A 57671-nucleotide genomic window follows, 5' to 3' on the forward strand; every position below is an offset into this window, starting at 1 on the left:
CGTCGACGCGTCCGAGGCCACAAGGCCCGGGAACACCAGCACAGGATGCCCATCGCCGCGGGGCGCGAGGCTCAGCAGCGGTAGCGCGCCGAGGAATGCGCCGAACTCGTGGATCGCACGGCCTTCCAGGAACATCAGGGTACGGGACGGCGGACGCAGCGTCTGGGCAGTAGCGGTCATCAATGGTCCCCTGGGCAGAATTGCTGAAAAAGCTACCGGTTGCGATGCCGGCAAATGGGTACGAATTCCAACAGTCCGGCTTCTTGAACGTTCCGCAACGCAGCATGAATCAGCTAGGCGGCCGGTTCCGGACATTCAAGCGGGTGAAGCCCAGGGCGACAATAGGCTCGCACGTGAATGCCAGCGTCCGTGACGCAAAAGTCACAACCATCGAAGCAGGAATTCTACGGAGTAGAGCGCAAGGCCTGCGAGCCCGCCGATCAGCGAACCGTTGAAGCGGATGTATTGCAGGTCGCGGCCGATGTTGATTTCAATCAGCGAAATCAGCTGCGCCATATCCCACGCCTTGACCTGGTCGGAAATGAAGGTCGAGACGCCGCTCTTCTGATCCGCAACGAAGCTGCGCAGCACCGCCACCAGACCCTTGTTGATCTCGCCGCGGAGCTCGGCATCGCCGGCGAGCGCCTCGCCCGCGGCGACGAACATGCCGGCAAGATGATGCTGCAGCACCTGCGTCTCGCCACTCGCGCTGCGCTCGATGAAGGAGCGCGTGTTGGCCCAGACGGTGCGGGCGAGATCGGCAAGCTCGGGCCGGGCGAGCAGATCGCGCTTCAATCCGTCGATACGATCGATATAGGCCCGATCGCTGCCGAGCCGATCGACGAAGCTCAGCACCATGCGATCGAATTCGCCGCGAAACGGATGTTTGGGATCGCTGCGCACCTCGTTGAAGAAGGCAGTGGCGGACGCCACGATCTTGTTCACCAGAAACTTGTCGGCGCGATAGAGCCTGAGCAGGGTCGGCAACTCCGCGCGCACCTTCTCGCGGATCATCGCCATCGTCTCGGTCTGGTTCAGTGTCTCGTGCATCACGCGCAGGAGATCATCGAACAGGATCTGATGCCGCCCCTCCGCGACGAAGCCGCGCAGCGTGCCGGCCGCGAGCGGCGCAAGGTCGATCGCCTGGAGCTGCGAGGACATGCGGCGAATGATGAAGGTCATCAGACCCGAGCTTTCCGTCGCGGAGACGGCCTCCGGCAGCAGGCGCAGCGCGAAACGCGCGAGATCATCGCTGCGCTTGCGATCGCGCAGCCAGTCGGCGACGAAAGAGCCGAAATCGATCTCCCTCAGCTTGGCCTCGACCGGGCCGGCCTCGAGGAAATGCACCTGGATGAACTCGCCGAGCTTGTCGGCGATGCGGGCCTGATTGCTCTGGATGATCGCGGTGTGCGGGATCGGCAGGCCGAGCGGCCGCTTGAACAGCGCGACCACCGCGTACCAGTCGGCGAGCCCGCCGATTGTCGCAGCTTCCGCGAAGGCCGCGATGAAGCCGAACACGGGATGCACTGGCAGAAGCCATTTTGCGACGACGAACAGCGCAAGCGTCGAGGCCAGCACCAGCGTCGCCAGTGCTTTGACGCGGCGAAGCTCCGCCGCGCGTTCGGCGTCGCCGGGGCTGTCGAAGGAGAAGGTGGCGGGCGGGGTCATCACTGCATCACCCTACTCGTCATTGCGAGCGAAGCGAAGCAATCCAGAGTCTTTCCACGGAGACGGACTGGATGCTTCGCTTCGTTCGCAATGACGGCAGCACAAAAACAAAGGCCCGCCGAAGCGGGCCTCAAATTCAGTTGTACTCAGGATGCCGTATCAAGCGGTCTTGGTGTAGACCTTGGCAAAATTGTCCTGAGCGGACTTCGCACCGTTGGCAGCGAGCTTGCCGACATAGTCGGCGGTCGCCTTGGCGCGCGAGACGAAGACTTCGCCGCGGGCGCGGAGCAGGCTCGACTGGATCTCGACGGCTTCGCTGATCGACTTCGCGGACGCGAGCTTGTCGATGCCCGAGAAGAACGCCTCGGCGTCCTCGTAGATCGCCTGCTGGATGTTGCGGCTGATCTTGCCGGCCTCGGTGACGGACTCGGTCACCGCGTTCTCGACGGCGGCGGTCACGCGCTCGGAGCCAGCGAACACCTCGGCAGCACGGTCCTTGGCGGTGTTGGCGGTCTTCTTGACGAACTCGCGGGCGGCCTCGGGAACTTCCAGGTTCTGGATGTTCTTGAAAGCGTCCTTGAAGCCCTCGAAGGCAGTATTGGTTTCGGTGGTCATGGGGTCCTCTCCATCCTCATTGGGTTGAGCTATGGGCTCACCCCGTCCTCATTGGCCCGGGGCACGGCTTATATGACATAATTAATGGTGCGATGCAATATTCTTATTGCACTGCAGTATCACGAAATCGTGAACAGCCTCAACGGGAGGCAATCTGGCGCCTCCCTGACCGGACGGGTCCAGGAGAACGAGCCGGCCGCCCCTAACGCTGGACGGCGCTTTTAGTGCTGGACGGCGCTTTTTAGTGCTGGACGGCGCCTGGCAACCCATAGGCTTCCATCTGGGCCTGCACCTGCGCAATATTGTGCCCGAGCACGACGATGTCGTGGGTCTTGCCGTCGACGTCCCGGACATGATCCCGCAGCAGCGCCTCGGCCTTGAAGCCGAGGCTCTCGAACAGGGCGATCGCCGCCTGCTGGTCGACCGTCATCTGGACCGAAAGCTTTTCCAGGCCGGCGCCGAGCGCGAGCGCAAAGGTCTCCTGCGACAGCGCGCGCCCGACCCCCTTCCCGCGCACGTCGAGGGAAACAACCATCCGGATCTCGCCGACATGGGGCGACCAGGAATGCGGATCGCGCACCAGCGTGCCGCAACCGACGACCTTGCCGTCCCTCACCGCGAGCAGGCTGCTAATCGCGCCGCGCTCGATCTCCTTGACCCAGGCCGAGAGCACTTTCGGCTCGCTGATGTTGCGCGGCAGGAACAACAGATCATGGGTCGGCAGGCCCTTGCCGAAGGCCAGCATCGCGGCCTCGTCCGCAGGCGACATCAGGCGAATCTCGATATCGCCGGCGTCGGTCTTGACGTGACGCGGATAGGAACGCTGCTCACTCATGTCGATCTCTTCCCCAGCCAGGAGTCCAGTTTCGGCCACAGCCGCTTCACCGCGTTGGCGCCGGCGACCAGCGAGACGTGACCGCCCTTCAGCATCACCTCTTCCTTGTCCCCGGACCCGATCTTGGCGATCAGGTGCTTTGCGGCGTCATAGGGCACGATGTGATCGTGCTCGGCGACCGCGTGCAGGAACGGCACCCTGATGTCTTCGAGCTTCGCCGCACGGCCGCCGACCGACATGGTGTCGTTGAACAGCTTGTTGTCCCACATCAGATCCTTGGTGATGGCGCGGAAATACTCGCCCGCAAGCGGCAGCGTGTCGGTCGCCCAGCGGTCGAACATCCGGTACGACTTCACGAACTCGTCGTTCCAGATGTTTTCCCAAAGCTGGATCTGGCTCACCGTGCGCGAGGCCGGGCGCAGCATCTCGAACGAGGACAGGATCATCTCCGGCGGCACGTTGCCGACGCTGTCGACGAGACGGTCGACGTCGAAATAGCGGCGGTCGGAGAAATTCGAGAACAGCTTCATCTCGCGAAAGTCGATCGGCGTGGTGAAGCAGATCAGGTTCTTCATCGGCCCGTCCTTGTGGATCGAGCCGTAGAGCAGCGACAGCACGCCGCCGAAGCAATAGCCGATCACCGAGACGTCCTGCTCGCCGGAATCCGCCTGCACGCGGCGGACGCAGTCCGGGATGAAGTCGAGGACATAGTCCTCCATCCGCAGGCTCTTCTCCTCCGGCCGCGGCGCGCTCCAGTCCAGCATGTAGACGTCGTAGCCGCGCTTGAGCAGGAATTCGATAAAACTCTGGCCGGGCACGAGATCGAGGATATAGCCGCGATTGGTGGTCGCCATCACGATCAAGACCGGCACACGGTAGATCTCGTCGGACATCGGACGGTAGTGATAGAGGCTCATGGTGCCGCGCGAATGCAGCACGTCCTTCGGAGTCGAGCCGAGAGAAGGGCCCGAAGTCGAGAAATATTCGACGCCCTTGATGCTGCGCTGGATGGCGCGCTGCACCTCCGACTGGATGCGATCCGGGATCGATGCAAAATCTAGTCCGGTGGCTGCATTCATGTTTGTCCTCCGTTCTCGGAGGGCGGACGCTTCGTCCGCGGCGGTTTCGGCGCCCCGTCGAAGCCTTGCGATATCCCTGAACTCGCCGCTATCTGGCTCAGCATCGACTTCATCTCGCCGATCTGGGCTTCGATCGACTGAAGCCGCTCCGCAAGGCCAGTGACCTGATCGCGGCTGGGCAGGTTCATGGAGACCAGATATTTTTCCATGAGCTCGCCGAGTTGCTTCTGAGCACCTGCAGCAACTCCTCCCGCGCGGTTCATCGCCTGTGAAAACTCAGGCGACGACATGGCCTGGTTGGCGAAGGAGTTGAACCCCTTCTCCATCTCACCCATCATCTTCTGCCATATGGCGACCGGGTCATTGGTCTTGTCGGTCATCGGCGTCCTCCTGATATCGAGAGCTGCGATGCCCTTCTTTTTTCGCCATACCACACCGTTGCGAGGGAGCGGTCAACCGCCAACCAGCGGGTGCGTTAATGCGCGCGCCGCTTCTTTGCGGCGGGAAACCGTGCGATACAGCATCGATCAGCAGGAGGGAACGCGCCCGTGACCACCCATCAGCCGCCCCAGACCATCCGCGCCAACGGCATCGACATCTGCTACGAGATCTTCGGCAACGACAATGCCGAGCCGCTGCTGCTGATCATGGGGCTCGGGGCGCAGATGATCCACTGGGACGATGCGTTCTGCGAGCAGCTCGCCGTGCACGGCTTTCGCGTGATCCGCTTCGACAACCGTGACATCGGCAAGTCGAGCCATCTGACGGGCGGCAAACGCCTGACGCCGCTCGAGCTGTTGAAGCTGCGCTTGCTCAGGATTCCCGTCGCCGCGACCTACAAGCTGATCGACATGGCGAAGGACACGGTCGGCCTGATGGATGCGCTCGGCATCAAGTCGGCGCATCTGGTCGGCGCCTCGATGGGCGGCATGATCGCCCAGGAGGTGACGCTGTCGTTTCCCGAGCGTGTGCGCTCGCTGACCTCGATCATGTCGACGACAGGCAATCCGCGTGTGCCGCCGCCGACACGCGAGGCCGCCGCGATGCTGATGGCACCGCCGCCGCGCAGCAAGGAGGAGTTCATCGTCCGCTTCGGCGAGACCTGGAAGGTGCTGCGCGCCGGGTCCTTTCCGGAAGAGGAAGCGCTCGACCCTGATCGTGCCGAGCGCGTGTTCGCACGCGGGCTCAATCCAGCCGGCGTCGGCCGGCAGCTCCGCGCCGTACTCGCCTCCGGCAGCCGCAAGGAGCGGCTGCATGGCGTGAAGACACCAACGCTGGTCATTCACGGCACCGTCGATCCGCTGGTCCGTCCCGAAGGCGGCAAGGACACCGCAGAGTCGATTCCCGGCGCAAAGCTGTTGATGATCGATGGCATGGGCCATGCGCTGCCAATGCGCTTCTGGCCCGACATCATCCGCGCCATCGACAAGCACGCGCATGGCGCGGCGGCGCAGGCGGCGTAAACGCGACCGGTCTCCTCGCGGTGACCATGTGAGCTTCCGGTTACTCTCTTAACGCAAGCCGGCGCGAAAGCTATACAGGCCTCCCTCAATCGAGAGACAGAGGCTGCGGCCTCTCGGAGCTCACATGCCTCTCATCGTCCGGTCCGTCGCAATGATTGCGGCTTCCATTCTCATGCTGTCCCTTGGCAACGGCGCTGCGCTGGCCGCCGGCGCGCGGGAAGAAGCCAACCGCGCCGCCGTGCTGGCCTTCTACGAGAAGGGCCTCAACCAGAAGGACGCCGACGCCGCCCTCGCCTATGTCGGCAACCGTTATGTCCAGCACAATCCGAACGCGCCCGATGGTCCGGACGGCCTTCGCAGGTTCATCGGCTTCCTGCGCGAAAAGTTTCCGAACTCGCACAGCGAGATCAAGCGCTCGTTCGTCGACGGCGACTTTGTCATCCTGCACGTTCGCGCCGTCCGCGAGCCCGGCAGCAGGGGCCGCGCGATCGTGGATATCTTCAAGCTGGAAAACGGCAAGATCGTCGAACACTGGGACGTCGTTTAGGACATCCCGGAAAATCCGGCGAACAACAATACGATGTTTTAGAGCCGTAGCCCGGATGGAGCGCAGCGTAATCCGGGACCACTCTTTGCGGATCGACCGCCCCAGACTTCGCTTCGCTCCATCCGGGCTACAAATCGCCGCCTAGCTCTTCCGCGCAATCCAGATCACATGGCGCGCGCCGCCGCCTCTGCCGGTGGCGCGAATATTGACTTCGTTCACATCGAAGCCGGCGCTGCCGAGGCGCTTGGTGAAGGCCGGATTTGGTCCCGACGACCAGACGGCCAGCACGCCGCCCGGCCGCAGCGCCACCTTCGCCGCCTTCAACCCGCTCGCATTGTAGAGTGCGTCATTGCCCTTCCGGGTCAGCCCCTCCGGCCCGTTGTCGACGTCGAGGAGAATGGCGTCGAAGGCCGACCGCTGCGCGCGGATGATCGCGCCGACGTCGGTCTCCCGGATCTTCACCCTGGCATCGTCGAGGCTGTCGCCGAAGACCTCCGCCATCGGGCCGCGCGCCCAGGCGACCACCGCCGGCACGAGCTCGGAGACCACGATCTTCGCCTTGCTCCCGAGCACAGCGAGCGCCGCACGCAGCGTAAAGCCCATGCCGAGGCCACCGATGAGGACAACGGGTTTGGCGACCGTCTCGATCTGCTTCGCCGCCAGCGTCGCAAGCGCGGCCTCAGAGCCCGACAGGCGGTTGTTCATCAGCTCGTTGGTGCCGAGCTTGATGGAGAACTCCTTGCCGCGCCGCATCAGGCGGAGCTCCTCGTCGGAGCCGGGGATTTTTGCGGTGTCGATCTTTTCCCAGGGAATCATGCGAGAGCTTTAGCACGATCGGACGAACAATCACCCTCCTGCCCAGACGTCCAGCACATACCGGTTCTTCGCGCCCATCTCCTCGATCCAGCGCGCAGCCGCGGCGGCGTCGCTGCCGCTCTTCTCGCGATGGATCGCAACGAGAGCGGCCTTCACGTCGGGCTCCATCTTGCCGCCATCGCCGCAGACATAGATGATGGCGCCCTGCTCGATCAGCGGCCAGACCCTGTCCTTCTGTGCGGCAAGCATGTGCTGCACATAGGTCTTCGGTCCATCTGCACGCGAGAATGCCGTGAAGAGCTCGGTGATGCCGCTTGCCGCCAGCCCCTTCAACTCCTCCGCGTAGAGAAAATCCTGGTCGGGATGGCGGCAGCCGAAGAACAGCATGGCCGGACCGAGGGCGGCGCCTTTCGCCTTGCGCGCGGCGCGCTCCTGGAGAAAGCCGCGGAACGGCGCAAGCCCCGTGCCCGGGCCGATCATGATGATCGGCACCGATGACTCATCCGGGAGCCGGAAGCCGGCCTTGGTCTCGCGCACAGTGGCATAGATCGCATCGCCCGCACGTCGGTTGGAGAGATAGTTCGAGCAGATGCCCTTGTAGGTGCCGCGGCCGGAAGCAGCCGGCCCTTCGACCACGCCGACCGTGACGCTGCACCGCGCCGGGTCGACCGACGGCGAAGAGGAGATCGAGTAATAGCGCGGTGCCAGCAGCGAGAGCATTTCCAGATAAACGTGGAACGGCAACTCGCAGGCCGGATATTCGAGCAACATGTCGAATACCGATTTGCGCCTTGCCAGAATCTCGGTGCGATAACGCTCGAGCGGCTCGGCTTCCTCGCCAACGAAGGCCAGCAGCTTCGGCTTGGTGACCGGGCAGCGGGTGTGCTCGGCCATGATCTGGATCTGCTTCCGTGTCGCCACCTGCTGCAACTCGACGAACTCGCTGAGCAGACGTCCGACCGAAACGGCATCGCCGACCGGCAGCTGCGCGCGCCGGCCTTCAGCGACCTGAAGCCTGATCTGGTCGGCCGGCAGGAAGCCGAAGCGGCGGGCAACCGAATCCACCAGCGTCGGATCGTTGCGCGGAACGACGCTTAAGTGATCGCCCACGCGATAGGTGATGTTGGACGGCAGCTGCACCTCGATATGGCGCGTTGAACGCTCCGACGGATTGGCGCCGAACTTGTTCTGGAGCTCGTCATTGACCAGCACCTTCATCGCGACAGCACCGCCCTGCGCGACGATGGTGTTGACGGCGGTTACTGCCACAGGCTCGATCGCATAGAGCGGATCGTCCTCCGCGGTACGGGTGAAATTCCAGTCGATGCCGAATTCCTTGGTCGCGACTTGCGCAGCCGCCGGGAACCATTTCTGGAACTGGCCGTCGAGATCGCTGCGCGCATCGCCTTCGCCGCGCGGATAGACCGCGCGTGCACCGTGCTTCGACAATTGCTCGTCGATGAAGCGCGGCACCGATTGATAGGTCGCCGCCCAATCGCTGTTGCCGCAGCCGAACACGGCGTAGCGCACATTGGCAAAGGCATCCTCAGGCAGATCGTCGCCGAGCCATTTGACGAATTGCGTCGCGTTGTCAGGCGGCGCGCCGTTATAGGAGGCGCAGATGATCAGCACGCCGCCCTCGTGCGGCAGCTTGCCGACGTAATCGTCGAGCGGCCCGAGATGCACGGCAAAGCCGTTGATCTCGGCAAGGTCGGCCATGCGCGTCGCGAGTTCCTCGGCCGTGCCGAGGTTGGAGCCGTAAAGCACCAGCATCGGCGTATTGTGGCCCGGCCGCGTCGTCGGCTTACGAGGCGCCCGCGGCCCCGAGGACGCGACAGCGACAGGGCCGCCATAGGCGCCGCGCTCGCGATCGGCGCGCGGACGTACCTTGATCTTGAAGCCTTCGGGCTTCATGGTCAGCGTTTCTTTCAGATGCATCTGATAGCGCTGGTGGTCGATCAGCTTGAAGCGCTGGAGGACCATGCCGAGCGCGAGCGCGGCCTCGTGCATCGCGAAGCCGCGTCCGATGCAGGCGCGCTGGCCGTTGCCGAACGGCTTCCAGGCATTGATCGGCCGCTTGGCCTCCGCCTCGCGGCTGAAATTCTCGGGATTGAACGCGTCGGGATTTGGACCCCAGACCGAGGGATCGCGATGCAGCGCCGTCACCAGGATGGTGATGAAGGTGCCCTTCCTGAGCCTGTAGTTGCCGCCGCCGATGGTCTCGTCGTTCAGCGGCGAGATGCCATAGGCCGGCGCCGGCGGCCACAGCCGCAGGGCTTCCTTGAGGATCTGCGTGATGTAGGTGAGCTGCGTCACCTGCTGGTAGGTCGGCTTCGCGTTGACGTCGGGGCCGAAGACGCGGTCGACCTCGTCATAGGCCTTCTTGAGAATGTCCGGGTGCTTGAGCAGAGCGTAGAGCGTGTAGGACAGCAGGCCGCTGGTGGTCTCATGCCCCGCGATCAGGAACGTGTTGATCTGGTAGCGGATGTTGATGTCGTCAAGCTGCTCCCCGGTCGAGCGGTCGACGCCGGTCATCATCGCGGCGAGCATGTCCTTCTTGTCGTCGACCCCTTCGGCGCTCTTGCGGCGCTCGGCGATGATCTCGTCGACCATCTTGTTCATGAAGGCGACGTCTTCAGCGAGCGTCTTGCGCCGCTTCTGCATCCAGAGCTGTTCGAACGGCAGGCCGCGCGTCATCATGATGGTTTCGAGCGAGCGCACCAGCGACTCGACGAAGGGATGGTAGTCGCGCCGATAGAAGGAATTGAAGCGGTACTCGAAGCCGCACAGGCCGATCGTGTCCAGCGTCAGCGCGGTCATGTCATGGACGACGTCGATCTCGTCGTCGGCGTTGAGCCGTTCCCATTTGTTGACGAGCTGCTCGGCGATATCGACCATGCTCGGGTGATAGGACTGCATGGCGCGGTTGCCGAACGGCTGAAGCAGGATGTTGTGCGCCTTGCTCCAGTTCGGCTCCCTGGTGTCGGCCGTGAACAGGCCGTCGCCGCCGACCGCGCGCACGCGGCGCAGCGCACCGCGCACCGTCTTGTCGAAGCGCTTCTCATCGGAGAGCTCGTCGACGAGATCGTGGCCGGAGACGACGACGATCGGCGAGCCCATCATGTCGAGCCAGAAGATCGGCCCGAGCTCCTTGGCAAGCCGGGTCAGGTGCTGCACCGGCGCGGCCGAATCCAGCGACAGCATGTTGCCGACCACCGGCTTGGTCGGCGGCTGCGGAATTGGGTCCAGACGGTTCTTGGATGACATTGAAATGTAGTCCCCCCTGCCTCAATGTCGTCGTTGCGAGCGAAGCGAAGCAATCCAGAATATATCCGCGGAGGCAGTCTGGATTGCTTCGTCGCTTCGCTCCTCGCAATGACGAGTTCGCAACGACGAGCGCTAGCCAAACCGCTTTCTACGCCATTCGATCAGCTTGGCGCTGACCTCTTCCGGCTTCTCCTGCTGCGTCCAATGGCCGCTGTCGCGAACCAGATATTTTTCGAGATCGGGAATCAGCTTGTCCATGCCATCGGCGGAAGACGGCGGCAACACCGCGTCGTTTTCGGCCATGATCATCAGCGACGGCACGCGCACCGTATGATCGAGCCCTTCGGCGCGCGTCCAGTTGCGCGACATGTTGCGGTACCAGTTGATGCCGCCGGTGAAGCCCGTTCTGGTGAAATTGTCGACGAACACTTTTTTCTCTTCCGGCGACAGGATCGGCGTGCGCGGATCGTGCTTCGCGTCGTAAGCCGCAATCATCTGCGGAAACGCCAGATTGACCCGCGGCGAAGCGCCCACGCCGGCAATCACTTCCTCTGCCGGCGCATCGGGCGGGCGCGGCGCCGGCTTGCGCATGAACGCATCGAATGTCTGCTCGACGCGACTGCCGAAGATCCTGTCGGGTTCGTGCGCCGGATCCTGGAACTGCACGATGTACATCTTGTCGCCGAAGCGAGCGCGCAGCAGCTCGATCGGATCGGCCCAGGCACGGTTGGTATGAGGCGTGTTGATGCCGACCACCCCCGCAACCCGGTCGATGTGCCGCAGCGGCATCTGCCAGACGATGAAGCCGCCCCAGTCGTGACCGACGAAGATGGCCTTATCGATCTGGAGATGATCGAGGAGCCCGACGAGGTCGCCGGTCAGATGTTCGATGTCGTAGGCCTCGACCGGCTCGGGCCGGTCGGTCGCGCCATAGCCGCGCTGGTCCGGCGCGATCACCCGGATGCCGGCCTCGCTCAGCGCCTTGATCTGGTGACGCCAGGAGAAGGCGAGTTCAGGCCAGCCGTGGCACAGCACGATCGGCGGCTTGTCGCTGACCGGGCCCGCCTCGTAGTAGCCCATGCGGATTCCGTTCGTCTGCACGAACTTGAGCGGTGGCATTTCAATCATGGCAATATTCCTACTCTGCGGCGCCCTTGACGTCGGCCGCCGGCGGCGCGTAGGCCGCCTCCAGCGCGGCGAACTCCTCCGGCAACATGTCGCACATCACCTGCACGTGCGGAATGATGTTGGCGCCGACGATGAAGCCGAAGTCGAGCTGGTCGCGATAGCTCTGCACGGTGATGTTGAGCGCCTGTCCATGCGTCGAGATCGACACCGGGAAGATGTGCAACAGTTCCGCGCCGGCGGCATAGAGCGTCTGACGCGGGCCCGGCACGTTGGACACCGTGATGTTGGCCGCCGGCGGCAGCACGTCCGACAGGTTCGAGCGGCTGTAGAGCAGCGCCAGAACCTGCACCATCATCGGCGCACCCAGCATCGAGATGTTGGAAATCTGCGGCATCAGGGCCCGCAACGGATGCGACATCTCCTTGGACTTGGTCGACTGCGCGATGATCGCCTCCAGCCGCGCCTTGGGATCGTCGATATTGGTCGCGATCGAGCAGATCATGCCGAACACCTGGTTGTTGGCCTCGGTGTTGCCTTCCTCGCGCAGTGAGATCGGCACGGCGGCGGTCAGCGATTTCGCCGGCAGCGTGCCATATTGCTGGAGGTAGCGCCGGACCACGCCGGAGGCGAGCGCCAGCACCACGTCGTTGAGCTTGCCGCCGGCCTGCTTGGCGAGCGCCTTTGAACGCGACAGCGAGATCGAGACGCCGGCAAAGCTGCGTTCCGAGGAAATCGTCTTGTTCAGCATGGTCGGCGGCGACACCATGCTGGCGAGGCTCTCCCGGGACTTCGGATCGGAGATCTTGCCGAGCACGTCGGAGACGCTCTTGACCATGGTCGGGATGTTGCCGGCGAAGCGCACCGCACTCTCGATCTGGTACATCGCATTGTCGAACAGGATCGAGCCGATGTCGCTCTTGCCCGTGCGCGGCAGTTGCAGGTTCTTCGCGGCCGCCGACGCATCGAGCGGCTGGGTGAAGAGCTGCTGATAGGAATCGAGCAGATTGGCGGCGATGTCGCGCGGCTCCTGTCCGGGCTTACTGCCCGCCGTCGGCGGATCGACCTTCCGGGGGATGGGCGAGATATCGTAGATCATGTTGGTCAGCGCCGCCCCGGCACCGCCGTCGATGGCGGCATGGTGCATCTTGGAATAGAGCCCGACCTCGTTGTCCTTCATGCCCTCGAACACGTAGAACTCCCAGAGCGGCCGGGCGCGGTTCAAGAGCTTGGCGTGCATCCAGCCGACGATGCGCTCGAGTGTGGCGCGGTCGCGCGGCTGCGGCAGGCTGGCGCGGAAGATGTGGCGGTCGATGTCGAACTGGTCGTCCTCGACCCAGGAGGGATGATCGATATCGAGTGGCGCCTTCTCCAGCCGCGCCTTCAGGATCGGCGCGATGTGCAGGCGCGAGACGATCATCGCCTTGAAGTCTTCGAAGAAGTCGCCCTTGTAGTCGTCAGGCAGGCGAAAGATCGCCATGCTGCCGACATGCATCGGCATCTCCGGCGTTTCCAGATAGAGAAATGATGCGTCCAGCGACGACAGCTTCTTACCGTCAGCCATAGTTCCCTCCGCTCGTTTTGACGGGCGCCTTTGCCGGCGCTTCTCGTCAGGCCGATACTGCCCGTTCCGGCGGGGCATATGCAATGGCAAACGGCCCTGCCCGGTCGAACGGCCAGAATTCCCCCTCCGGTTGCGCCAGGCGGTCCGCCACGGCCCACAGCGCCGCGGGGTTCACGCCGAGCCCGATATGGCTCGCCAGGAGCACCTCGATGTTCTCGGCGCGGTCGGAGGGACGCAACAAACAGGTTCGCCAGTTGACGACACCGTCGGCGCGCGAATAGATCGACGTCGCCGGCACCGGCAGATCGCCGGCGATCGCCTCGCGCATTTCGGCAAAATCCTCGACACGATCGCCGGACAACGCTTCGTACAGCCGCGTGGCGTTGGTCGCCCGCACGTCGTTGGCAAACGGGCTGCCGAGCGTGACGACGTAACGGACCATCTCGGGCGCCTGGAGCGCGAGATCGCGGGCATAGACGCCGCCGAGACTCCAACCGACCAGGCTGACCTTGCGTCCGCTCGTGGCGTGGATTTCGGCAAGGCGCCTGCGCAACGCTTCCCTCATCCGCTCCAGCCCACCGAGATTGCGCCCCATCCGCCAGGCATGCGCCTCATAGCCGAGCTCGCTGAGATAGCGCCGTATCGGCACCATCGAGAGATCGCTGGCAAGAAAGCCCGGCAGCGCCAGCACCGGATGGCCGTCGCCTCTGGGCGCGCGCATCAGGAGCGGCGACAGCATTACGCTGGCGTTGAATTCGAAAAGTCCACGGGCTTCGGCCAGCAACAGGCCGAGGCTCGGCGGACGAAGCCGGCCCGACGCCTGCGGCTCGTCCGGCCCGGGCGACATTTATTTCTTCTTGTCGCCGCTGCGCGGGCTGCCGAGACCGGCCATGGTGACGAACATGTCCTGAAACCGTTCGGCGATCTTGGGATCGAAGGTGAACCAGCTCTGGATCAGCGATTCCGGCGAGACTTTCTCGATGTTGCTCAGAACCTGCTGCTGCAGCTTGTCCATCACCGCCGTCTGCATCGGTGACACGTCCGGCAAACCGAAGAACTGGCGGGCCTCGAGGGGGTACAGTCGATTTCGATGTTAACTTTCATGTCCCCTCCAGATGAGATTCGAGCGGCTTGTCGCAGTATCGCCGCGAGAGGGCGTGCAACGCAAGCGACCTGAGGCAGGCCGCCGGGCACCGCCCTCGGACATGGTCAATCAAATCGCTCCGCCGGGCGGTCTGCTGGCCGTTTCCGCGTTTATTCCCCTCGCCGATCGAAAGTCGAATGTCGCCGGGATGCCTCTCACCCCTAAATTGCCGGTCAGTATTGCTGCACAGCGGCGCAACTTGGCGCGTTCCTTGCTGGAATGGCGCTTGCACGGGTCGAGAACTCTGGGCAACATGGATCGATCGGCCCCACCGAACAATCAAAAATGACGGTGCGGGCGAGTGGAGAGGGTCAAGAATGTCAGTCGGACGAAGTCTGTTTGCGGCGACGCTCGCCGGTGCGCTCGCGTTGGCGGTCTCGCCGGCGTCGAGCCAGACGCTGCGCTATGCCAACCAGGGAGAGCTCAAATCGCTCGACCCCTACACGCTCAACGAGTCGACCACCCACGCGCATCTCGGCCATGTGTATGAGGGCCTCGTTACACGCGACAAGGACCTGAAGATCATCCCGGCGCTCGCCGAAAGCTGGGAGACGCCGGAGCCGACGCGCTGGCGCTTTCATCTGCGCAAGGGCGTGAAATTCCACAATGGCGATCCCTTCACCGCGGATGACGTGGTGTTCTCGGCCGAGCGCGTGCGGGCCAAAGGCTCGAACCTGCTGAGCCGAATTCCGGCCGACGCCAAGGTCGTCAAGGTCGACGATTACACCGTCGACTTCATCCTCACTGCGCCCAATCCCATCCTGACGGCGCTGTGGGCGACCTGGTACATCATGGACAAGAAATGGGCAGAGGCGAACGATGCGGTGGCACCGACGCCGGCCGCCGCCACGACGCCGAGCTACGCCTCGCTCCATGAAAACGGCACCGGCCCCTTCATGATCGAGAGCCATCAGCCGGGCGTGAAGACCGTCTTCAAGGCCAATCCGAACTGGTGGCGCAAGCCAGAACATAATCTGAAGGAGATCATCTTCACGCCGATCGCATCGGAGGCGACGCGCGTCGCGGCCCTGCTGTCGGGCGAGGTGGACGTGATCGAACCGGTTCCGGTCCAGGACATCCAGCGCGTCAATTCGAGCCCGAACGCCACCGTGCTGACCGGACCTGAACTGCGCACCATCTTCGTCGGCATGGACCAGTCGCGCGACGAGCTGCTGTACTCGAACATCAAAGGCAAGAACCCGTTCAAGGACATCCGCGTCCGCGAAGCCGTCTACAAGACGATCGACGTCGACCTGATCAAGAACCGCGTCATGCGCGGCCTCTCGACACCGTCCGCTTTGATGATCGCACCGGAGCTCTATCCGCTGTCGAAGGACTTCACCCGACCGAAGCCCGATGCCGAGGCCGCCAAGAAGCTCCTGGCGGAAGCAGGCTATGCCGACGGCTTCGAGGTGACGATGGACTGCCCGAACGATCGCTACGTCAATGACGCCGCGATCTGCCAGGCTATCGTCGGCATGCTCGCCCGCATCAACATCAAGGTGAACCTGCTGGCGCAGCCCAAGGCGCAATACTTCGCCAAGGTGCTGAAGCCCGGTGGCTACAAGACCTCGTTCTTCATGCTGGGCTGGACCCCTGACACACTGGACTCCCACAACGTGATGCACGACATCATGGGGTGCCGCGAAGATCCCAAGGATCCCAACCGCGGCGAAGCCAATCTCGCCGGCTACTGCAACAAGCAGTTCGACGAGCTCGCCGACAAGGTGCTCCTCGAGCCTGATACAACCAAGCGCGATCAGTTGATCAAGCAGGCCTATGAGCTCGCGATCAAGGACTACGCCTACGTTCCGCTGCATCAGCAGGCGCTCGCCTGGGGCGTGTCGAAGAAGGTGAAGCTGACCCAGCGCGCCGACAACCAGGTCCTGCTCTATTGGGCGACCAAACAGGACGAGTAGGTTGTTGAGAAGTTGCGAAGTCCCGGAAGCCCAGGCTTCCGGGACTTGTTGTTTAGGGCTAACGCGATGATGCGTGCCGCTGAAAAGATGTGAAAGGAACAGATGCTCGCTTTCACACTGCGCCGGGCAATCCAGGCCATCGGTGTCATGATCGCCGTCGGGATCATCGCGTTCTCGATGTTCCGCTTCGCCGGCGATCCCGTGAACCAGATGGTCGGGATGGATACCTCCGGCGCCGAACGCGCTGCGATCCGCAAATCGCTCGGCCTCGACGATCCCGTGCTCGTGCAGTTCGGCCGCTATATGGGTAACGCCGCGCAATTCAAGTTCGGCGTGTCGTACCAGTTCCGCCTGCCCGTCACCAACCTGCTGATCGAGCGGATGCCGGCGACGCTGGAGCTCGCCATCGTTGCCACCATCTTCGCCATGGTCAGCGGCATCCTGATGGGCGTCTATTCCGCGCTGCGCCGCGACAGCTGGCTCGCGCATGTCTTCCAGGCCGTCTCGCTGATCGGTATTTCGCTGCCAACCTTCCTGATCGGCATCCTCCTGATCTACCTGTTTTCGGTGACGCTCGGCTGGCTGCCTTCGTTCGGCCGCGGCGATGTCGTGCGCATCGGCTGGTGGACGACGGGCCTATTGACGTTGTCAGGATTGAAGGCCCTGATCATGCCCTCGATCACGCTCGGCCTGTTCCAGATGACGCTGATCATGCGGCTGGTGCGGGCGGAGATGCTGGAGGTGATGCGCACCGACTATATCCGCTTTGCGCGGGCCCGCGGCCTCACCACCCGCGCCATCCATTTCGGCCACGCCCTGCGCAACACGCTGGTTCCCGTGATCACCGTGGCCGGCCTGCAATTTGGCTCGGTAATTGCATTCGCGATCATCACCGAAACCGTGTTCCAGTGGCCAGGCATGGGCCTCCTGTTCGTGCAGGCCGTTCAGAACGTCGATATCCCGATCATGGCGGCCTATCTGATGATGGTGTCCCTGATCTTCGTCACCATCAATCTCGTGGTTGATATCCTCTACACCATCGTCGATCCGCGGCTGCGCTCGACGGTCAGCCGGGCGCATTAGAGATGAGCGACGCCGTCGTTCCGCACAAAGTCGAAGGCCGCGGCGCACACGCTGCGCCGGGCTGGTTCAAACGAGCGCTCGACAGCGATCTGTTCTACTCGTTCCGCCGCTCCAAGATCACCATGGTTGCGGCTGCGGTGACACTGCTGTTCTTCCTGCTCGCGATCTTCGCCTCATTGCTGTCGGTGCAGAACCCGTTCGACCCGGCGCAGCTTCAACTGATGAATTCGCGTATCTCGCCGCTGTGGACCGCCGACGGCCAGAGCCCGTTCCTGCTCGGCACCGACGAGCAGGGCCGCGACGTGCTGTCCGCGATTCTCTACGGCATGCGCATCTCGCTCCTGGTCGGTGTGCTCGGCGTGGTGTTCTCCGGCGCGCTCGGCATCCTGCTCGGGCTCACGGCCGGCTATTTCGGCGGTGCCGTCGACGGCCTGATCATGCGCATCGCCGACGTGCAGCTCTCCTTTCCGGCGATCCTGATCGCGCTCCTGATCAACGGCATCGCCAAATCGGTGTTCGGCAACAAGCTCGACGAGATGAGCATGCTGGGCGTGCTGGTGTTCGCGATCGGCCTGAGCTTCTGGGTCCAGTACGCCCGCACGGTGCGCGGCTCGGTGATGGTCGAGAAGAACAAGGACTATGTCGCCGCGGCGCAGCTGATCGGCCTGCCTGCCCCCGTGATCATGTTGCGCCACGTGCTGCCGAACACGATGGGCCCGATCCTGGTCATCGCCACCATCAACCTCGCCCTCGCGATCATCACCGAAGCGACGCTGTCGTTCCTCGGCTCCGGCATGCCCGAGACCATGCCCTCGCTGGGCACGCTGATCCGCATCGGCAACAATTATCTGTTCGCGGGTGAGTGGTGGATCGTCGCCTTCCCCGGCATCGCGCTCGCTGTCCTGATCCTCTCCATCAACCTGCTCGGCGACTGGCTGCGCGACGCGCTGAACCCGAAGCTTCGATGAGTATGGGCCGCCCATGACCGAACCCGTTCTCTCCGTGCGCAATCTTCAGGTCGAGTTCGCCTCCCGCCGCGGCACGCTGCGCGCGATCGACGGCGTCTCGTTCGACATCGCCAAGGGCGAGGTGCTCGGCGTGGTCGGCGAATCCGGCGCCGGCAAGTCCGTCACCGGCCTGTCGGTGATCGGCCTGATCGATCCGCCCGGCCGCATCGCCGGCGGCGAGATTCGTCTCGCCGGCCTTCGCATCGACAATCTGCCCGCCGAGGAGATGCGCCGCATCCGGGGAAAACGGATCGGCATGATCTTCCAGGATCCCCTCACCTCGCTCAATCCGCTGTACCGCGTCGGCGATCAGATCATCGAGACGATCAAGACCCACCTGAGCCTGTCCGAAACGGCCGCCCGCCGCCGCGCCATCGACCTGCTCGCCGAGGTCGGCATTCCCGCGCCGGAAAAACGCATCGACGGCTATCCCCACGAATTCTCCGGCGGCATGCGCCAGCGCGTCGTGATTGCGCTCGCGATCTGCGCCGAGCCCGAGCTGATCATCGCGGACGAACCGACCACCGCGCTCGATGTCTCCGTACAGGCGCAGATCATCTCGCTGATCAAGCGGCTCGGGCGCGATCACGGCACCGCCGTGATGCTGGTGACCCACGACATGGGCGTGATCGCGGAGACCTCCGACCGCGTCGCGGTGATGTACGCCGGCCGCGTCGCCGAGATCGGCCCGGTACAGGACGTCGTCAGGAATCCGCTGCACCCTTACGCCAAGGGCCTGATGGGCGCGATTCCGACGCTTGCCGGGGACGAAAAGCGCCTGGTGCAGATCCCCGGCTCCATGCCGCGCCTGTCGGCGATCCCGCGCGGCTGCTCGTTCAATCCGCGCTGCGCCTTCGCCTTCGATCGCTGCCGGGTTGAACGGCCGGAGCCGCTATCGCGCGGCACACAATCCGTTGCCTGCCATCTCTACGACACCGTGCCTGCGGAGAGCGCGGCATGAGCACGCCTTTCGTCCAGGCCACGAATCTGCGCCGCGTCTTCGACGTCTCAAAACCCTGGCTCAACCGCGTGCTCGAAGGCGGACATCTCGAATATCTCAAGGCTGTCGATCACGTTAGCTTCGACATCAGGAAGGGCGAGACCTTTGCGCTGGTCGGCGAGTCCGGCTCGGGCAAGACCACCGTGGCGCGGATGGTCGTCGGCCTGCTGCCGCCAAGCTCCGGCAACGTGCTGATCGACGGCATCTCGATGACGGACCCGCGGCAGGCGCCGGCGCGCCGCAAACTGCGCCGCCGCATCCAGATGATCTTCCAGGACCCCTATGCGAGCCTGAACCCGCGCTTCCGGGTCGATGCCATCATCTCCGAGCCGATCCGTGCCTTCGACCTGATCCAGGGCGAGCGCGATATCCAGGCGCGCGTCGGCGAATTGCTCAGCCTTGTCGGCCTGCATCCCGACGACCGGTTGAAATTTCCACACGAGTTCTCCGGCGGCCAGCGCCAGCGCATCGCGATCGCGCGAGCGCTCGCCTCCGATGCGGAGTTCATCGTCTGCGACGAGCCGACTTCGGCGCTCGACGTCTCCGTGCAGGCGCAGATCCTGAACCTGATGCGCGACCTCCAGGACAAGTTCGGCCTGACCTACATGTTCATCAGCCACAACCTCGCCGTGGTCCGCCACATGGCGAGCCGCGTCGGCGTGATGTATCTCGGCCGCATCGTCGAGATCGCGGAGGGACGCGAGCTGTTCGCCCGACCGCGCATGCCCTACACCAAGATGTTGCTGGGCGCCGTGCCCGATCTCGCAATGTCAGGCCGCCAGCGCATTCCGGTGAAGGGCGAGATTCCGAACCCGATCAATCCGCCGCCCGGCTGCGCCTTCAATCCGCGCTGCCCGCTGGCATTCGACCTCTGCCGCAAGGAAGCCCCGGAACTGATCGCCGGCGTCGCCTGCCATGCGGTGAACACCGCGCCGGTCCCGGCGTGACGCGCGCGTGCCATGCGATCCACGCATTGGCGGCACGGCATTGCCTGTGATCAATTGCGCGCGCGAAAATTAAGGTAGCGAAATCCCATGGCCAGCAACGTCAATCCCGATCCCTTCACAACGCGCCCCGAGATCGAGGGCACGTTCGGGGTCGTCGCCGCCACGCACTGGATCGCGACCGCTGTCGGCATGGCCATGCTGGAAAAGGGCGGCAACGCCTTCGATGCCGGCGTCGCCACGGCGTTCACGCTCCAGATCGTGGAACCGCATTTGAACGGCCCGGGCGGAGACGTGCCCATCATCGTGCATGACGTCAAACGCGCACGCACCGAGGTGATCTGCGGTCAGGGCCCGGCGCCGGCGCGCGCCACCATCGCGCACTACAAGAGCGAAGGCCTCGACATGGTGCCCGGCACCGGCCTGCTCGCGGCCTGCGTCCCCGGCACGTTCGAATCCTGGATGATGCTGCTGCGCGACTACGGCACGATGCGCGTGCGCGACGTGCTGGAGCCCGCGATCTCCTATGCGCGCGACGGCTATCCACTGGTCGAGCGCGCCTGCGCCACGATCCAGACCGTCGAGCAGCTGTTCCGCAAGCATTGGCCGACCTCGGCCGCGGTCTATCTGCCCAATGGCGAAGTGCCGAAACCCGGCACGCTCTTCACCAACAAGACGCTGGCTGCGACCTACGCCCGCATTCTCAGCGAGGCCGAGAGCGGCGGCGGTGGCCGCGACGCCGAGATCGAGCGCGCGCGAAAGGCCTGGTCGCAAGGTTTCGTTGCGGAAGCCATCGACAGGTTCTGCCGCACCCAGGAGGTGATGGATGTCAGCGGCTCGCCGCATCGCGGCGTGCTCTCGGCCGACGACATGGCGCGCTGGCAGCCGACGATCGAGGCGCCGCTCACCTACGACTATGGCCGCTACACCGTCTGCAAGGCCGGCGTCTGGAGCCAGGGTCCGGTGACGCTCCAGCAGCTCGCGCTGCTCAAGGGCTTTGCGCTCGACGGGCTCGATCCGACCGGGCCGGAATTCATCCACCTCCAGATCGAATGCGCCAAGCTCGCCTTCGCCGACCGCGAAAAATTCTACGGCGATCCCAAGTTCAGCGAGATCCCGATCGCGACGCTGCTATCGGACGCCTATAACGACGAGCGCCGCAAGCTGGTGACCGAGAAAGCTTCGCTCGACCTTCGGCCCGGCACGGTCGAGGGTCTTGGCGGTGTGGTCAAGCTGCGCCGCGCCGAAGGACAGCGCGAGGCCGTCGGCGCACTCGGCGCCGGCGAACCAACCGTGGGCCGCTTCGGCGAGGTGCGCGGCGACACCGTGCATTTCGACATCATCGACAAGGCCGGCAACATGGTGTCGTCGACGCCGTCGGGCGGCTGGTTGCAATCCTCGCCGATCATCCCCGAACTCGGTTTTTGCCTCGGCAGCCGCGCACAAATGTTCGATCTGGAGGAGAACCAGCCGAGTTCGCTCGCGCCGGGCAAGCGGCCGCGCACGACGCTGTCCCCCACCATGGCGCTGCGCGACGGCGAGCCGTATCTGGCCTGGGGCTCGCCCGGCGGCGACCAGCAGGATCAGTGGATCACGCAGTTCTTCCTGCGCCACGTCCATTGCAACCTCAATCTCCAGGAAGCGATCGATGCGCCGGCCTGGCACTCCGAGCATTTCCCGATCTCGTTCTGGCCGCGCACCGCGCGCCCCGGCGTGCTCGTGGTCGAGAACCGCGTGCCGAAGGCGACGATCGAGAACCTTCGCGAGCGCGGGCACATTGTCGAGGTCGGCCCCGACTGGTCGGAAGGTCGCCTCACCGCGGCCTCGCGCGTCGGGGTGCGCCGCCGCGCTGCCGCCAACCCGCGCGGCATGCAGGGCTACGCCGCAGGGCGCTGAAGGCAGCACATGACCTGGTCGATCATCGCGCGCGATCCTGCCACCGGCCAGTTCGGCATCGCGGTAGCGACCCGCTTCTTCGCCGTCGGCGCGCGCGTGCCCTACATCGCGGCCGGTCTCGGCGCCATCGCGACCCAGGCCTTCGTCAATCCCTATTACGGCATCGACGGCGTCAAGCTGCTGCGCGAGGGGCTGAACGCGCATGACGTTCTCGCCACCCTGCTCGCGACCGACGACGGCCGCGAGAGCCGCCAGATCCACATCATGGACGCCAGCGGCGCGATCGCCGCGCATACCGGGCGCGACTGCGTCGACTGGTGCGGGCACATCGCCGGCAGCGGCTTCTCCATTGTCGGCAACATGCTGGCCGGCGCCGACGTGCTCGACGAGACCGCGAAGACCTATATCGCCAATGACAGTCTGCCCTTCCCGCGCCGCCTGCTTGCCGCCATGCGCGCAGGCGAGGCCGCCGGCGGCGACAAGCGCGGCAAGCAATCCGCTGCGCTCCTGATCCACGGCGAGGAGGAATGGCCGGCGCTGGACATTCGCGCCGACGATCATCCCGACCCGCTGGGCGAGCTCGAACGGCTGGAGCGCGTCAGTCAGGAACTCTGGGTGCATTTCCGCTCCTCCATGCCGACGCGGCAGAACCCCGCAGGCAACACCGATCGCACCGTCATCGACGCCAGCATCGCTGCGAGCCGAGCAAGGCAATCATGAGCGCAAGCCCTCTCATCGAGATCAAGGATCTGCGCATCCGCTTCCACGGTGACGACGGCCGCGTGACCCACGCCGTCGACAGCGTCGATCTAAGCGTCGCCAATGGCGCAACGCTCGGCCTCGTCGGCGAATCCGGTTGCGGCAAGAGCGTGACGTCACTGGCGATCATGGGACTGCTGCCAAAACAGAGTGCCGAGATATCCGGCGCAATCCGCTTCGACGGCTTCGACCTCCTGAAGACTCCTGACCAGACATTGCGCGACCTCCGCGGCAACCGGCTCGCGATGATTTTTCAGGAGCCTATGACGTCGCTCAATCCGAGCTTCACAATCGGCGACCAGATCGTCGAGACCATTCTGCGCCACCGCGGCGGCTCCCGGCGCAGCGCGCGCGAGCGGGCCATCGAGCTGCTGCGCCGCGTCCACATTCCCTCGCCCGAGCGGCGGATCGACGAATATCCGCACAAGCTCTCCGGCGGCATGCGCCAGCGCGTGATGATCGCGATGGCGCTGGCCTGCGATCCGCGGCTCCTGATCGCGGACGAGCCCACCACCGCGCTCGACGTCACCCTGCAGGCGCAGATTTTGGAGTTGATGCGCGAGCTGAAGGCAGCGAGCGGCGCCGCCATCATCCTGATCACCCACGATCTCGGTGTTGTCGCCGAAGTCTGCGACGAGGTCGCGGTGATGTATGCCGGCGAGATCGTCGAGCGCGCGCCGGTCGACGAGCTGTTCGCCATGCCGCAGCATCCCTACACCGTCGGCCTGCTGGGCTCGATCCCGCGCCTCGACCACCGCGCCGAGCAGCTTGCCACGATCGAAGGCATGGTGCCGAACATGGCGCAGCCGCCCGCCGGCTGCCGCTTCGCCGCGCGCTGCCCCTTCGTGCTGGACGCCTGCACCAAGGCGCCGCCACCGCTGGTGGAGGTCAGCCCCGATCACCTCTCGCGCTGCATCCGCGCACCGCTCGAACTCCTGGTGTCGTGATGGCCTCATTCTCTTCTCTCGTGCCCCGGGCGCAGCGCAGCACAAGCGAAGCGCAGTGGTGCGCGGCTGAACCGGGGCCCATGCGGCGACAGATCAGCGTCGCAACATTTCGCGTTGCGCCGCGCCCGGGACACGAGAGCAGGATTCGCGGGGAGCAAACACGATGACCGCTCTCCTCGAGGTCGAAGGCCTGGTCAAGCATTTTGTCGCTGGGCGCTCGCTGTTCGGCCGGGCACTGGGGCATGTCAAAGCGGTCGACGGCGTCAGCTTCTCTCTCGAAGCCGGCAAGACGCTCGCCCTGGTCGGCGAATCCGGGTGCGGCAAATCCACCGTCAGTCGCCTGGTGCTGCGGCTGATCGAGCCGGATGCAGGCACGGTGCGTTTCGCCGGCCGCGACCTGCTCTCGCTGGACGCCGGCGCGCTCCGCGCCTTCCGCCGCGAAGCGCAGATCATCTTCCAGGACCCCTACGCCTCGCTCAATCCGCGCATGACGGTCGGCCAGATTCTCACCGAGCCGCTGGCGCTGCACGATCTGGTACCGCCGGCGCAACGGCGCGAGCGCGTCGCGGAAATCCTGCGGCTGGTCGGTCTCGAGCCGCGGCTCGAGCGACGTTATCCGCACGAATTTTCCGGCGGCCAGCGCCAGCGCATCGCCATCGCCCGCGCGCTCGCGGTCGAACCAAAACTGATCATCTGCGATGAGCCGGTCTCGGCGCTGGACGTCTCGATCCGCTCGCAGATCCTCAACCTCTTGCGCGAGCTGCAGGACCGGCTTGGGCTGGCCTACATCTTCGTCTCGCACGATCTGGCTGTGGTCAAGCACATCGCCGACCATGTCGCGGTGATGAATCTCGGCCAGATCGTCGAGACTGCCGAGGCGGACGCCCTGTTCGCGGCACCTCGCCACCCCTACAGCCGTGCGCTGCTGTCCGCGATCCCCATGCCTAAACCGCGGGCAAAACGCAGCCGGATTGTGCTGCAGGGAGAGATCCCGAGCGCGCTCAACCCGCCGCCGGGTTGCCGCTTCCACACCCGCTGCCCCTACGTGGTCGACCGCTGCCGCAGTGAAATGCCGCAGCTCGTGCCGAATGGCATCGGACATGCAACGGCCTGTCACCGAACGTCGGAACTGCCGCCCTCCGCGGCGATCGTCCCGTCCGACGGCGGCTTCTCGCCGGTCCTGGAAAAATTGGTCGCCGCCTTCAGCGGCGGCCCGGAAGCAGTCCGCGGCAGCGGGGTTAGTTCATTGGGAACGGACCCGGCTTAGCCGCAAAACAGAGGTTGAGAGCGATGAGTTTCATGCGTTTGACAATCCTGGCGTCGGCCCTGCTGACGTCGCTCGTGGGCGCAGCCCAGGCTCAGACCACGCTTCGCATCGGCATCGCCGAAGACCCCGACATCCTCGATCCCAGCATCGGCCGCACCTATGTCGGCCGCATCGTCTTCTCCGCCTTCTGCGACAAGCTGTTTGACATCGACGAGAAGCTCAACATCGTGCCGCAGCTCGCGCTGTCCTACGAGACTTCGGCCGACGGCAAGGAGATGACGATCAAGCTCCGGCCCAACGTCAAATTCCATGACGGCGAGCCGCTGGACGCCGAAGCCGCGAAGTTCTCGATCGAGCGTCACATGACGCTGCCGACCTCGTTCCGGAAGTCCGAGCTTGCCAGCGTCGACCATGTCGAGGTGGTCGATCCCCTGGCCATCAAGCTGGTGCTCAAGACCCCCTACTCGCCGCTGATCGCCCAGCTCACCGACCGCTCCGGCATGATGGTGTCGCCGAAGGCGGCGAAGGAAGCCGGCGACAAGTTCGGCCTGCATCCGGTCTGCGCCGGCCCCTACAAATTCGTCGAGCGCGTCCAACAGGACCGCATGGTGTTCGAGAAGTTCGCCGATTACTGGAACAAGGACAACATCCATATCGACCGCGTCGTGTTCCTGCCGATTGTCGACGCGACGGTGCGGCTCGCGAATCTGAAGTCGGGCGGGCTCGATCTGATCGAGCGCGTGCTCGCCACCGACATCAAGGACGTGCGCGCCGATTCCCGCCTCGTGCTGTCGACGGCGCCGGAGCTCGGCTATCTCGGCCTGACCGTCAATATCGGCAACGACAAGACCAAGGGGCCGCTGAGCCAGTCGGCGAAGGTCCGCCAGGCACTGGATCTCTCGATCGACCGCGAAGCCCTCAACCAGGTCGTCTTCAACGGCGAGTTCACGCCCGGCAACCAGTGGGTCAGCCCGAAGCATCCCTATTACCAGAAGGCATTCCCGGTCCGCGGCCGCGATATCGCAAAAGCGAAAGCGCTCTTGAAGGAAGCCGGCGTCACCACGCCGGTGACGGTCGATTACATGATCCCCAAGGGCGCGGAGAACGAAGCCGTGGCCCAGGTCGTCCAGTCGATGGCCGCGGAAGCGGGCTTCGACATCAAGATCCGCGCGGTCGAATTCGCAACGACCTTCAAGCAGGCCCAGGCCGGTGAGTTCCAGATCTTCCAGATCAACTGGAGCGGCCGCATCGATCCCGACGGCAATTCCTACATCTTCATGCGCAGCAAGGCGCCGCAAAACGACGGCGTGTACGCGAACCCCGAGGCCGACAAGCTGATGGAAGATGGACGCATGACGTCCAACGTCGAGGAGCGCAAGGCGATCTACGAAAAGCTGACCAAGATCCTGCTCGACGATTTGCCGATCATCTATATCTACCACCGCACGCTGCTGATCGCGCACACCAAGAAGCTGGACGGCTACAGGCAGATGCCCGACGGGCTGGTGCGCGTAGTCGGGCTGAAATTCAAGTGACGAACGTCGAGATGATTGCGTGTCCCGGACGCGGCGCGGCGCGCAAGCGCTGCACCGCAGAGCCGGGACCCACGGCAACAACGAACCGTGGCGAATGGGGCCTGGTTCAGCAGCGCAACATTACATGTTCCGCTGCGCCCGGGACACGGACCGAACCATGCTGAATTTCCTCGCTCACCGAATCGCGCAGATCGTGCCGACACTGTTCTTCGTGTCGGTGCTGATCTTCTCGCTCCAGCAATTGCTGCCGGGCGATCCCGCACTGGTAATGGCCGGGGAGGAGCGCGATCCCGCCGTGATCGAACAGATCCGCCAGCAGTACAAGCTCGATCAGCCGATCCCCGTGCAGTACGTCTATTGGCTCAAGGGCGTTCTCTCCGGCAATTTCGGCGAGTCGCTGCGCAACAAGATGCCGGTGCGCGAGCTGATCGCACAGAAACTGCCGGTGACGCTCCAGCTCGGCTCGATGGCGATCCTGATCGCGTTCCTCATCGGCATTCCCGCCGGCATCATCTCCGCGGTGAAGAAGGGCACGGTTTGGGACTATGGTGCCAATCTGTTCGCGCTGTGGGGTATCTCGACGCCGAATTTCTGGCTCGGAATCCTCATGATCTTCCTGTTCTCGATTCACCTGGGCTGGCTGCCGGCCTCGGGCTATGTGCCGCTCACCGAGAACTGGCGCGCGAGCCTGGCTGCCACCATCATGCCGGCCTTCGTGCTCGGCAACGCAATTTCGGCGGTCCTGATGCGGCACACACGTAGCGCCATGCTCCAGGTTCTGGAGAGCGACTATGTCCGCACCGCGCGCGCGAAAGGTCTCTCCGAGCGCTCGGTGATCCTCAAGCATGCGATGCGCAACGCGCTGACGCCGATCATCACCCTCGGTGCGCTCGAGCTCGGCACGCTGTTGTCGGGCGCGGTTCTGACCGAGCAGATCTTTTCCATTCCCGGCTTCGGCAAGCTGATCGTGGATGCCGTCTTCAACCGTGACTATGCGGTGGTGCAGGGCGTGGTGCTGGTGACGGCCACGGTCTACATCACGTTGAATCTCGTCGCCGACGTCGCCTATGTCCTCGTCAATCCGCGGCTGCGAGGTTAGACGATGACCGACGCCGCACTGCCAGCCGGACCCGCCACCCAGGCCTACGAGCTGGACAGCCCGGCCCGCCGTGCGCGGCGGCGCCTGTTCAAGCGCAAGGCCGCGGTCTTCGGGCTTGTCGTGATCACGGCTTTCATCCTGCTTGCGGCCCTTGCGCCGCTGGTCGTGCCCTATGATCCCATTGCAACGAGCTGGAGCCTGGTGCGCAAGCCGCCCACCGCCGCCCACTGGTTCGGCACCGACGATCTCGGCCGTGACATCCTCAGCCGCGTCATCTACGGCGCGCGGGCCTCGCTGATGGCGGGTCTGATCTCGGTCGCGATCGCGCTCGGGATCGGTGTCCCCCTTGGTCTCCTCGCCGGCTATCGCGGCGGATTTGTAGACGCGCTGATCAGCCGGATCACCGATGCGATGTTGGCCTGCCCGTTCCTGATCCTGGCGATTGCGCTGGCCGCCTTCCTCGGTCCCAGCCTCGGCAACGCCATGATCGCGATCGGCATCTCGGCCACGCCGATCTTCATCCGCCTGACGCGCGGGCAGGTCTTGAGCGTCAAGGCCGAAGACTATGTCGAGGCCGCGCGCGCGCTCGGCAATCCGCCGTGGCGGATCGCGTTCTCGCACATCCTGCCGAACATCCTTCCCGCGCTATTGGTGCAGGCAACACTGTCGATCGCCGCCGCCATCATCGCCGAAGCCGCGCTGTCGTTCCTCGGCCTCGGCCAGCAGCCGCCCGCACCGTCCTGGGGCAGCATGCTCAACGCAGCGCAGCGTTTCCTGACCCAGGCGCCGTGGATGGCGATCTGGCCGGGCCTTGCGATCTTCCTCGTGGTGCTGTCGCTGAACCTGCTCGGCGACGGCCTGCGCGACGCGCTCGACCCGCGTCAGCGCTAGATCACGGTCTCGCGCAGCACCCGTCGGCAATCCATCTCGTACTCGAGGTCGACCACCGGCGGCCGGGCAAAATGCCAGGTCAGGCCGGAGCGCAGCGCGCCGCGGCGGACCAGTTCGTCGACCAGCGCGTGGTGGAAATCGTGCACGGAATAGGCCTGCACGCCGGTGGTGTCCTTCCAGCCGAAGCCGAAGGCCGTCATCCGGTTCTCCATCTGCGACGTCGTGGTGAACCGCACCTTCTCGCGGAGGCCCTCCGGACTGAGGTCGCGGTAGCGCACCGTGCGCTCGACATAGGTGCCGCCGCCCTCGCGCGCCTCGGCGCCTCCGGCGATCACGAAGGACGGCGCCTTCGATGCCGTCGGACGCGTGAAGGAGAAGGCATAGAACGACGGCTCGGACGGCGGATCGAACTCCGGACAGACATTGCTGCGCGCCACCGGATTGGTGGTGCCGTCGAAGATGCCCCATTCGGACAGCGTCTTCACATAGTGCAGGTTGAATGCGCGAAAGCCTTCCTCGCTGAAGGCCGCCGGTGAGCGCAGCTCGCAGGCACAAAAGGCCGTCAGTGGCCGGCCTGCTTCCTGGATATACTTCGCCGCGACCGCAAATCCCTCGGCCAGCGGCACCAGGCGGTCGAACCGAACGCGCTCGATCTCATAACCGTCATCCGCAGCCGCGCCGGCCGAATACTGGAATACGGACGGAATGAAACGATAGTTGCCGGCGGAGAAATCACCAATCATGTCGAACTCCTATTCCAGTTTCATGCGGATACCCTTGGCGCCGTTGAGCAGGCGCTTCAGGTGAAAGCCGGCCAGGGAATCGTCGGCGTACATCCCGACCAGCGCGGCGAAGGCCGGCATGGCCGCGACGTCGCCGGCTTCCATCTTGGCAAAAGCCTCGGAATATTGCGCCGTCCTCGGCGCTTCGAATTTTTCCTGCGGCAACGGTTCGAACGCACGCAGCGGTTCGCTGCGTCCGCGCAGCATCAGATCACCGACGGGACGGCCTTGAAAATGCTCCGCCGCCTTAGCGACGCTGGCACTGGCGCAGATGCGTGTTCCGAGATGCTTGTTGGCGGCCTCCAGCCGTGCCGCGATGTTGATGGTGTCTCCATAGGCGGTATAGTCGAAGAAGCGGTTGCCTCCGAAATTGCCGACCAGTGCCGGCCCGGCGTGAATGCCGATGCGGGTGGTGCCGAAATTCACGCCCATGGCCCTCTGGCGCGCGCAGAAATCCTGCGCCCAGGCATCGAGGTCATGGGCGCAGGCGACCGCACGCGTCGCATAATCCGGCTGATCGCCCGGCGCATTGAAGAGCACCTGGATCGCATCGCCGATGATTTTTGCGACCGTCCCCTCATGCGCGAAGATGGTTTCGGTCATCCCGCCGACGTATTCGTTGAGGAGCGCGCCCAGCGTCTCGGGCGGTGCGCTCTCGACCAGGGAGGTGAACCCGGTGATATCGGTGAAGATGGTCGCGACATCGCGCCACTGCACCTCGATCCCCTCACCCTCGCCGCCCGCCACCAGACGCTTGGCGAGTTCGGGCGAGAAATGGCGCGACAGCGCGGCATGGGCCCGCTCCGCCTCCAACTGACGGCGCCGCACCTCCCGCAGCATCTCGATATGGCGAATGGTCTTCTCGATCGTGGCTTCCAGGTCGGCGAAGTCGATCGGTTTGGTGAGGAAGTCGAACGCGCCGCGGTTCATGGCGGTACGGATGTTGCTCATGTCGCCATAGGCCGAGACGATGATGGTCGACTTCTTGTCTTCGGCCTCCTGGAGCTTCGCCAGCAGCGACAGCCCGTCCATCCGCGGCATGTTGATGTCGGAGACCACCATGTCGACATGCGGGTTCTGCTCGAGGGATTCCAGCGCCTCGACGCCGTCGCGTGCAAACATGATGTCGACGAGCCCGTCGCGGATCTGCCTGCGAAACTTTTGCAGGATCAGCGCCTCGAGGTCTGGCTCGTCATCGACGAAGAGGATGGTCGAAGTCATGCGGCTTGCTCGAGCCTCGTGTCGATCTCCTGCCGCAGCAGCGCAAAATCGATCGGCTTGGTGAGGAGCCCGATGGCGCCACGCTCGATCGCCTTCCGGCGCGTCTCGGCGTCGCCATAAGCCGTGATCATGATGACGGGAACGTCCGGATGCTCGGCGCGCACCTTGGGCAGCATGTCGAGCCCGCTCATGCCGGGCATGTTGATGTCGGACAGGATCAGGATCAACGAGGGGTCGCGTACCTCGGAGGCAAGCCTGAGCGCATCGGACGCGGACGGCGCGAATTCCATCTGGAAGCGCCCGGCGCGCAGGTCACGCCGGAACTGCTGCCGGAACAGCGCCTCGACGTCGGGCTCGTCATCGACGACCAGGATGTAAACGTTCAACTCTTGCCTCCGGGAGTGTCGCCCGCCGCCATCTTGCGCGGCAGCGTGATGATGAATTCGGTGAATACACCGGGCTCGGTGTTCACGTCGATCGTGCCACCGTGCTGTTTCACGACGATGTCATGACTCATGGACAGGCCGAGCCCGGTGCCCTCGCCGGCCGGCTTGGTGGTGAAGAACGGATTGAACAATTTCGCCCTCACCTCGGGCGGAATCCCTGTGCCGTTGTCGCGGATCCGGATCTCGACCTTGTCGCCGAGGTTCTTGGTGGCCGCGTTCAAGGTGGGCTCGAAACCGTCCGTCGCGCTCTCCTTGCGCTTGGCCGCAGCATAGAAGCCGTTCGAGATCAAATTGAGCAAGACACGCGCGATCTCCTGCGGATAGACATCGACCATCCCGGCCCCGGGGTCGAACTCGCGCTCGAGTGTGACGTTAAAGGCGGGCCGTTCCGCGCGCGCGCCGTGATAGGCAAGATTGAGGCTTTCCTCGACGACGGCATTGATATCGCTGGGACGATGCTCGCCGGAACCCGCGCGCGAATGTAGCAGCATGTTCCTGACGATGGAATCGGCGCGCTTGCCGTGCTGCACGACCTTCTCGAGATTGCTCTTGAGCATGCCGGTCAGCTCGTCGACCTCCTCCTTGTTCTTGCCTTCGAAAGAGACCGACTGCAGGGTCTCATTGAGCTCGTCGATCAGTTCCGTCGAGACCGCGGAGAAATTGTTGATGAAATTGAGCGGGTTCTTGATCTCGTGGGCAATCCCCGCCGTGAGTTGACCGAGGGAGGCGAGCTTCTCGGTCTGGATCAGGCGATCCTGCGCGGCGCGGAGATCGTCGAGAGATCGTGACAGCTCCTGCGTACGCATGCGCAGCTCATTCAACAGGCGCGTATTTTCGATCGCGATGACGGCCTGGTTGGCAAATGACGCGATCAGCGCGATCTGCTTTTCGTCGAAGGCGACCGCTTCGACCCGGGCGACACCGATCGCGCCGATCACCTGTTCCCTCAACAGCATCGGCGTGAACAGGACCGAATTGAACCCGAAATCCTGCGCAAACTCCTTGGTGGAAGAAGGTGCCGAGGGGTTGCCCAATATCGGCTGGAATTGCACCGTTCGCTTGGACAGAATGGCGAGCCCGCCCACCGTGTCGTCGGCCAGCGCGCGCGGATATCGCTCGGTCAGCCGCTCGAAGCCGGGCTGCCCGTCTGCCGCAGGCATCTCAACCGTCCCGTCGTGAACGGTCTGCACCACTGCAAAGCGGGTATCGAACATCCGCAGCAAATTTCGTACGATCGCGTCGAACACCGGCTTGGTGTCGTGCATTGATCCGCTGATCGACGCGAGAATCTCGGCGGTCGCAGTCTGTTGCTCGAGCGATTCACGCAGTTCTGCCGTCCGCTGCTCGACCTTGTTTTCCAAGTCGGCATAGGATTCCTGCAAGCGCCCGCCCATGTCGTTGAACTGGTCGGCGAGCCCCTCGAGCTCGTCGCCGGTCTTGATCGAGATGCGCTGCGAGAAATCGCCGCCCCCGATCCGCTCGGCGCCGCTGCGCAGTGCCTGGATCGGGCCGACCATGCGGCGCGCGAGGAAAATCCCGGCGAGCACCGCGAAGATCGACGCGGCGAGCAGCACGAGTGCGAGCCGTTCCAACGCGGCATGGAGCGTCGCATAGGCCTCCTCGACCGGCAGCTCGACGAACATGGTCCAATGCAGCGGCTCGATCGGGGCCGATGCGGTCAGCACCTGCTGCCCCTGGATGTTGCGCGCTTCGGGGAGCGTGTCGGACAGGGTGCTGCCTGCGGCCTGCGCGGCGCGCACCTGCGCGAGACCGGACATGTCGGTGTTGCGCAGGACCAGGCTGATATCGGGATGCGCGATCAGACGCCCCTCCGGGCCGACCACATAGGCATGTCCGTGCTCGCCGACCTTGATCTGGGACACGACGTCCCAGATCAGCTTGAGATTGACCTCCGCGATGCTGACGCCGGCATCCTTGCGCGCGCCGGCCAGCGCGAGCGTCATGTAGGGTTCGGACTCCCTGCGGAAATAGACCGGGCCGTAATAGACCTTGTGCGCGACCGCCTCGGTGAACTTCGGGTCGGCCGACAGGTCGATCCCGCTGTCGATCGCGTCCATCGCGAGCCGCGAGACCCGCAAGCGCTCCCTGCCGGTCGCATCCACCTGGGCGAGCTCGGTGATCGCGGGCACCTGGCGCAGCAGCCGTTGCGCATCGAACCGGCGCTGCTCGATCGAGCCCGCCGACCAGGGCAGCTGCGTGGTCCAGCCGAGCTGGCTCTCGATCTCCTTGACGAACTGGCCGATCTTGGCCGCCGCCGCCTCGGCCTGCTCATGCTGGACCCGGATCAGCGCGGCCTTGTGCTCGCGATAATAGAAGAAGACCTCGAACAGCCCGTTGGCCAGCAGCGCAATGGCGACGACGGCCACGAACAGCGCGACATATTTGGTGAAAAGCCGGGTCCTGATCCCGCGCCCCGCCGCCTCGCCGGGCACGACGCCAGCCGCGGCCGCGCTCGGCCCTGTCCTGGCTTGCGGGGTGTCGGGGTGGAGGGAGATGCTCATCCCGGCGAATCTAGCAAGAAGGCCGGAACTTGTCTCTCGCCAACGCGGAAAGGCCTCCCCCGTAAGCCTGCCGGCGTCCCCAGGCTGCGGGGCAAATGAAAAGGGCGGCAACGGATGCCGCTGCCGCCCTCTGGTTCGCTGACCTGCGGCTCAGGTCGGTCGCAGCGCCTTGGAATTGAGGTCGAGATCGTTGACCTCCTTGTTCCGCTCGGAATCGGCCGCCGCGCGGTGGTCGGTTGCCAGCACGACGTAGACCGCGGGCAGCACGAACAGCGTGAACAGCGTGCCGATCGACATGCCGGCGACGACCACGAGACCGATCGAGAAGCGGCTGGCCGCGCCCGCGCCGGACGCAGTCAGGAGCGGGATCAGGCCGGTCACCATCGCGGCCGTGGTCATCAGGATCGGCCGCAGACGAATACGGGCCGACATCTCGATGGCCGAACGGCGGTCGAGCCGCTCGTTGACCTGGAGCTCGTTGGCGAACTCCACCATCAGGATGCCGTGCTTGGTGATCAGCCCGACCAGCGTCAGCAGGCCGACCTGGGTATAGATGTTCATGGTCGCCACGCCGAAGAACAACGGGATCAGTGCGCCGACGATCGCCATCGGCACCGAGATCATGATCACCAGAGGATCGCGAAGACTCTCGAACTGCGCCGCCAGCACCAGGAAGATGATGACCAACGCGAAGCCGAAGGTGACCGCGAGCTGATTGCCCTCCTGCACGTACTGCCGGCTGTCGGCGAGATAGTCGTGGCTGAAACCCGCGGGCAGCTTCTTGGCTTCGCCTTCCAGGAAGTCGACCGCCGCACCAACGGTCACGCCCGGCATCGGCACGGCGGAGAAGGTCGCCGAGTTCAGCTGGTTGTAGTGCGTCAGCGAATTCGGGTCGGTCTTGGTCCGGATCGAGACCACCGTCGACAGCGGGAGCTGCTGGCCGGTGTTGGTCGTCACGTAGTAACCGCCGAGCGATTCCGGCGAGAGCCGCTGGCCGCGCGGCACCTGCGGAATCACCTGGTAGGAACGGCCCTCGAGATTGAAGCGGTTGATGTAGTTGCCGCCGAGCAGCACCGCGAGCGTGCTGCCGAGATTCTGCATGTTGACGCCGAGATCCTGCGCCTTGGTGCGGTCGATCGTGACCTCAACGTTCGGCTGGTTGTAGGCGAGGTCGCTGTCGGAGACGATGAACATGCCGCTCTTGCGCGCAGCGTCCTTCAGCTTCTCCATCTGCTCATAGACCGTCTGGAACCCCGCGGTGGAGTTGATCACCATCTGCACCGGCAAACCGCCCGGGCCGCCAGGCAGCGGCGGCAGGTTGAAGGCGAAGGCCTGCACACCCTCGATCTTGGAGAGCTCGGCCTGCACCAGCGGCTTCAGCTGGATCGACGAGCGCTTGCGCTCCTCCCAGGACTTGAGCAACATGCCGGCGATACCGCCCTGCGGGCCGTTGATGCCGTTCAGCACGAAGCGCAGATCGGTCTCGGGGAATTTCTGGAATTCCTTGTCGAGTTTCTCGCCATAGAAGTCGACATAGTCGATATTGGCGTATTTCGGCGCCTTGGTCACCGCGAACACGATGCCCTGGTCTTCCTCAGGCGCCAGTTCCTTCGACGTATGCATGTAGAGGAAGCCGACGAGCCCGAGGATCGTCACCGCGAACAGTCCGGTGATGGCCTTGTAGTCGAGCGAGCGGTCGAGCCTGCGGCCATACCAGCGCGTGAGCGCGCCAAACACCCTGTTGACGAGCTTGGCGAAGCGACCCTCTTCGGTGTTCTTGAGCAGCACCGAGCACATCATTGGTGACAGCGTCAGCGCGATCACGCCCGACACGATCACCGAGCCGGCAAGCGTGAAAGCGAACTCACGGAACAGCGAGCCGGTGAGACCGCCGAGGAATCCGATCGGCGCGTACACCGCGGCGAGCGTGATCGTCATCGACACGACGGGACCGACGATCTCGCGTGCGCCTTGTAGCGCCGATTGTACCGGTGTCTTGCCCTCCTCCAGATGGCGATGGATGTTCTCCACCACGACGATGGCGTCGTCGACCACGAGGCCGATCGCGAGCACCATCGCGAGCAGGGTCAAGAGGTTGAAGCTGAAGCCCAGGGCCAGCATCAAGGTGCAGACGCCGATCATCGACAAGGGAATCGTGACGACGGGAATGATGACCGAGCGGAACGAGGCCAGGAACAGGAAGATGACCACGATCACGATGATCACGGCTTCGCCCAGCGTCTTCTCCACCTCGTCGATCGAGGATTGGATGAACTTGGTCGAGTCGTAGGCGACCTTCATCTTCATCGACGGCGGCAGATTGCGTTCGAGCTCGGGGAACAGCGCGCGCACGCCCTTCACCAGGGTCAGCGGGTTGCCCTGCGGCGTCGCCTGCACACCGATGAAGATCGCGTGCTCGCCGTTGAAGGCGACGCTCGCATCCGTGCTCTGGGCCGCAAGCTCGACGGTGGCGATGTCCTCCATCCGCACGAAGCCGCCGTCCTTGGCCTTGACGATCATCTTCTTGAACTGGTTGACGTCGGTCAGGCCCGTGTTCGTCGAGACGTTCGAGACGATGAGGTAGCCCTTGGTCTGGCCCGCCGCGGACTGGAAGTTGTTGGCGGTGATCGCGGCCGCGACATCGGCCGGCGACACGTTGCGGCCGGCCATTTTCACCGGATCAAGCCACAGCCGCATCGCAAAGGTCTGGCCGCCGAGAATGTCGGCGGAAGCCACGCCATCGACGGTCGACAGCACCGGCTGCACCACGCGCGTCAGATAATCCGAGATCGCCGAGCCCGACAGCTCCTCGGACGAGAAGCCAAGATACATCACGGCCGTGGTCTGGCCCGTGGTCTTGGTGACGATCGGATCGTTGGATTCCTTCGGAATCAGGTACTTGACCGAGTTCGTCTTGGCCAGCACCTCGGTAAGCGCCTGGTTCGGATCGAAGTTCAGCTTGATGTAGACCTGGATCGTCGAGGTGCCCAGCACCGAGGACGAGGTGATGTAGTCGACGCCCTCGGCCGAAGCGACGGCCTGCTCGATCGGCGTGGTGATGAAGCCCTGGATCAGGTCCGCGGACGCGCCGGGATAGACGGTCGTGATGTTGATGACCGTGTTCGACAGCTTCGGATACTGCCGGATCGGCAGCACCATCGCCGCGCGCAGGCCGATCAGCAGGATCAGCAGGCTGACGACGACCGACAGGACCGGTCGCTTGATGAAAATATCGGTAAATGCCATCGCGGCGATCTCGATTCTATGTCTCAAGAAAAGTGATCCGGCCGAGCCGGATCACTTGGATGGTGTTGATCAGTAGCGCGGCGGCTGCGCCGGGATCTGCGGAGCCGGGTCGGTCGAAATCGACACCGGAGCGCCCGATTGCAGCTTGAGCTGGCCGACGGCGACGACCTTGTCGCCCGGCTTCACGCCCTTGATGATTTCGACGCGACCGTCGACGCGGTTGCCGGTCTGCACGAAGGTGCGCACCGCGGAGAGGCTGGTCTTGCCGTCCTCTTCCTTCTTCTCGGTGATCACGAACACGGAGTCGCCGTACAGCGTGTAGTCGACCGCCGTCTCCGGTACGGTAATCACAGCCGGCTTGTCCGGCAGCACCACCGTGGTGGTCACGAACATGCCGGGCTTGAGGATCTTCTCTGGATTGGCGATCGTCGCCTGCACGCGGATATTGCGGGTGTCGGTCGCGATCTGCGGCTCGATCGTGGTGATCTTGCCTTCGAAGACGCGGCCCGGATAGGCGTCCACCTTGAGCCTGACGACCTGGCCGACCTTGAGGTTGGCGCTGTCCTTTTCCGTCACGGTGAAGTTCGCCCACAGCTGCGACAGATCGGTCAGCGAGACGATCGCCGTGCCGGCTGTCAGATACTGTCCAACCTCGACCTTGCGCACGCCGAGATCGCCGGAGAACGGTGCGCGCACCAGCTTCTGCGAGATGACCGCCTCGGTCTTGGCGATGCCGGCCATCGCCTGATCGTAGGCAGCCTGCGCGTTATCGACGGTCGCCTGCGGGCCGAACTGGCGCGAGGCCAGCTGCTTGGCGCGGTCGAGCGAGAGCTGCGCGACGGTCGCCTGCGCCTTGTAATTGGCGAGGTCGCCCTGCTCCGGCATGTCGAAGAACTGCACCAGCGGCGTGCCGGCTTCGACATGGGCGCCCGGCTCGAACTTGATCTCGGTGACGCGGCCGTTGACGTCGGCGCTGACGTCGACCTGATGCACGGCGACGAGCCCGCCGACGGCGGTGAGCAGGTTCGGCACGACTTCCGACTTCGCCTCGGCCGCGCTGACCGCGGTCGGCGGCGGCTTGTTGTTGGCGAAGAACTGCTTGATCATCTGGCCGCGGAAGTAATTGAACCAGACAAGGCCGCCAACGAGCACGCCCAGGAGCGTGCCGACGATGATGAACCACAGCACTGGCCTAACCGGACGCTTGGGAGCCTTGGTGTCGATCGGTTCGCCCGAAATCCTGTGTTCGGTTACGATGTTCATGTCATGCGCTTTCTGCAATCGCCGTCTTGCCCGCATCCGCGGCCTGATCGCGGCCCAAATGCGAAGCAATTGCGGCGTCGTTAAGTCCGATACCCCTCAGGAGAAACTCACAGAGCTGCCGCTCCAGATCGTTCGCCTTGCCGTAGACGAGGCAGGGCGTGGCCGGCAGCCTGGTCAGCGCAGCCATCATCACCGAATGATGCGCGAACCAGAACAGGTTGAGCGGATCGCCGCTGAACGGCCGCGCGTCACCGCTGGCAACCGCGCGCTCGAGCGAGGCGAGGAAGACCGCCCCGATCAGCTTCTCGATCTTGGCATATAGCAGACGGGCGAATTCGCCGTCATCCAGATGGCTGGTGGCCATCAGTCGCAGGCGCTGCGCCTCTTCCTGATCAGGCCCGTCGGCGATGTGGAGGAAGTGCTGGACCATGCCGCGGATCAACTCGACCAGCGTGGCCGTCGAGGGCTCCCGCTCGAGCAGGTCCATCAGTGCCGGATCGGCTTCGCATTCGTCGCTGAGGATTTCAGCGTAGAGCGCCGCCTTGGACGGGAAATGCTTGAACAGCAGCGCCTCGGAAATGGCCGCGGCGGCCGCCACGCTCTTGGTCGTGGTGCCGGTATAGCCGTGTCGGGCAAAGCAGCGTTTTGCGGCACCGAGGATCAATTGACGCCTCAGGTCGCTCGTCATTCGCAATGAGCTCATGTTAGTGAGTAAGCACTCACCCACGCAAAAGTCAAGCAGAATGCTGCGGCGCAACCTATGTGGGTGCAAACTTGTTGGAAAATGGCCACACTTCCCCGCCCGGAGGGCCGGGAACGTTGCTCAGGACGGAGCCGAGGGGGCTAGATCGGCTGGAAGCCGAGATCGCTGCGGATCCGGTTGACGATGTAAGTCCCGTCCCGGGTTGGGAGAATCCGGTCCAGGCTGGCGCTGTCGATCTTCACATTGGCAAATCGCGGCCCCGCCGAGACGTCGTGGACGGCTTTGGCGAAGGCCTCGACCTCGGCCATGGTCGAGATCGCGCGAGAGTCCCCTATGCCGCAGGCCCTGGCGACGCCGACGAGGTCGGCAGCCGCGGAGGTGTGGCTGGTCTGACCGCCGGTCTCGCCATAGGCCTCGTTGTCGAGCACCACGATCGAGAGATTGGACGGCTTCTGCAGGCCGATGGTGGCAAGGCTCCCCATCCCCATCAGCATCTCGCCGTCGCCGGTGATGACCAGCACCGGCAGTTTTGGTTGCGCCAGCGCCAGACCAAGCCCGATCATCGCCGCGCCGCCCATGCCGCCCCAGAGGTAGAAGTTGCGCGCGTGGTCGCCGGCGGCACACATGTCGTTGGTGGAGGCCCCGAGGCCGCCGATCGCAACAACGTCCTTGCGGTTCGCAAGCAGGCTGGACACCACCTGGCGGCGGTCGAGGAGATTGGCCTTGCTCATTTGGTGAAAACCTTGGCGCCGATCAGGCGCTGCGACAGCAGGACGGCGGTGGGCGTCAGCGCGTTGTAGGCCTGCGCTGCGGCCGCCTCCAGCACGGCCGGCACCTCGGCCGCATTGGACGCGCGCAGCACCTGGACGCCCGAGAGTTCGAACACGCCCTGCGTGGTCGATCCCATCGGCACCTGCCACGGATTGAACTCACCCCACTCGCCGCGCATGGTCACGAGCGTGAGGAACGGAAAGCGCAGGATCGGGATCAGCGACAGCATGTTGATGCAATTGCCGACCCCGCTCGACTGCATCAGAAGCACGCCGCGTTGTCCGCCGGTCCAGGCCCCGGCCAGGAGCGCGACGCCCTCCTCCTCCGTCGTCAGCGGAATGCCGCGCATCGTGGATGAGGCCAGCACGCGCTGGATCAGCTTCGAATGGCCGGCATCGGGCACGTAAGGCACCTGCCGGACGTCGAAGCGTTGCAAAGTCGCGAAAATATCGTCGGGCCAATTCGGGGCCGTGTCGGCAGCGTCAGCGCGGGCGTGCATTTTCCTGTCCGGTCGGCTTGCAAATCACGACACGACTGTAGACGGTGAGCCGAGCCGCTCGAAAGAGCGAAAACAGCATATCGGTCTCAACCGGCGAGTATGGCGGCGATGAACGCAAGTGCGAAAGAACTGGCGGCCAATTTCGATCTGGAGAAGCTGACACCCGAATTCTACGACGATCCCTACCCGACTTATCGTGCACTGCGGGAAAACGAGCCGGTCAAGCGCCTCCCCAACGGCACTGTGTTCCTGACCCGCTATGACGATCTCGTCACCACCTACAAGAACACAAAGTCGTTCAGTTCGGACAAGAAGCGCGAGTTCGCGCCGAAATACGGCGACACCCCGCTCTACGAGCACCACACCACGAGCCTCGTCTTCAACGACCCGCCCGCCCACACCCGCGTGCGCCGCCTGATCATGGGCGCGCTGTCGCCGCGCGCGATCGCAGGGATGGAGCCCGATATCGTCAAGCTGGTCGACGGCCTGCTCGATGCCATCGCCGCCAAGGGGGCTTGCGAGCTGATCGACGACTTCGCCGCATCGATCCCCATCGAGGTGATCGGCAATCTGCTCGACGTTCCCCACGACGAACGCGAGCCGCTGCGCGACTGGTCACTCGCGATCCTCGGTGCACTCGAACCGGTGGTGTCGCCCGAAGTGGCTGCGCGCGGCAACAAGGCGGTGAAGGACTTCCTCGCCTATCTCGAAACCCTGGTCGCGCGCAGGCGCCAGAAGCCGGGTAATCCCGAGCGTGACGTGCTGACGCGCCTGATCCAGGGAGAAGGCAACGGCGAGGAGAACGGCGAGCGGCTGACCGAGAAGGAGCTGCTGCACAACTGCATCTTCCTGCTCAATGCCGGGCACGAGACCACCACCAATCTGATCGGCAACGGCCTCGTCGCGCTGCACCGGAATCCGGACCAGAAGCAGCGGCTGATCGAAAACTCCGACATGATCAAGACTGCCGTCGAGGAGATGCTGCGCTACGAGAGCTCGAATCAGCTCGGCAACCGCATGACGACAGAGAAGATCGAGCTCGGTGGCGTCATGCTCGACGCCGGCACGTCGGTGACGCTGTGCATCGGGGCGGCCAACCGCGATCCCGCCCAGTTTCCGGAGCCCGAACGCTTTGACATCGCGCGCACGCCGAACCGGCATCTCGCCTTCGCCACCGGCGCGCATCAATGCGCCGGCATGGCGCTGGCGCGGCTCGAAGGCGCGATTGCGATCTCGCGCTTCCTGGCGCGCTTCCCGAATTATGCCGTGAGCGGCCATCCGGTGCGGGGCGGACGGGTGCGGTTCCGCGGCTTCCTGAGCGTGCCCTGCTCCATAGGTTGAGGGCCTAAAACAAAAATGTCGAAAACAACCCCATGCACAGTAGCGGAGGTTGACGGAAGATTGCCTCTGTGGATCCGCATAACCATTTGACAAGGGGAGGCAAATCAGCGGCATCGCGCACCGCGCCGATGCCCGGATCAATTTGAGCGTGGTGCAGCCGGTTGACGCCGGCACGCAGCAATGGAGTGACGAAAGATGAGCTCGTCCGTCATTGATTTCCTCGCAACAGAAGCGCGCTTTGGCGCCCGTAATTACGAACCGATCGGGGTCGTCCTGTCGCGCGGCGAAGGTGTCTGGGTCTGGGATACCGACGGCAACCGTTATCTCGATTGCCTCTCGGCCTATTCCGCGGTCAGCCAGGGCCATTGTCACCCCAAGATCCTGGCGGCGATGGTGGAACAGGCACACCGGCTGACGCTGACCTCACGCGCCTTCCACAACGACCAGCTCGCCCCGTTCTACGAAGAGATCGCGGCTCTGACCGGCTCCCACAAGGTGCTGCCGATGAACAGCGGCGCCGAGGCGGTCGAAAGCGCGATAAAGTCGGTGCGCAAATGGGGCTACGAGGTGAAGGGCGTGCCGGACGGCCAGGCCGAGATCATCGTCTGCGCCGATAATTTCCACGGACGCACGCTGGGCGTCATCGGCTTTTCAACGGACCCTGAGACCCGCACACACTTTGGACCGTTCGCGCCGGGCTTCAAGATCATCCCGTTCGGCGACGCCGCGTCGCTCGAAGCAGCGATCACGCAAAACACCGTCGCCTTTCTGGTCGAGCCGATCCAGGGCGAAGCCGGTGTCATCATTCCACCAGTCGGCTATTTCGCCAGGGTGCGGGAGCTCTGCACGGCCAACAACGTCATGCTGGTGCTCGACGAGATCCAGACCGGGCTCGGCCGCACCGGCAAGCTGCTCGCCGAACAACACGAGGGAATCGAGGCGGACGTGACCCTGCTCGGCAAAGCCTTGTCCGGCGGCTTCTATCCGGTGTCGGCCGTGCTCTCGAACAACGAGGTGCTCGGGACATTGAGACCCGGACAGCATGGTTCAACCTTCGGCGGCAACCCGCTTGCCTGCGCGGTGGCGCGCGCGGCGGTGCGCGTGCTGGTCGAGGAAGGCATGATCGAGAACGCGGCCAGGCAGGGCGCGCGCCTTCTGGAAGGCTTGAAGGACATTCGCGCCAACACGATCCGCGCCGTACGCGGGCGCGGCCTGATGCTGGCGGTCGAGCTGCATCCAGAGGCCGGCCCCGCGCGCCGCTACTGCGAGGCGCTCCAGGGCAAGGGTATCCTCGCCAAGGACACCCATGGGCACACGATCCGCATCGCCCCGCCGCTGGTGATCACCAGCGACGAGGTCGACTGGGCGCTGGAGCAGTTTGCGACGACCCTGACGCAAGATTTCTCCTGAAGCGCCTGCGTCGGAAGATCGCAGTGCCGGCCCCGGCCAACAACGAGTTAGCGGCCCGGCCAGAACCGGACTCGTGCAGTGCAGCAAATAGTGACGCGTGGTCCTAAGGCAAAACTCGGCATGATCCCGGCCGGATGAACGGAGTGCGTGGAACCTATCGGAGCGACGGACGTTTTGGTCCGCGAATGAGCAGCGCCATGCCCGGCGCAGCAAGCGCCGAGGCCGGAGGCGCTTAGCTGCGCGGATCGGAGAAATGCTCATGAGACTCACTCTTTCAGTCATCAAAGCTGACGTTGGCTCCGTTGGCGGGCATACGAAACCGTCTTCACGCATGATCGCGACTGTCGAAGGCGAGATTGCGAAGGCGATCTGCAATGGTCTGCTGATCGACGGTTTCATCTGCCACACCGGCGACGACATTGCGATCATCATGACGCACACGCGGGGTGAAGGAAGCTCGGATGTCCATCAACTCGCCTGGAAGTCGTTCCTCGCGGCCACCTCGGTCGCGAAAACCTCCGGGCTCTATGGCGCTGGCCAGGATCTTCTCGCCGACGCGCCTTCCGGGAACATTCGCGGCGCCGGCCCAGGCGTCGCCGAGCTCAGCTTCGACCACAGCCTCTCCGGCGTGCGACCCGCGGAGTCCTTCATGGTGTTCGCGGCCGACAAATGCGGCCCCGGCGCCTACAACCTGCCGCTCTATCTCGCCTTTGCCGACCCCATGTACTGCGCTGGGCTGATGCTGCCTTCGATGATCAAGGGATTCCGCTTCCATGTCATCGACATGGACAACACAGCCGGCGACAGCCTACTCGAGCTCGACGCACCCGCCGACAGCTACGACATCGCCGCCCTGCTTCGCGACAACGAGCGCTTCGGCATCGATCGCATCATTTCTCGAACCCATGGCGAGGTCGTCGTGGCCGTTTCGGCGCAGCGCCTCCACGCGATCGCAGGCAAGTACACCGGCAAGGATGATCCAGTCGCGATCGTCAGGAACCAGGGGATTTTCCCGGCTCCAGAGGAAATAATCTCGCCGTTCGCCAAAGCACACTTCGTGGGCGGCGACGCACGCGGCTCGCATGTGATGCCGCTCATGCCGGTGCCACTCAACACGCCGGTTACCGGCATGTACTGCCTGCCGATCGTTTCTTGCGTCGGCTTTTCGATCGACAGGGAAGGCCGCTTTGCCGAGTCCTACACCGATTTCTTCGACAACCCAGCATGGGATGAGGTCCGCCGGCGCGCCCAGCGCAAGGCCATCGAGATGCGCAGCCAAGGCTGGTCTGGCGCCGCCATGCTACCCTATTCCGAACTGGAATATGGCGGCTTCCGCGACACCGTGTCCGGTCTGCTGAAGCGTTTTCGACTGCGCGACGATCGCAGGCCGGAAGCGGCCGAGTAGCGATCGCCTCCAATCAGAAGCTGGAGCGACGTTCACCGTTCAATCGACAGATGCAGGCGCTATCACGACATGCCGATCGGGAGGTGGACATGGCAAAAAAACGCATCGGCATTCTCACGGGCGGCGGCGACGTCGCCGGCCTCAATGCCGTCATCAAGAGCGTGACTTATCGCGGCAGTGAGGACGACATCGAGGTTGTCGGTCTGCGCCGTGGTTGGGAGGCCCTCACGCACCTGAACCTCGACGACCCAAACAGCAGATCCCACTACGTCATCCCGCTGAATCGTGAAAACACTCGAACCATCGACCGGCGCGGCGGCACCGTGCTGCACTCGAGCCGCGTCAATCCCTCCAAAATACAAAAGCTGCCCGATCATCTCGTCGACAATGATGTTCCGGTCTCGCTGAGCACCGACGGCGGCATCGCGACAAAGACGTGGGACCTCACCAGCCGGGTGCTCGCTAACCTTTCGGGACTTGGCATCGAACACCTGATCGCCATCGGCGGCGACGACACGCTCAGTTATGCGGCCAAGCTCAACGAACTCGGCGTCAAGATCATCGCCATCCCGAAGACGATGGATAATGACGTCCGCAACACCGAGTACTGCATCGGCTTCTCGACCGCGATCACCCGCGCCAGCGATGCCATCCAGCGGCAGCGCACCACCGTCGGCTCGCACGAGCGAATTGGCATTTTCCGCGTCTTTGGCCGCGATGCCGGATTTACGGCACTCTACACCGCGTATGCGACCTCGATACGATGCGTCATACCGGAGTATAAGGTCGACCTCGACAAGCTGATCCAGTTGCTCATCGAGGACAAGCGCGCCAATCCAAGCAACTACGCGCTGATCGTACTCAGCGAGGGAGCTCAGTGGGAAGGCTACAAGCTGCGGGAATACGGCGAGCCTGACGCCTTTGGTCACCGCAAGAAGGCCAACGTGGCGGAATCGCTTGCCGACGAGATCAAGCAGCGCACCGGCGAGGAGACGATCACCTCCGATCTCACTTACGATCTGCGATCGGGTGATCCGGACTTCATCGACAAGCTTGTGGCCCTGACTTTCGGTAACATGGCCTACGATGCCATGCTGGAAAGCAAGTCCGGCCTCATGTCGGCGCTGGTCGAGGGCCGCTACGACCTCGTCCCCATCCCTGACGCCAAGCTTGGTCCGCGCAAATTGGACGTTGCGAGCAGCTACAACACGGAGCGCTACCGCCCCCTCTACGCCAATAAGCAGGGGCTGCCGATCTTTCTCAACCGCGCGTCTTAGCGTGCCGGACCGGACGAGCCAGCAGTAAGTCCGACTAATGTCCGTTCTGCCGCTGAAAGCGGAAGTCAATTCAGAGGACTCACGCTGACGGCCGCCAAGCTGGTCGAACCCGCTATGCCACGCTGAGCGGCGAGCAGAAGGCGCGCTTCAACGCGCTGCAACGGGTCGCAAACCCGTGAGGCCAGCGCTCGTGACCGCCGTAGGTGCGCAGCACCTCGTCCATCGGCTTGCCCTACCAATTGTTGAGAAGATCTCGATCTCCGAGAAGCGGGATTTCTCTTGAGGCTGCCTGCGTCGGAACATCGCAGTGCCGGCCGCCGCCAACAACGAACCATTGCGCCAACCATGCGTTGAAAATCGCGGGCGATTTCGAGCTGGGAGCACGATCATGCTTCCGCGTGGCGTTGGCTTGACGGTACTTTTGGTTGGCGTCTCGATGCTGGCGACGAGCGTCGGCGCGTCCGCCCAGGGACCCGGCCAGGGACACGGAAGAGGTGGACCACCGGGGCCGGCCGCAGCGCCGGCGGCCCGGCCGGCAGCGCCACCTGCGATGGCCCGACCGGCGGCGCCACCCGCGATGGCGCGTCCCGCTGCGCCGGCATTTCATCCCCCGGCCATGCCGCAGCGACCGGCCATGGCGCCGAATCCGGCGCCTCGCATGGCCACTCCGCCACCGCGCCCGGTCCCGCACTTCGCAGCACCGCCACCGCGAGCTGCCCCGCACGTGGCGGCACCGCGACCTGAATTCCACCGCGCGCCGGCAGCTCCGCAACGCCCGGCGATGGCACCGCAGCCGACGCCGCAGATCGCCGCCCCCTCGCGCCCAAGCGCACCGTCGGCCGCGAGCGTTCGGCCGGAACAGCCGCGCGAGACGCTGTCGCGCCAAGCCTCGGAACGCCAGGGCCGCATCGACCACTTGCAGCAGCGTGTGCAGACATTGCAGTCGCAAAAGCCGGAAGGCGCAAGAGCGCAACGCGAGCAGCAGCGGTTGCTGCAGTCGCAGAATAGGCTGCTGGAGCGCGAGCAGCGCGTGCAACAGCGTGAGCAGCACGTCGAGCAGCGACAGCGCGAGATGCTGTCGCGCCAGACCGCGGAGCGCCAGACCCGCATCGATCGCCTGCAGCAGCGTGTGCAGACATTGCAGTCGCAAAAACCGGAGGGCGCACGCGCGCAGCGCGAGCAGCAACGGATACTCCAGACGCAGAACCGCTTGCTCGACCGCGAGCAACGCGCGCAGCAAAGCGATCTGGCGCGCCAGCAGAGGCTCGGACTGCAGGCCCCCGCTGCAACAGTTGCAGCGGCTGGCGCCGCGCGCGGGCGGTTTGGCGCGCACTTCCGCGAGCGGCCTCTTGCGCAAACCCAGGCGGCCCTCGTCGCCCGCCACAGCGGCTGGGCTCCCCGGCAGGCCTGGCGACACCGCCATCACGCGGTGTTCGTGGCATGGCTTGGGCCCGTGTTCTGGCCCTACGCCTATTCCGACATTTTTGACTACACGTTCTGGTCCTATGCTTACGAACCCGGCTATTGGGCGTACGCGTATGACGACTTCGTCGACACCGTGTTCTGGGGTGGTGACAGCCCCTATTCCGCTTATGCCAGCACCAACCCGTATGACTATCCGCAAGCCGGTGGCGGCACCCGCGCGCGCCAGCGCGCCAGCGTGAGCCCGCAAACGCTGCAGCAATTGTGCGGCACGCCGGACAAGGGCGTCACGGCTTGGCCGCTCGACGATATCACGAGCGCGGTGCGGCCGACGCCCGAGCAACGTGCGCTGCTCGACGCGTTGAAGACCGCGGCGGCCAACGCTGCAGGTGTGTTCAAGGACTCCTGCGCTGATACTTATGCACTGACCCCGCCTGGCCGCTTGCGGGCGATGATGAACCGCGTCAGCGCGACACTGGATGCTGTCAAGATCGTGCGACCGGCACTGGAGACTTTCTACAACTCGCTCAGTGACGAGCAGCAGGCCCGCTTCAACGCGCTCGGCCCCAACATCGGCGACCGCTCTCCTCGGCAGCAGGAAGCCGGTGCCCAGGAAGGCAGTGCCGAAGGCTGCGGCGATCCGAAGTCCGGCCTGACCCAGTTGCCGATCCAAAGGATCGAAGCTGTGCTCCATCCCGCGGGCAAGCAGAAGGAGGCGCTCGACCGTCTCGGCGAAGCGACGGCGAAGGGTGTTGAGGGCCTACAGGCAGCCTGTCCGAACGATGTGCCGCTGACGCCGGTCGGACGGCTGGAGGCGATGCAGCACCGGCTCGAGGCCATGCTTCAGGCCGCCAAGCTGGTCGAGCCCGCCCTGGACGAGTTCTATGCCACGCTGAGTAGCGAGCAGAAGGCGCGCTTCAACACGCTGCAACAGCTCGCAGGCCCGTGACGGCAGCGTCGCATTCTTTCGCTGCAATTTGAGCAGCGGCCGAACGACGCGGGGTACCATCATCGCCCTGTTTCGCAATTCGACGAGAGCATCCGCGTCCGGGCCGCTTCTCTCCGTGAAAAGTGCGGCGGCACGGAATGCAAACAACCGCCTCGTCTCGACCTCACGCGACGGAAATCGTCTTCGGTCCGGCGTCATTCGCGGTTGGGATCGCTTGAGGCCGCACTTTCTCATCCGCGCCAATGGCGTTGCATTGCTGGGAGTAGGCAGACAACTCAAGATCAGCCAGGTGGTCCCAGTATTCTGCTTCTGCGAGCAGCTTCCATTTGTTCATGCTGTTGTAAGCGGCCTGTTGGCGGCACAGCGAACCCATCGCACGCAAGCGCTGCACTCTCTCCACTGCCTCCACTGCGAACCTCCCTTCGCGCCAGCTTGTTTACAAGCGCATTTATGTCGTCACAATTTCGCAGATTGAATTGAAGAGTGATAGTCCGGTGTTTGACGGTCAATCGATGATAGCGCAATCGTCTGACTTTTCACCGACGCAGCCCCTTCGGCCGGCGCTGTACGCAGGCACCCAACAAGGCTCGCGTCGGACGACGGGTTCCTAAGTCGCAGATGCATCCATTCTAGGACTGAAATCTTAATTGTCAGCGGCCTTCCCAGGATAGTGGTTAGCTGGCGATCAGACCGGGCCGGACAAGGTTTGATCCCGAAACTATTTTGGCCCGGCACATTGGACTGAAAGACCTCTTTCGGGCGGTCTTTCCTTATCGCCGCAATAGAACGGGGCCGGGCCGGATCACGCCGGGGGCCTGCGGCATGCCGATCACAACAATGGCCCCGACGATTGCACGCCGGGGCCATCCAAGATCATCAGGCGTGGGTACATCCGCCGTGCCTGCCGATCGTTGATGCCACTGATTACCGCATCCGATCTGGCGCAGACCGTGGCGAGGCTGCGGCATCGGGATGATATCATTCTGCCTGAAAGCTGACGGCTGTCCACCTCTCGTTGGTGGTACTCCAACCGGCTCGCTGTTAGGTGCGTCGCACGGACTGAATTCCAACCAAATCCAAAGGGCACAGCACCGCTGCGGTAGGCTGCTTCGTGCTTCTCGTTTCGTTAGCCGCAAGTCCGGTATTCGGCCGAGAGCGGCCCAATGCGGTGAAGGGGCGAAGGTCCGAGATGGGCCAATAGCAGACATCGGCGGCGATTATTCGATCACCTCGTCAGAGCAGAGAGGTCGGCACTTCGAGGCCGAGCGCTCTGGCGGTCTTAGGGCTGATCGCCCATTCGTACCTGGTTGAAGCGGTGAATCGGGTCGATAGCGGTGACGGCGTTGAACCGGTTTCCGGCTCACTCTGCCAGCGCCATCACCGTTGCCCATCGCGCTCTGCTAATAATAATAACCACGGCGATACGCGCGACGGGACACACGACGCGTAGTCACGCGGGCGCGCCGGTACGTGTAGGCCTGCGCTTGATCAACGCTTAACTCCACGCCGTGCGGTGTCACCTGCGGCGAGACCGGAATCGTCGCCACCACTAAGCTCGACGCAGCGAGCCCGAGCAGGGAAAAAACCCTTCGACGCGAAATCACTTCCGACTTGATCTCTTCAGTCATCGCAGCCTCCTGTTGTGTCTTGAGCGTAGCTGGCAGGCGCGCGCTGCGACCTTGACATAGATGCGCCCTGCGACCTTGACATGGATCAAGCAGATCCCGAGCCTCGAAAGTCCGCTCTGGGTCAATAGCGGCGGTAGAGGCCCGCGCGAGAGAGGTCCGGTCTACCCCTGACAGCGACCTGCGGGGAATTTCGAGCTTCTTCGGCTCGGGGTAAGCCCTACTGAGGCTGCTGTGTCGGACGCCGTTTAGTTCGTGCGGTGCGGAGGCTTCTTCTTTCGATGCTGTGTCGGCTGCGTTGCCTTCGGGGGTTGCGGAGGTTGCGGCCAGTAGGCACAGCCGAAGCTGCAGCCACAGCCGGCACCGCATCCGGCGGCCAGCCTTAGTTTCTGGAAGAGCGGTGGTGGTCCAGCATCTTCCCTGTCGAAGACATAGAACGTCGCCAAACTGACGTCGGAGATTTCCTCCTCACCAAGAAAGATTTCGTGCTTCGGCGAGGGCGGTGGTGTATTCGCCGGAACTTCGCTGGTTGAGGCGCACGCACCGCTTGCCATCGAGAGAGACATGCCGACAAGCCCTAAGGTGGGTAAGACTTTGCTTCGACGCTTGCCTATGGAAGAGCGCTTCGGCATGGCATAATCCCATTTGCTTGGACGCCCCCAGAGCGAAATAACTGACGCTCGCCAAGTATAGCGCAAACCTGCAAACGAAGACGACGCAAACCTGCGTCCTAAGGTCCGCTCAGGGTCAATCGCGTCGGTTTGCCCCTCAGCCGGCGACTTCTGGTTCGCGCCGGAATCCGGACATGTCGCTGCGCCAACCGACAACGCGCCGCGATAGGTCCCAAGCCCGCGAGGACAGCGCGCGTGGGAGCTACACCACTGTCTTGTGCCGCGTAATGCACGTGCGCAGCACCTCGTCCATCGGCTTGCTCCACCAATCGTTGGAGAAGATCTCGATCTCCGAATAGCCGGCAAACCCCTGTGCCTCGACCGCGGCGCGCGCCGATTTGATGTCGATGACGCCGTCGCCCATCATGCCGCGGTCGTTGAGGATATCCTTGGTCGGCACCAGCCAGTCGCAGACATGGAAGGCCAGCAGGCGATCTCGACCGGCGCGCGCGATCTGGGCCATCAGCTCTGGATCCCACCAGATGTGATAGACGTCGAGCGCGACGCCGAGCATGCCGCTGCGGCCGGGGTCGAGCCGATCGCAGATGTCGAGCGCCTGTTTCGTGGTGTTCACGCAGGCGCGGTCGGCTGCATAGGCCGGATGCAAGGGCTCGATCGCCAGCGGCAGCCTTGCCTGTTTGGCGTAGTCGAGCATCTCGGCGAGCGCCTCCTCGACCTGACCGCGCGCGCCCGCGATATCCTTGGACGCCTCGCTGCCCGGCCGCGAATATTGCGGCAGGCCGCCGACGACGAGCACGATGCAGGGCGCGCCCAGCGCCTTGGCTTCATCGACACAACGCCGGTTGTCGTCGCGCACCTCGCCCCGGCGCGATGCGTCGGAGGTGAACATGCCGCCACGGCAATAGCCCGACAGCTCGAGGCCGGCATCGCGCACCGCGCGCGCGGCGCGATCCAGACCGACGGAAGCGACCTGGTCGCGCCAGGGATCGATGGCGCGGATGCCATGCCTTGCACAGGCCTCGATGATCTCGACGAGGTCACCCTGCTTGCGGACCGTCGCCGTGTTGAGCGACAGCCAGCGATGGTCGGACGAGAAATCGCGCATCAGTCTTCCAGTCCGTGCGAGGCCAGCACGGTCTTCATCCGCCGCGTCGCCATTTCAGGATTGGCGAGCAGGCCGGCCCGATCGGCAAGCCGGAACAGCTCGGCCAGATGCAGCATCGAGCGCGCGCTCTCCTGCCCCCCGACCATGGTGAAATGATCCTGGTGGCCGTTGAGATAGGCCATGAAGACGACGCCGGTCTTGTAGAAGCGCGTCGGCGCCTTGAAGATGTGGCGCGACAGCGGCACCGTCGGCCCCAGCACGTCGTGGAAGCCGGCCTCGTCGCCTGCCGCGAGCCGCGACAGCGCGTAGGACGCCGCCGGCGCGATCGCATCGAAGATGCCGAGCAGCGCGTGCGAAAAGCCATGGTCGTCGCCGGCGATCAGCTCCGCGTAGTTGAAATCGTCGCCGGTGTACATCTTGATGCGCTTGTCCAGGCGCCTGCGCATGTCGATCTCGCGTTGCTTGTCGAGCAGCGAGACCTTGACGCCATCAACCTTGGCCGCATTGTTGTTGATGATGGCCACCGCAACGTCCATCGCCTTGTCGAGGTCCTTGGTGCCCCAATATCCGGTCAGAGCGGGATCGAACATATCGCCGAGCCAGTGGATGATCACGGGCTCACGGACCTGCGACAGCACGCGGTTATAGACCTTGGCGTAATCGTCGGCGCTGCGGCCGAGTTTTGCGAGAGCACGCGACGCCATCAAAATGATGCGGCCGCCGACCTTCTCGACGGCCGAGAGCTGCTCCTCATAGGCACGGATGACGTCGTCGAGGCTCTTGGCATCCTCGACAGCGAGATGGTCCGTGCCCGCGCCGGAGAACACCAGTGCATTGCGCCGCTTGGCGGCGCCGACCGAGCGGGTGATCAGCTCCAGCGAAGTCGGCCAGTCCAACCCCATCCCGCGTTGCGCGGTGTCCATGGCTTCGGCGACGCCGAGGCCGAGGTCCCAGACGTGCTCGCGGAAGGCGATGGTCTTGTCCCAGTCGACGGCGGCCGAGAGCCAGGGATCATTGTCCGCAAAGGGATCGACAACCGTGTGCACCGCCGAGAACGCGATGCGATTCAGCGTGCCTTCGAGTTTAGCGGGGAACGTTCGCGACGCCGCGAGCCGATAAGTCTCGATCGAACGATCCGCCTTCGGCAACTTGAGCGACAATGACGACATCGGCAACACAGGTTTGTTCATGGCTTCGAACCTCTCCCCGTCATTGCGAGGAGCGAAGCGACGAAGCAATCCAGACTGCCTCTGCGGAAAGATTCTGGATTGCTTCGCTTCGCTCGCAATGACGGCTTGGTAGACATCGGGACTTATCTAACAGACATCAGGCCTTGATCGGGGCGACGTCGATCCAGCGCCGCTCCTTCCAGCTCTTCAGCGCACATTCGGCGAGCTGCACGCCCTTGACGCCTTCGAGCAGCGTGAACTTGTAGGGCGCGTCCTCGTAGACGTGGCGGATGAACATCTCCCACTGCTCCTTGAAGCCGTTGTCGTAGGTGACGTTGTCAGGCAGCTTCTGCCAGTCGCCGTAGAAATCGTGCAGACGCTTCTCATCCGGATTCCACACCGGCCGGGGCGTCGCCTGCCGCGCCTGGATCATGCAATCCGACAGGCCCGCGACTGCCGAGCCGTGTGTGCCGTCAACCTGGAAGGTGACGAGGTCGTCGCGATAGACGCGCGTCACCCAGGACATGTTGATGTGGGCGATGACGCCGCCCTCGAGCTGGAAGGTCGCATAGGCGGAATCGTCCGCGGTCGCCTTGTACTTCTTGCCCTGCTCGTCAAAGCGCTCGGGGATGTCGGTGTTGCCGATGCAGACCACGCTCTGGACGTTGCCGAACAGGTTGTCGAGCACGTAGCGCCAGTGACAGACCATGTCGAGGATGATGCCGCCGCCGTCCTCGTCGCGGTAGTTCCAGGACGGCCGCTGCGCCTCCTGCCAACCGCCTTCGAACACCCAATAGCCGAATTCACCGCGCACCGACAGGATGCGGCCGAAGAAGCCGGAGTCACGCAGGAAGGCGATCTTCTTCAGGCCGGGCAGGAACAGCTTGTCCTGCACCGTGCCATGCTTGACGCCCTTGGCGTTGGCGAGCTTGACGACCTCGAGCGCCTCTTCGAAGTTCGTCGCGATCGGCTTCTCGCAATAGACGTGCTTGCCGGCATTGATGGCCTGGGTCAGAAGGCCGGGCCGCGCCTGCGTGGTCGCGGCGTCGAAGAACATGGTGTCGTTCTTGTCGGCGAGCGCCGCATCGAGGTCGGTGGTCCAGCGCGCGATGTTGTAGCGCCTGGCGAGGGCTTCGACCTTGTCGGCGCTGCGGCCGACCAGGATCGGATCGGGCATCACGCGATCGCCGTTCTTCAGCCGAACGCCGCCCTGATCGCGGATCGCGACGATCGAGCGGATCAGATGCTGGTTGAGCCCCATGCGGCCAGTGACGCCGTTCATGATGAGGCCGAGGCGTTGGGTGGTCATGCCAATTGCTCCTGAAGTGATTTTGGCTGTTCGAGCGGGGCGAGCGCCGACCAGTCCGGATGGACCGACGTCGCAAAGCCCGTTGTGGTGAGCGATCCCGTCAGGAGATCGCCGTCGTGAATGGAGAGCCGGACGCCCTGCCCGGCATCGGCGTAGAGATCGGGATGCGCGGCCGCGAAGGCCTGCGCTTCAGCCGCGGGCGTCTCGCCGAAGCCGTCGACATAGTGGTGGCCGTTGCGCTCGGCATGGGTCACGCCGATGAAGGCACCGAGCGCGAGATCCTGCTGCACGGCGAGACCCGCCTGGCAGGTCAGGTCCTCACCGGTCACGAAGAACCGCGCGCCGCCAGCGCTCCATTTCGCCGCGCGCGTCGCATTGACGATGGACTTGTAGAGGCCCTTGCAGGATTTCGAGGAGATGCCGCAATAGCCGAGCGCGCGTGCCGCCGGGAAGGCATCGTAGGAATCGTCGGCCTCGTCGATGATGAAGCCGTGCGCCGCGAGCGAGCCGAGCGGCGACTGCCGGGTCATGTCGCGCGGCATCGGTTGCTCGACATAGAGCAGCCGCGACGCGATCGGTCGTAGCGCTGCATCGTGGTCGAGCCGGTCGGTCAGCGCATGCAGTGAGGAGAGATCGGCATACTGCTCGTTGGCGTCGAGCGTCACCTTGCAGTCACGCCCCAGCGTATCGAGCTCCTTGCCAATACGCGTCAACCGGGCTGCATCAACCGCGAAATCCCCTGATAGCTTCAGCTTGAAGTAACTGGCACCGGCGTTCTCGCGTGCATCGGCCACACCGCCCTCACCTTCGACGGTATCGTCGAGGCCCACGGTGTGCCTGATGGCAACGCGCGGCAGCGGCCTTCGGCCCGCGAGAAACTGCGCGATATCCGTTTCCTTCAGGTCAGGCGACAGCCGCGCATCGATGCCGGCAATGTTGCCGGCCATCCCATCGAAAAAATTGGTCTCGGCGGCGCGGAGCAGCGCATCGAGGATCGCCTTGTCGATTTCCGCGGGGCCATAAGCCGCGGCAAGCGCGGGAATGTTCTTTTTTGCACAGGTCGCGATCTGGGCACCGATGCACGAGGCATGCAGATCGAACGCCGTCAAAAATCCGGTTCGCGCGAGATAAAGGCCCCGCGCAATCTCCAGCGAGCGCCGCAGGCCGTCGACCGTCTGCGCCGGCGACAGCTCCGGCCGCTTGTCGAACCATTTTGGCACCAGCAGCTCGGCGCTGGCGCCCACCGCAACGCCCCTGCCCTCGACCTCGATCTCGACCCGCACGAACAGCTGCGGCGTCGCGTTGATCGTGATCGCGCCGAAGCGGAACGGCCGCGCGAACTGCACGGGACGTTCGAAGAAAGAGATGTCTCGCAGCTTCAGGCGCGGCGCCATGATCGTCAGTCCAGTGCACCCTGTGAGAAGAAATGCTTGCGGATGCGTTGCACGAGTTCGGTGAAGACAGGATCGGCCATCACGTCGAGCGAGCGCGGACGCGGCAGCGGCACGTCGTAGATCGCCGCGATCGCGCCGGGCCGCTCGGTCATGACCAGCACGCGGTCGGCGAGGAACACGGCCTCCGGAATCGAATGCGTGATCAGGAGCACCGTCTTCCTGGTCTCACGCTGGATCCGCATCAGCTCGACATTCATGCGCTCGCGCGTCAACGCGTCGAGCGCACCGAACGGCTCGTCCATCAGCATGATCTTGGGATCGTGCACCAGCGCACGGCAGATCGAGGCGCGCTGCTGCATGCCGCCCGAGAGCTGCCAGGGCAGCTTCTTCTCGAAACCTTCGAGGCCGACCAGCTTCAGCAGCGCCTTGGCGCGATCGAGATAGTGTTGTCGCGGCAGCCGCTTCATGTCGATCGGCAGCATCACGTTCGCGAGGATGTTGCGCCAGGGCAGCAGCAGCGCGTTCTGGAAGACGATGCCGACATTGCCGTGCGGCTTCGTGACCTTCTCACCCTCCACCAGGACCTCGCCTGATGTCGGCGGCAGCAGGCCCGAGATCAGCTTGAGCAGCGTGGACTTGCCGCAGCCGCTAGGGCCGACCACGACGAAGAACTCGCCGTCGTTGATGTGGAAATCGAGCGGACGCAGCGACGGCACGTCGCCGTCGCGCGTCCGGTAGGTCTTCGACACGCCGGACAGTTTGATGCCCGACGCATCGCCGGCAGCCCGGTCGCTCACCAGTCTCAGATGCGCGGCCTGCTGCACGGTTTCGCTCACGACTGCGGCTTGCTTCACGATCCGCTCTTCGGCAGATAATCGTTGGTGTAGAAGGCCTTCGGGTTCTCCTTGGCCTTGGCATCCAGTCCGCCATATTCGACCATCAGGTTGACGGAGTCCGTCATGTTCTGGTCGGTGACCTGGAACGGCCGCTTGCTCTTGGTCTCGGCGGTCCGGTAGAGCGGAATGGTCAGCTCAAAGCCCTGCGTCAGCGTGTCGATCTTGCCGCCCTTGGGGTTGGCATCGAGGATCGACTGCGCGGCCGCCTTCGGCTCCTTCTCGGCGGCTTCGACCGCCTTGGTCGTCGCCGACATGAAGCGGCGGACGAGGTCGGCATTCGCCTTCACATAGTCGGAGTTGGCGATGATGCCGGAGGACACCATGTTGATGCCGTAGTCGGCGAACTTGATCGGGAACACGTCCTTGCCGGTGGCGTCCTTGATCTTCATCGACTGGTCCATGACGTAGCCGAGCAGCAGGTCAGCCTGGCCATTGATGACGGCGTTGAGCTTGGTCTGGCCGTCGCCGGCGACGGTCTGGAAATCGCTCTCCTTCAGGCCGGTCTTCTTCAGGAACAGCGGCCAGATCTGGGTCATGGAATCGGCCGGCGTGATCGCCACCGTCTTGCCCTTGATGTCTTCCGGTTTCTTGATGTTCTTGTCGGCAAAACCCATGGCGGACATCGGACTGGTCTGGAGCAGCACACCGGTCGCGACGACAGGTGCGCCCTTGATCGCGGCGCGCATCATGGTGGGGACGTCGACATAGCCGAAATCGGCGGTCTTGGCGGCGACGGCCTGCGTGGTCGCAGCCGATCCGCGGCCTTCCTGGATTTCGAGATCGATGCCTTCGGCGGCATAAATGCCCTTGGCCTTGCCGTAATAGAACGGCGCGTGCTCGCCATAGACGTACCAGTTCAGCATCAACACGACTTTGTCGGCTGCCTGCGCGGGCATCGCCGCAAACACCATCAGCGCAGCCGAGACAGCTCCTATCCACCGCTTCATTGTTTCTCTCCCTTGCCCTTGTTGCGTCGGCCGTTGATGGCCGTTCGTTGCCTTAGTTCTTGTTAAGAGGCGAAAATCACGTCCTCGCGCTGGCTGACATGCCAGGGAATGACCAGCTTCTCGATCCGGTCCACGATCCAGAACAGGATCACGCCGAGCAGCGCCAGGATCACCAGCGCCGCGAACATCGTCGGCAGGTCGAAGGTGCCGATCGAGCGCTGCATGACGTAGCCGATGCCGGAATTGGAGCCGACGAATTCGCCAACGACCGCGCCGACCACGGCAAGCGTCACCGACACCTTGAGACCTGAGAAGATCGCCGGCAGCGCATGCGGCAGGTTCACTGCGCGGAACACCTGGAAGCGGCTGCCCTGCATGGCGCGGGCGAGATCGACCATGTCAGGATCGACCGATTTGAAGCCCTGCACGGCGGAGACCACCACCGGGAAGAAGCCGAGCAGGAAGGCGGAAATCACTTTGGGAATGATGCCGAAGCCAAACCAGACCACGAACAGCGGCGCGATCGCGATCTTCGGCACGGATTGCGAGAACACCAGCAACGGATAGACATAGCTCTCCACCGTCTTCGAGCCCGCGATCAGCATGGCGACGGGAATGCCGAACAGCGCCGACAGCAGGAAGCCGCAGACGGTCGCATAGGTGGTCGGCCAGGACTGGCGCAGCAGTTCCGGCCATTCGGTGCGCAGCACGGCGAGAACATCGCCCGGCGCCGGGATCTGATAGGCGGGGATCTTAAACAGGCGGATCGCAAGATCCCAGGCGACGACGATGAAGACCAGGAACAGGAACGGCCGGACCCAGGCCGCATTCAGCATCTTGGACACCGCACTCTGCGGCTTGACTTCA

Annotated in this window: 49 protein-coding genes and 1 pseudogene (2 of these 50 only partly in view); 19 read left to right on the plus strand and 31 right to left on the minus strand. The window is 64.1% G+C overall.

From position 1 onward, the window contains the following. The 6 genes from BJ6T_RS33105 to BJ6T_RS33130 form a co-directional block, all read right to left on the minus strand. Positions 1-180 carry the beginning of an esterase/lipase family protein gene (locus tag BJ6T_RS33105; RefSeq protein ID WP_014496932.1) on the minus strand. Its footprint begins 591 nt before the window's first position, so the window shows 180 of its 771 coding nt (coding positions 1-180); the start codon lies at positions 178-180; the stop codon falls past the left edge of the window. A 201-nt stretch (positions 181-381) separates the two neighbouring features. Beyond that, positions 382-1668: a DUF445 domain-containing protein gene (locus BJ6T_RS33110; RefSeq protein ID WP_028169754.1), complete on the minus strand. Its 1287-nt coding sequence runs from the start codon at positions 1666-1668 to the stop codon at positions 382-384. A 159-nt stretch (positions 1669-1827) separates the two neighbouring features. Continuing rightward, positions 1828-2283, minus strand: a complete 456-nt coding sequence (locus BJ6T_RS33115; protein ID WP_014496934.1) for a phasin — start codon at positions 2281-2283, stop codon at positions 1828-1830. Between the two features lie 241 nt (positions 2284-2524). Continuing rightward, positions 2525-3118 carry a GNAT family N-acetyltransferase gene (locus tag BJ6T_RS33120; protein WP_014496935.1) on the minus strand — a complete coding sequence of 198 codons (594 nt, stop codon included), beginning with the start codon at positions 3116-3118 and terminating at the stop codon, positions 2525-2527. After that, positions 3115-4197 carry an alpha/beta fold hydrolase gene (locus BJ6T_RS33125; protein WP_014496936.1) on the minus strand — a complete coding sequence of 361 codons (1083 nt, stop codon included), beginning with the start codon at positions 4195-4197 and terminating at the stop codon, positions 3115-3117. Before BJ6T_RS33125 ends, BJ6T_RS33120 begins: the two co-directional genes overlap by 4 nt. Continuing rightward, positions 4194-4577, minus strand: a complete 384-nt coding sequence (locus BJ6T_RS33130; protein WP_014496937.1) for a hypothetical protein — start codon at positions 4575-4577, stop codon at positions 4194-4196. The genes BJ6T_RS33125 and BJ6T_RS33130 overlap by 4 nt, the downstream gene beginning before the upstream one ends. A 168-nt stretch (positions 4578-4745) precedes the next feature. Here BJ6T_RS33130 and BJ6T_RS33135 point away from each other — a divergent pair, with 168 nt between their 5' ends. After that, positions 4746-5660 carry an alpha/beta fold hydrolase gene (locus tag BJ6T_RS33135; RefSeq protein ID WP_014496938.1) on the plus strand — a complete coding sequence of 305 codons (915 nt, stop codon included), beginning with the start codon at positions 4746-4748 and terminating at the stop codon, positions 5658-5660. A 124-nt stretch (positions 5661-5784) separates the two neighbouring features. Continuing rightward, positions 5785-6207, plus strand: a complete 423-nt coding sequence (locus tag BJ6T_RS33140) for a nuclear transport factor 2 family protein (protein ID WP_014496939.1) — start codon at positions 5785-5787, stop codon at positions 6205-6207. Positions 6208-6348: 141 nt separating this feature from the next. Here the strand turns inward: BJ6T_RS33140 and BJ6T_RS33145 are convergent, their stop codons facing one another. From BJ6T_RS33145 to BJ6T_RS33170, 6 genes and pseudogenes are all read right to left on the minus strand, one after another. After that, positions 6349-7023, minus strand: a complete 675-nt coding sequence (locus BJ6T_RS33145) for a spermidine synthase (RefSeq protein WP_014496940.1) — start codon at positions 7021-7023, stop codon at positions 6349-6351. A gap of 30 nt (positions 7024-7053) precedes the next feature. Next, a complete protein-coding gene (locus tag BJ6T_RS33150; RefSeq protein WP_014496941.1) occupies positions 7054-10290 on the minus strand; it encodes a bifunctional cytochrome P450/NADPH--P450 reductase in 3237 nt (1078 codons plus the stop codon). A 132-nt stretch (positions 10291-10422) separates the two neighbouring features. After that, positions 10423-11418 carry an alpha/beta fold hydrolase gene (locus BJ6T_RS33155; protein WP_014496942.1) on the minus strand — a complete coding sequence of 332 codons (996 nt, stop codon included), beginning with the start codon at positions 11416-11418 and terminating at the stop codon, positions 10423-10425. Between the two features lie 10 nt (positions 11419-11428). Next, a complete protein-coding gene (locus BJ6T_RS33160; RefSeq protein ID WP_014496943.1) occupies positions 11429-12979 on the minus strand; it encodes a WS/DGAT/MGAT family O-acyltransferase in 1551 nt (516 codons plus the stop codon). Between the two features lie 46 nt (positions 12980-13025). Beyond that, on the minus strand, positions 13026-13826 hold the full coding sequence (locus BJ6T_RS33165; RefSeq protein ID WP_014496944.1) for an esterase/lipase family protein: 801 nt from the start codon (positions 13824-13826) through the stop codon (positions 13026-13028). Beyond that, positions 13827-14083, minus strand: a pseudogene (locus BJ6T_RS33170) (DUF6489 family protein). It abuts the gene before it with no gap. A 357-nt stretch (positions 14084-14440) separates the two neighbouring features. Between BJ6T_RS33170 and BJ6T_RS33175 the strand changes: the two are divergent. The 12 genes from BJ6T_RS33175 to BJ6T_RS33230 all read left to right on the plus strand — a co-directional run bounded on the left by BJ6T_RS33175 (position 14441) and on the right by BJ6T_RS33230 (position 28470). Next, positions 14441-16042: an ABC transporter substrate-binding protein gene (locus tag BJ6T_RS33175; RefSeq protein WP_014496946.1), complete on the plus strand. Its 1602-nt coding sequence runs from the start codon at positions 14441-14443 to the stop codon at positions 16040-16042. A gap of 102 nt (positions 16043-16144) precedes the next feature. Further along, a complete protein-coding gene (locus BJ6T_RS33180; protein WP_014496947.1) occupies positions 16145-17125 on the plus strand; it encodes an ABC transporter permease in 981 nt (326 codons plus the stop codon). Positions 17126-17127: 2 nt separating this feature from the next. Then, entirely contained in the window at positions 17128-18093 is a 966-nt protein-coding gene (locus BJ6T_RS33185) for an ABC transporter permease (protein WP_014496948.1), read from the plus strand. A 13-nt stretch (positions 18094-18106) separates the two neighbouring features. Continuing rightward, positions 18107-19093, plus strand: a complete 987-nt coding sequence (locus BJ6T_RS33190; protein ID WP_014496949.1) for an ABC transporter ATP-binding protein — start codon at positions 18107-18109, stop codon at positions 19091-19093. Further along, the gene (locus BJ6T_RS33195; protein WP_014496950.1) at positions 19090-20079 is read left to right on the plus strand and encodes an ABC transporter ATP-binding protein; all 990 of its coding nucleotides are present in this window, start codon (positions 19090-19092) and stop codon (positions 20077-20079) included. The genes BJ6T_RS33190 and BJ6T_RS33195 overlap by 4 nt, the downstream gene beginning before the upstream one ends. An 87-nt stretch (positions 20080-20166) precedes the next feature. Next, positions 20167-21972, plus strand: a complete 1806-nt coding sequence (locus BJ6T_RS33200) for a gamma-glutamyltransferase family protein (RefSeq protein ID WP_014496951.1) — start codon at positions 20167-20169, stop codon at positions 21970-21972. A gap of 9 nt (positions 21973-21981) precedes the next feature. Next, a complete protein-coding gene (locus tag BJ6T_RS33205) occupies positions 21982-22692 on the plus strand; it encodes a DUF1028 domain-containing protein (protein WP_014496952.1) in 711 nt (236 codons plus the stop codon). Beyond that, the gene (locus BJ6T_RS33210; RefSeq protein WP_014496953.1) at positions 22689-23678 is read left to right on the plus strand and encodes an ABC transporter ATP-binding protein; all 990 of its coding nucleotides are present in this window, start codon (positions 22689-22691) and stop codon (positions 23676-23678) included. Before BJ6T_RS33205 ends, BJ6T_RS33210 begins: the two co-directional genes overlap by 4 nt. 163 nt (positions 23679-23841) lie before the next feature. Continuing rightward, the gene (locus BJ6T_RS33215) at positions 23842-24945 is read left to right on the plus strand and encodes an ABC transporter ATP-binding protein (protein ID WP_014496954.1); all 1104 of its coding nucleotides are present in this window, start codon (positions 23842-23844) and stop codon (positions 24943-24945) included. Between the two features lie 23 nt (positions 24946-24968). Continuing rightward, on the plus strand, positions 24969-26480 hold the full coding sequence (locus BJ6T_RS33220) for an ABC transporter substrate-binding protein (RefSeq protein WP_014496955.1): 1512 nt from the start codon (positions 24969-24971) through the stop codon (positions 26478-26480). Positions 26481-26637: 157 nt separating this feature from the next. Continuing rightward, positions 26638-27579: an ABC transporter permease gene (locus tag BJ6T_RS33225; RefSeq protein WP_014496956.1), complete on the plus strand. Its 942-nt coding sequence runs from the start codon at positions 26638-26640 to the stop codon at positions 27577-27579. A 3-nt stretch (positions 27580-27582) separates the two neighbouring features. Continuing rightward, entirely contained in the window at positions 27583-28470 is an 888-nt protein-coding gene (locus tag BJ6T_RS33230; RefSeq protein ID WP_014496957.1) for an ABC transporter permease, read from the plus strand. Here the strand turns inward: BJ6T_RS33230 and cnbZ are convergent. The 9 genes from cnbZ to BJ6T_RS33275 form a co-directional block, all read right to left on the minus strand. Next, positions 28467-29213, minus strand: a complete 747-nt coding sequence (cnbZ, locus tag BJ6T_RS33235) for a 2-amino-5-chloromuconate deaminase CnbZ (protein ID WP_014496958.1) — start codon at positions 29211-29213, stop codon at positions 28467-28469. The genes BJ6T_RS33230 and cnbZ overlap by 4 nt on opposite strands. A 9-nt stretch (positions 29214-29222) precedes the next feature. Beyond that, entirely contained in the window at positions 29223-30473 is a 1251-nt protein-coding gene (locus tag BJ6T_RS33240; protein ID WP_014496959.1) for an adenylate/guanylate cyclase domain-containing protein, read from the minus strand. Beyond that, entirely contained in the window at positions 30470-30859 is a 390-nt protein-coding gene (locus tag BJ6T_RS33245; RefSeq protein ID WP_014496960.1) for a response regulator, read from the minus strand. The genes BJ6T_RS33240 and BJ6T_RS33245 overlap by 4 nt, the downstream gene beginning before the upstream one ends. Next, a complete protein-coding gene (locus BJ6T_RS33250) occupies positions 30856-33441 on the minus strand; it encodes a sensor histidine kinase (protein WP_014496961.1) in 2586 nt (861 codons plus the stop codon). Before BJ6T_RS33250 ends, BJ6T_RS33245 begins: the two co-directional genes overlap by 4 nt. Before the next feature lie 150 nt (positions 33442-33591). Next, complete coding sequence (locus BJ6T_RS33255) at positions 33592-36687, minus strand: MexW/MexI family multidrug efflux RND transporter permease subunit (protein ID WP_014496962.1); 3096 nt, start codon at positions 36685-36687, stop codon at positions 33592-33594. 69 nt (positions 36688-36756) lie between these two features. Continuing rightward, on the minus strand, positions 36757-37950 hold the full coding sequence (locus BJ6T_RS33260; RefSeq protein WP_014496963.1) for an efflux RND transporter periplasmic adaptor subunit: 1194 nt from the start codon (positions 37948-37950) through the stop codon (positions 36757-36759). 1 nt (position 37951) lies between these two features. After that, positions 37952-38653: a TetR/AcrR family transcriptional regulator gene (locus tag BJ6T_RS33265; protein ID WP_071915901.1), complete on the minus strand. Its 702-nt coding sequence runs from the start codon at positions 38651-38653 to the stop codon at positions 37952-37954. Between the two features lie 140 nt (positions 38654-38793). After that, on the minus strand, positions 38794-39384 hold the full coding sequence (locus BJ6T_RS33270; protein ID WP_014496965.1) for a thiamine pyrophosphate-dependent enzyme: 591 nt from the start codon (positions 39382-39384) through the stop codon (positions 38794-38796). Then, a complete protein-coding gene (locus tag BJ6T_RS33275; protein ID WP_014496966.1) occupies positions 39381-39923 on the minus strand; it encodes a hypothetical protein in 543 nt (180 codons plus the stop codon). The genes BJ6T_RS33270 and BJ6T_RS33275 overlap by 4 nt, the downstream gene beginning before the upstream one ends. 108 nt (positions 39924-40031) lie before the next feature. Here BJ6T_RS33275 and BJ6T_RS33280 point away from each other — a divergent pair, with 108 nt between their 5' ends. From BJ6T_RS33280 to BJ6T_RS47585, 5 genes are all read left to right on the plus strand, one after another. After that, the gene (locus BJ6T_RS33280) at positions 40032-41264 is read left to right on the plus strand and encodes a cytochrome P450 (RefSeq protein WP_014496967.1); all 1233 of its coding nucleotides are present in this window, start codon (positions 40032-40034) and stop codon (positions 41262-41264) included. Between the two features lie 195 nt (positions 41265-41459). Continuing rightward, positions 41460-42674, plus strand: a complete 1215-nt coding sequence (gene rocD / locus BJ6T_RS33285) for an ornithine--oxo-acid transaminase (RefSeq protein WP_014496968.1) — start codon at positions 41460-41462, stop codon at positions 42672-42674. Positions 42675-42933: 259 nt separating this feature from the next. Continuing rightward, positions 42934-44079 (plus strand): fructose-1,6-bisphosphatase, encoded by a 1146-nt coding sequence (locus BJ6T_RS33290; RefSeq protein WP_028169755.1) that lies wholly within the window; start codon positions 42934-42936, stop codon positions 44077-44079. An 89-nt stretch (positions 44080-44168) separates the two neighbouring features. After that, the gene (locus tag BJ6T_RS33295; RefSeq protein ID WP_014496970.1) at positions 44169-45356 is read left to right on the plus strand and encodes a 6-phosphofructokinase; all 1188 of its coding nucleotides are present in this window, start codon (positions 44169-44171) and stop codon (positions 45354-45356) included. Positions 45357-46137: 781 nt separating this feature from the next. Further along, complete coding sequence (locus BJ6T_RS47585) at positions 46138-47727, plus strand: Spy/CpxP family protein refolding chaperone (protein WP_014496971.1); 1590 nt, start codon at positions 46138-46140, stop codon at positions 47725-47727. Between the two features lie 163 nt (positions 47728-47890). Here BJ6T_RS47585 and BJ6T_RS33305 read toward each other — a convergent pair whose 3' ends face one another. The 10 genes from BJ6T_RS33305 to BJ6T_RS33340 all read right to left on the minus strand — a co-directional run. Beyond that, positions 47891-48136 (minus strand): hypothetical protein, encoded by a 246-nt coding sequence (locus BJ6T_RS33305; protein WP_014496972.1) that lies wholly within the window; start codon positions 48134-48136, stop codon positions 47891-47893. A gap of 991 nt (positions 48137-49127) precedes the next feature. Beyond that, positions 49128-49355 (minus strand): hypothetical protein, encoded by a 228-nt coding sequence (locus BJ6T_RS46105; RefSeq protein WP_014496974.1) that lies wholly within the window; start codon positions 49353-49355, stop codon positions 49128-49130. A gap of 245 nt (positions 49356-49600) precedes the next feature. Then, entirely contained in the window at positions 49601-49984 is a 384-nt protein-coding gene (locus BJ6T_RS46110; RefSeq protein ID WP_100213721.1) for a hypothetical protein, read from the minus strand. 241 nt (positions 49985-50225) lie between these two features. Next, positions 50226-51089: a sugar phosphate isomerase/epimerase family protein gene (locus BJ6T_RS33310; RefSeq protein ID WP_014496975.1), complete on the minus strand. Its 864-nt coding sequence runs from the start codon at positions 51087-51089 to the stop codon at positions 50226-50228. Next, positions 51089-52279, minus strand: coding sequence for a dihydrodipicolinate synthase family protein (locus BJ6T_RS33315; RefSeq protein ID WP_014496976.1), 1191 nt, complete (start codon positions 52277-52279; stop codon positions 51089-51091). Before BJ6T_RS33315 ends, BJ6T_RS33310 begins: the two co-directional genes overlap by 1 nt. 136 nt (positions 52280-52415) lie before the next feature. Next, positions 52416-53567 (minus strand): Gfo/Idh/MocA family protein, encoded by a 1152-nt coding sequence (locus tag BJ6T_RS33320; protein ID WP_014496977.1) that lies wholly within the window; start codon positions 53565-53567, stop codon positions 52416-52418. Continuing rightward, a complete protein-coding gene (locus BJ6T_RS33325) occupies positions 53564-54961 on the minus strand; it encodes an enolase-like domain-containing protein (RefSeq protein ID WP_014496978.1) in 1398 nt (465 codons plus the stop codon). Before BJ6T_RS33325 ends, BJ6T_RS33320 begins: the two co-directional genes overlap by 4 nt. A 5-nt stretch (positions 54962-54966) precedes the next feature. After that, the gene (locus BJ6T_RS33330) at positions 54967-55815 is read right to left on the minus strand and encodes an ABC transporter ATP-binding protein (protein WP_014496979.1); all 849 of its coding nucleotides are present in this window, start codon (positions 55813-55815) and stop codon (positions 54967-54969) included. Then, entirely contained in the window at positions 55812-56804 is a 993-nt protein-coding gene (locus BJ6T_RS33335; protein ID WP_014496980.1) for an ABC transporter substrate-binding protein, read from the minus strand. Before BJ6T_RS33335 ends, BJ6T_RS33330 begins: the two co-directional genes overlap by 4 nt. A gap of 62 nt (positions 56805-56866) precedes the next feature. After that, positions 56867-57671 carry the 3' portion of an ABC transporter permease gene (locus tag BJ6T_RS33340; protein ID WP_014496981.1) on the minus strand. The gene runs 5 nt beyond the window's last position, so 805 of the gene's 810 nt are visible here — the last part of the coding sequence; its start codon lies off the right edge, out of view; its stop codon occupies positions 56867-56869.

This window comes from Bradyrhizobium japonicum USDA 6 (assembly GCF_000284375.1).
Taxonomy (GTDB): domain Bacteria; phylum Pseudomonadota; class Alphaproteobacteria; order Rhizobiales; family Xanthobacteraceae; genus Bradyrhizobium; species Bradyrhizobium japonicum.

Coding starts and splice junctions, on each gene's coding strand:
- cnbZ (WP_014496958.1), bottom strand. CDS start 29,213: ATGATTGGTGATTTCTCCGCCGGCAACTATCGTTTCATTCCGTCCGTA.
- BJ6T_RS33160 (WP_014496943.1), bottom strand. CDS start 12,979: ATGGCTGACGGTAAGAAGCTGTCGTCGCTGGACGCATCATTTCTCTAT.
- BJ6T_RS33125 (WP_014496936.1), bottom strand. CDS start 4,197: ATGAATGCAGCCACCGGACTAGATTTTGCATCGATCCCGGATCGCATC.
- BJ6T_RS33145 (WP_014496940.1), bottom strand. CDS start 7,023: ATGATTCCCTGGGAAAAGATCGACACCGCAAAAATCCCCGGCTCCGAC.
- BJ6T_RS33255 (WP_014496962.1), bottom strand. CDS start 36,687: ATGGCATTTACCGATATTTTCATCAAGCGACCGGTCCTGTCGGTCGTC.
- BJ6T_RS33165 (WP_014496944.1), bottom strand. CDS start 13,826: ATGTCGCCCGGGCCGGACGAGCCGCAGGCGTCGGGCCGGCTTCGTCCG.
- BJ6T_RS33230 (WP_014496957.1), top strand. CDS start 27,583: ATGACCGACGCCGCACTGCCAGCCGGACCCGCCACCCAGGCCTACGAG.
- BJ6T_RS33315 (WP_014496976.1), bottom strand. CDS start 52,279: ATGAACAAACCTGTGTTGCCGATGTCGTCATTGTCGCTCAAGTTGCCG.
- BJ6T_RS33325 (WP_014496978.1), bottom strand. CDS start 54,961: ATGGCGCCGCGCCTGAAGCTGCGAGACATCTCTTTCTTCGAACGTCCC.
- BJ6T_RS33240 (WP_014496959.1), bottom strand. CDS start 30,473: ATGACTTCGACCATCCTCTTCGTCGATGACGAGCCAGACCTCGAGGCG.
- BJ6T_RS33195 (WP_014496950.1), top strand. CDS start 19,090: ATGAGCACGCCTTTCGTCCAGGCCACGAATCTGCGCCGCGTCTTCGAC.
- BJ6T_RS46105 (WP_014496974.1), bottom strand. CDS start 49,355: ATGACTGAAGAGATCAAGTCGGAAGTGATTTCGCGTCGAAGGGTTTTT.
- BJ6T_RS33110 (WP_028169754.1), bottom strand. CDS start 1,668: ATGACCCCGCCCGCCACCTTCTCCTTCGACAGCCCCGGCGACGCCGAA.
- BJ6T_RS33215 (WP_014496954.1), top strand. CDS start 23,842: ATGACCGCTCTCCTCGAGGTCGAAGGCCTGGTCAAGCATTTTGTCGCT.
- BJ6T_RS33120 (WP_014496935.1), bottom strand. CDS start 3,118: ATGAGTGAGCAGCGTTCCTATCCGCGTCACGTCAAGACCGACGCCGGC.
- BJ6T_RS33220 (WP_014496955.1), top strand. CDS start 24,969: ATGAGTTTCATGCGTTTGACAATCCTGGCGTCGGCCCTGCTGACGTCG.
- BJ6T_RS33270 (WP_014496965.1), bottom strand. CDS start 39,384: ATGAGCAAGGCCAATCTCCTCGACCGCCGCCAGGTGGTGTCCAGCCTG.
- BJ6T_RS33185 (WP_014496948.1), top strand. CDS start 17,128: ATGAGCGACGCCGTCGTTCCGCACAAAGTCGAAGGCCGCGGCGCACAC.
- BJ6T_RS33150 (WP_014496941.1), bottom strand. CDS start 10,290: ATGTCATCCAAGAACCGTCTGGACCCAATTCCGCAGCCGCCGACCAAG.
- BJ6T_RS33180 (WP_014496947.1), top strand. CDS start 16,145: ATGCTCGCTTTCACACTGCGCCGGGCAATCCAGGCCATCGGTGTCATG.
- BJ6T_RS33225 (WP_014496956.1), top strand. CDS start 26,638: ATGCTGAATTTCCTCGCTCACCGAATCGCGCAGATCGTGCCGACACTG.
- BJ6T_RS33190 (WP_014496949.1), top strand. CDS start 18,107: ATGACCGAACCCGTTCTCTCCGTGCGCAATCTTCAGGTCGAGTTCGCC.
- rocD (WP_014496968.1), top strand. CDS start 41,460: ATGAGCTCGTCCGTCATTGATTTCCTCGCAACAGAAGCGCGCTTTGGC.
- BJ6T_RS33280 (WP_014496967.1), top strand. CDS start 40,032: ATGAACGCAAGTGCGAAAGAACTGGCGGCCAATTTCGATCTGGAGAAG.
- BJ6T_RS33200 (WP_014496951.1), top strand. CDS start 20,167: ATGGCCAGCAACGTCAATCCCGATCCCTTCACAACGCGCCCCGAGATC.
- BJ6T_RS33115 (WP_014496934.1), bottom strand. CDS start 2,283: ATGACCACCGAAACCAATACTGCCTTCGAGGGCTTCAAGGACGCTTTC.
- BJ6T_RS33205 (WP_014496952.1), top strand. CDS start 21,982: ATGACCTGGTCGATCATCGCGCGCGATCCTGCCACCGGCCAGTTCGGC.
- BJ6T_RS33295 (WP_014496970.1), top strand. CDS start 44,169: ATGGCAAAAAAACGCATCGGCATTCTCACGGGCGGCGGCGACGTCGCC.
- BJ6T_RS46110 (WP_100213721.1), bottom strand. CDS start 49,984: ATGCCGAAGCGCTCTTCCATAGGCAAGCGTCGAAGCAAAGTCTTACCC.
- BJ6T_RS33320 (WP_014496977.1), bottom strand. CDS start 53,567: ATGACCACCCAACGCCTCGGCCTCATCATGAACGGCGTCACTGGCCGC.
- BJ6T_RS33335 (WP_014496980.1), bottom strand. CDS start 56,804: ATGAAGCGGTGGATAGGAGCTGTCTCGGCTGCGCTGATGGTGTTTGCG.
- BJ6T_RS33310 (WP_014496975.1), bottom strand. CDS start 51,089: ATGCGCGATTTCTCGTCCGACCATCGCTGGCTGTCGCTCAACACGGCG.
- BJ6T_RS33130 (WP_014496937.1), bottom strand. CDS start 4,577: ATGACCGACAAGACCAATGACCCGGTCGCCATATGGCAGAAGATGATG.
- BJ6T_RS33260 (WP_014496963.1), bottom strand. CDS start 37,950: ATGAACATCGTAACCGAACACAGGATTTCGGGCGAACCGATCGACACC.
- BJ6T_RS33175 (WP_014496946.1), top strand. CDS start 14,441: ATGTCAGTCGGACGAAGTCTGTTTGCGGCGACGCTCGCCGGTGCGCTC.
- BJ6T_RS33210 (WP_014496953.1), top strand. CDS start 22,689: ATGAGCGCAAGCCCTCTCATCGAGATCAAGGATCTGCGCATCCGCTTC.
- BJ6T_RS33155 (WP_014496942.1), bottom strand. CDS start 11,418: ATGATTGAAATGCCACCGCTCAAGTTCGTGCAGACGAACGGAATCCGC.
- BJ6T_RS47585 (WP_014496971.1), top strand. CDS start 46,138: ATGGCACCGCAGCCGACGCCGCAGATCGCCGCCCCCTCGCGCCCAAGC.
- BJ6T_RS33140 (WP_014496939.1), top strand. CDS start 5,785: ATGCCTCTCATCGTCCGGTCCGTCGCAATGATTGCGGCTTCCATTCTC.
- BJ6T_RS33275 (WP_014496966.1), bottom strand. CDS start 39,923: ATGCACGCCCGCGCTGACGCTGCCGACACGGCCCCGAATTGGCCCGAC.
- BJ6T_RS33265 (WP_071915901.1), bottom strand. CDS start 38,653: ATGAGCTCATTGCGAATGACGAGCGACCTGAGGCGTCAATTGATCCTC.
- BJ6T_RS33290 (WP_028169755.1), top strand. CDS start 42,934: ATGAGACTCACTCTTTCAGTCATCAAAGCTGACGTTGGCTCCGTTGGC.
- BJ6T_RS33250 (WP_014496961.1), bottom strand. CDS start 33,441: ATGAGCATCTCCCTCCACCCCGACACCCCGCAAGCCAGGACAGGGCCG.